Annotated in this window: 42 protein-coding genes (1 of these 42 running past the window's edge); 28 read left to right on the top strand and 14 right to left on the bottom strand. The window is 48.6% G+C overall.

Annotated features, from left to right (window positions below; translation table 11 throughout):
* Window position 1: 1 nt before the first annotated feature.
* The 12 genes from A8O23_RS05010 to argH all read left to right on the top strand — a co-directional run bounded on the left by A8O23_RS05010 (window position 2) and on the right by argH (window position 16,928).
* Complete coding sequence (locus A8O23_RS05010) at window positions 2-298, top strand: hypothetical protein (protein ID WP_066617559.1); 297 nt, start codon at window positions 2-4, stop codon at window positions 296-298.
* 188 nt (window positions 299-486) lie between these two features.
* Window positions 487-2,301, top strand: a complete 1,815-nt coding sequence (locus A8O23_RS05015; RefSeq protein WP_066617560.1) for an ABC transporter ATP-binding protein — start codon at window positions 487-489, stop codon at window positions 2,299-2,301.
* Between the two features lie 162 nt (window positions 2,302-2,463).
* Complete coding sequence (locus A8O23_RS05020) at window positions 2,464-5,751, top strand: amidohydrolase family protein (protein ID WP_066617562.1); 3,288 nt, start codon at window positions 2,464-2,466, stop codon at window positions 5,749-5,751.
* Window positions 5,752-6,910: 1,159 nt separating this feature from the next.
* Window positions 6,911-7,492: a GNAT family N-acetyltransferase gene (locus A8O23_RS05025; RefSeq protein ID WP_239693353.1), complete on the top strand. Its 582-nt coding sequence runs from the start codon at window positions 6,911-6,913 to the stop codon at window positions 7,490-7,492.
* Between the two features lie 103 nt (window positions 7,493-7,595).
* Entirely contained in the window at window positions 7,596-8,792 is a 1,197-nt protein-coding gene (gene argG, locus A8O23_RS05030) for an argininosuccinate synthase (protein WP_066617565.1), read from the top strand.
* Window positions 8,779-9,771 carry an N-acetyl-gamma-glutamyl-phosphate reductase gene (gene argC, locus A8O23_RS05035; protein ID WP_066617568.1) on the top strand — a complete coding sequence of 331 codons (993 nt, stop codon included), beginning with the start codon at window positions 8,779-8,781 and terminating at the stop codon, window positions 9,769-9,771. Before argG ends, argC begins: the two co-directional genes overlap by 14 nt.
* Before the next feature lie 117 nt (window positions 9,772-9,888).
* Window positions 9,889-11,016, top strand: a complete 1,128-nt coding sequence (locus A8O23_RS05040; protein WP_066617570.1) for an aspartate aminotransferase family protein — start codon at window positions 9,889-9,891, stop codon at window positions 11,014-11,016.
* 90 nt (window positions 11,017-11,106) lie between these two features.
* The gene (locus A8O23_RS05045) at window positions 11,107-12,063 is read left to right on the top strand and encodes an N-acetylornithine carbamoyltransferase (protein WP_066617581.1); all 957 of its coding nucleotides are present in this window, start codon (window positions 11,107-11,109) and stop codon (window positions 12,061-12,063) included.
* 339 nt (window positions 12,064-12,402) lie between these two features.
* Entirely contained in the window at window positions 12,403-13,197 is a 795-nt protein-coding gene (argB, locus tag A8O23_RS05050; protein WP_066617583.1) for an acetylglutamate kinase, read from the top strand.
* Window positions 13,198-13,505: 308 nt separating this feature from the next.
* Entirely contained in the window at window positions 13,506-14,387 is an 882-nt protein-coding gene (proC, locus tag A8O23_RS05055) for a pyrroline-5-carboxylate reductase (protein WP_239693345.1), read from the top strand.
* A 143-nt stretch (window positions 14,388-14,530) separates the two neighbouring features.
* Window positions 14,531-15,595, top strand: coding sequence for a M20 family metallo-hydrolase (locus A8O23_RS05060; protein WP_066617586.1), 1,065 nt, complete (start codon window positions 14,531-14,533; stop codon window positions 15,593-15,595).
* Window position 15,596: 1 nt separating this feature from the next.
* Window positions 15,597-16,928, top strand: a complete 1,332-nt coding sequence (argH, locus tag A8O23_RS05065) for an argininosuccinate lyase (RefSeq protein ID WP_066617587.1) — start codon at window positions 15,597-15,599, stop codon at window positions 16,926-16,928.
* A 295-nt stretch (window positions 16,929-17,223) separates the two neighbouring features.
* Here the strand turns inward: argH and A8O23_RS05070 are convergent, their stop codons facing one another.
* A complete protein-coding gene (locus A8O23_RS05070) occupies window positions 17,224-18,582 on the bottom strand; it encodes a sodium:solute symporter family protein (protein WP_239693346.1) in 1,359 nt (452 codons plus the stop codon).
* Between the two features lie 244 nt (window positions 18,583-18,826).
* Here A8O23_RS05070 and A8O23_RS05075 point away from each other — a divergent pair, with 244 nt between their 5' ends.
* The 3 genes from A8O23_RS05075 to A8O23_RS05085 all read left to right on the top strand — a co-directional run bounded on the left by A8O23_RS05075 (window position 18,827) and on the right by A8O23_RS05085 (window position 23,982).
* Complete coding sequence (locus tag A8O23_RS05075) at window positions 18,827-20,413, top strand: T9SS type A sorting domain-containing protein (protein WP_066617589.1); 1,587 nt, start codon at window positions 18,827-18,829, stop codon at window positions 20,411-20,413.
* A 396-nt stretch (window positions 20,414-20,809) separates the two neighbouring features.
* Window positions 20,810-21,214, top strand: a complete 405-nt coding sequence (locus tag A8O23_RS05080; RefSeq protein ID WP_066617590.1) for a DUF983 domain-containing protein — start codon at window positions 20,810-20,812, stop codon at window positions 21,212-21,214.
* A gap of 185 nt (window positions 21,215-21,399) precedes the next feature.
* The gene (locus A8O23_RS05085) at window positions 21,400-23,982 is read left to right on the top strand and encodes a T9SS type A sorting domain-containing protein (protein ID WP_066617595.1); all 2,583 of its coding nucleotides are present in this window, start codon (window positions 21,400-21,402) and stop codon (window positions 23,980-23,982) included.
* A 33-nt stretch (window positions 23,983-24,015) separates the two neighbouring features.
* Here A8O23_RS05085 and polX read toward each other — a convergent pair whose 3' ends face one another.
* The gene (gene polX, locus A8O23_RS05090; protein WP_066617596.1) at window positions 24,016-25,725 is read right to left on the bottom strand and encodes a DNA polymerase/3'-5' exonuclease PolX; all 1,710 of its coding nucleotides are present in this window, start codon (window positions 25,723-25,725) and stop codon (window positions 24,016-24,018) included.
* Between the two features lie 278 nt (window positions 25,726-26,003).
* On the opposite strand from polX, the gene A8O23_RS05095 reads away from it, so the two are divergent.
* From A8O23_RS05095 to A8O23_RS05120, 6 genes are all read left to right on the top strand, one after another.
* Entirely contained in the window at window positions 26,004-26,405 is a 402-nt protein-coding gene (locus A8O23_RS05095) for a hypothetical protein (protein WP_066617597.1), read from the top strand.
* A gap of 34 nt (window positions 26,406-26,439) precedes the next feature.
* Window positions 26,440-26,844 carry an EVE domain-containing protein gene (locus A8O23_RS05100; RefSeq protein WP_066617598.1) on the top strand — a complete coding sequence of 135 codons (405 nt, stop codon included), beginning with the start codon at window positions 26,440-26,442 and terminating at the stop codon, window positions 26,842-26,844.
* A gap of 190 nt (window positions 26,845-27,034) precedes the next feature.
* A complete protein-coding gene (locus tag A8O23_RS05105; RefSeq protein WP_066617599.1) occupies window positions 27,035-28,582 on the top strand; it encodes a hypothetical protein in 1,548 nt (515 codons plus the stop codon).
* Between the two features lie 49 nt (window positions 28,583-28,631).
* Window positions 28,632-29,192 carry a hypothetical protein gene (locus A8O23_RS05110; RefSeq protein WP_153042079.1) on the top strand — a complete coding sequence of 187 codons (561 nt, stop codon included), beginning with the start codon at window positions 28,632-28,634 and terminating at the stop codon, window positions 29,190-29,192.
* A 181-nt stretch (window positions 29,193-29,373) separates the two neighbouring features.
* Window positions 29,374-29,940 carry a bifunctional pyr operon transcriptional regulator/uracil phosphoribosyltransferase PyrR gene (gene pyrR, locus A8O23_RS05115; protein ID WP_066617603.1) on the top strand — a complete coding sequence of 189 codons (567 nt, stop codon included), beginning with the start codon at window positions 29,374-29,376 and terminating at the stop codon, window positions 29,938-29,940.
* On the top strand, window positions 29,927-30,850 hold the full coding sequence (locus A8O23_RS05120; RefSeq protein WP_066617613.1) for an aspartate carbamoyltransferase catalytic subunit: 924 nt from the start codon (window positions 29,927-29,929) through the stop codon (window positions 30,848-30,850). Before pyrR ends, A8O23_RS05120 begins: the two co-directional genes overlap by 14 nt.
* Before the next feature lie 105 nt (window positions 30,851-30,955).
* On the opposite strand, the gene A8O23_RS05125 is transcribed toward A8O23_RS05120, so the two are convergent.
* The 3 genes from A8O23_RS05125 to A8O23_RS05135 all read right to left on the bottom strand — a co-directional run bounded on the left by A8O23_RS05125 (window position 30,956) and on the right by A8O23_RS05135 (window position 34,617).
* Window positions 30,956-31,585, bottom strand: a complete 630-nt coding sequence (locus A8O23_RS05125; RefSeq protein WP_066617616.1) for a hypothetical protein — start codon at window positions 31,583-31,585, stop codon at window positions 30,956-30,958.
* Between the two features lie 83 nt (window positions 31,586-31,668).
* Window positions 31,669-33,192 carry a TolC family protein gene (locus A8O23_RS05130; RefSeq protein ID WP_153042080.1) on the bottom strand — a complete coding sequence of 508 codons (1,524 nt, stop codon included), beginning with the start codon at window positions 33,190-33,192 and terminating at the stop codon, window positions 31,669-31,671.
* Window positions 33,193-33,327: 135 nt separating this feature from the next.
* Window positions 33,328-34,617: an aminopeptidase P N-terminal domain-containing protein gene (locus A8O23_RS05135; RefSeq protein ID WP_066617618.1), complete on the bottom strand. Its 1,290-nt coding sequence runs from the start codon at window positions 34,615-34,617 to the stop codon at window positions 33,328-33,330.
* Window positions 34,618-34,861: 244 nt separating this feature from the next.
* On the opposite strand from A8O23_RS05135, the gene A8O23_RS05140 reads away from it, so the two are divergent.
* Window positions 34,862-36,349: a S8 family serine peptidase gene (locus A8O23_RS05140; protein WP_161486695.1), complete on the top strand. Its 1,488-nt coding sequence runs from the start codon at window positions 34,862-34,864 to the stop codon at window positions 36,347-36,349.
* 482 nt (window positions 36,350-36,831) lie between these two features.
* Here the strand turns inward: A8O23_RS05140 and A8O23_RS05145 are convergent, their stop codons facing one another.
* Window positions 36,832-39,372 carry a M56 family metallopeptidase gene (locus A8O23_RS05145; RefSeq protein WP_066617623.1) on the bottom strand — a complete coding sequence of 847 codons (2,541 nt, stop codon included), beginning with the start codon at window positions 39,370-39,372 and terminating at the stop codon, window positions 36,832-36,834.
* Complete coding sequence (locus A8O23_RS05150; RefSeq protein WP_066618274.1) at window positions 39,365-39,742, bottom strand: BlaI/MecI/CopY family transcriptional regulator; 378 nt, start codon at window positions 39,740-39,742, stop codon at window positions 39,365-39,367. Before A8O23_RS05150 ends, A8O23_RS05145 begins: the two co-directional genes overlap by 8 nt.
* 698 nt (window positions 39,743-40,440) lie before the next feature.
* Between A8O23_RS05150 and A8O23_RS05155 the strand changes: the two genes are divergently transcribed.
* On the top strand, window positions 40,441-41,571 hold the full coding sequence (locus A8O23_RS05155) for a glycosyltransferase family 4 protein (protein WP_066617625.1): 1,131 nt from the start codon (window positions 40,441-40,443) through the stop codon (window positions 41,569-41,571).
* Window positions 41,572-41,665: 94 nt separating this feature from the next.
* On the opposite strand, the gene A8O23_RS05160 is transcribed toward A8O23_RS05155, so the two are convergent.
* Entirely contained in the window at window positions 41,666-42,136 is a 471-nt protein-coding gene (locus A8O23_RS05160) for a GNAT family N-acetyltransferase (RefSeq protein ID WP_066617627.1), read from the bottom strand.
* Window positions 42,137-42,269: 133 nt separating this feature from the next.
* Complete coding sequence (locus tag A8O23_RS05165; RefSeq protein WP_066617629.1) at window positions 42,270-43,508, bottom strand: DUF2254 domain-containing protein; 1,239 nt, start codon at window positions 43,506-43,508, stop codon at window positions 42,270-42,272.
* A gap of 209 nt (window positions 43,509-43,717) precedes the next feature.
* On the opposite strand from A8O23_RS05165, the gene A8O23_RS05170 reads away from it, so the two are divergent.
* Window positions 43,718-44,959 carry a M16 family metallopeptidase gene (locus A8O23_RS05170; protein ID WP_066617632.1) on the top strand — a complete coding sequence of 414 codons (1,242 nt, stop codon included), beginning with the start codon at window positions 43,718-43,720 and terminating at the stop codon, window positions 44,957-44,959.
* 348 nt (window positions 44,960-45,307) lie between these two features.
* Here the strand turns inward: A8O23_RS05170 and A8O23_RS05175 are convergent, their stop codons facing one another.
* From A8O23_RS05175 to A8O23_RS05195, 5 genes are all read right to left on the bottom strand, one after another.
* Window positions 45,308-46,519 carry a pyridoxal phosphate-dependent aminotransferase gene (locus A8O23_RS05175; protein ID WP_066617635.1) on the bottom strand — a complete coding sequence of 404 codons (1,212 nt, stop codon included), beginning with the start codon at window positions 46,517-46,519 and terminating at the stop codon, window positions 45,308-45,310.
* A 962-nt stretch (window positions 46,520-47,481) separates the two neighbouring features.
* A complete protein-coding gene (locus A8O23_RS05180) occupies window positions 47,482-48,399 on the bottom strand; it encodes a transglutaminase-like domain-containing protein (protein ID WP_082882919.1) in 918 nt (305 codons plus the stop codon).
* A 190-nt stretch (window positions 48,400-48,589) separates the two neighbouring features.
* Window positions 48,590-50,218 carry an acyl-CoA carboxylase subunit beta gene (locus A8O23_RS05185; RefSeq protein WP_066617640.1) on the bottom strand — a complete coding sequence of 543 codons (1,629 nt, stop codon included), beginning with the start codon at window positions 50,216-50,218 and terminating at the stop codon, window positions 48,590-48,592.
* A gap of 234 nt (window positions 50,219-50,452) precedes the next feature.
* On the bottom strand, window positions 50,453-51,460 hold the full coding sequence (locus A8O23_RS05190) for an MlaD family protein (protein WP_161486696.1): 1,008 nt from the start codon (window positions 51,458-51,460) through the stop codon (window positions 50,453-50,455).
* A gap of 11 nt (window positions 51,461-51,471) precedes the next feature.
* Window positions 51,472-52,248, bottom strand: coding sequence for an N-acetylmuramoyl-L-alanine amidase family protein (locus A8O23_RS05195; RefSeq protein ID WP_066617651.1), 777 nt, complete (start codon window positions 52,246-52,248; stop codon window positions 51,472-51,474).
* Between the two features lie 68 nt (window positions 52,249-52,316).
* Here A8O23_RS05195 and A8O23_RS05200 point away from each other — a divergent pair, with 68 nt between their 5' ends.
* The 4 genes from A8O23_RS05200 to A8O23_RS05215 form a co-directional block, all read left to right on the top strand.
* A complete protein-coding gene (locus tag A8O23_RS05200) occupies window positions 52,317-55,028 on the top strand; it encodes a putative LPS assembly protein LptD (RefSeq protein ID WP_066617654.1) in 2,712 nt (903 codons plus the stop codon).
* Window positions 55,029-55,287: 259 nt separating this feature from the next.
* Window positions 55,288-56,106 carry a 3-methyl-2-oxobutanoate hydroxymethyltransferase gene (panB, locus tag A8O23_RS05205; protein ID WP_066617655.1) on the top strand — a complete coding sequence of 273 codons (819 nt, stop codon included), beginning with the start codon at window positions 55,288-55,290 and terminating at the stop codon, window positions 56,104-56,106.
* A gap of 180 nt (window positions 56,107-56,286) precedes the next feature.
* The gene (locus A8O23_RS05210) at window positions 56,287-56,958 is read left to right on the top strand and encodes an RluA family pseudouridine synthase (protein ID WP_066617656.1); all 672 of its coding nucleotides are present in this window, start codon (window positions 56,287-56,289) and stop codon (window positions 56,956-56,958) included.
* 263 nt (window positions 56,959-57,221) lie between these two features.
* A protein-coding gene (locus A8O23_RS05215; RefSeq protein ID WP_066617662.1) for an acyl-CoA desaturase crosses the window boundary here: on the top strand, window positions 57,222-57,671 show its 5' portion. The gene runs 291 nt beyond the window's last position; the window shows 450 of its 741 coding nt (coding positions 1-450); it begins with the start codon at window positions 57,222-57,224; its stop codon lies off the right edge, out of view.

Raw genomic sequence — 57,671 nt, forward strand, 5'->3', positions numbered from 1 at the left:
AATGAAAAAAATTCTTTTGACACTTGCTTTCTCCTCAGCTCTCCTAAGTTGTAACAATGACCAGAAAAAGGCAGAAGAGGTAATAATTAAATATGAAAAAGAAAATTTGCCTTATATAAAAGGTTATGAATCTGTTGCGTTTGATAAATTAACTTTAATTCAAGATAAAGACAACGTACCTCAACGGTATAGAATACTACATAAATTTAGAATTGGGAATGAAGGCTATCTCGTTAAAAGGCGCTACCACTTAGATTTAGCTCTTTCCAATGTAACTCATGCTGTTACTCTCGAATAAACGAGCTTGTAAGCTTTAGAAGTTTTATTTCCGCTGTATTGTCTACCTTTGTGCGATTTGCGCCAGGCAAAGCTAAACCTAGGCCGTTTTTAGCCAGTTTTCCTGAAAACAGCTCTAAAACAGGAGTAGCTTATCACTTGGTGCACCATCGGCGAGAGCCGAAATTTTTATTATTCAATTATTAGTACATGGCAAAACGCGGATTTGGCTCGGCAAACGGGCAGGAGACTGAGGGAAGAAAGAAACTCAGCAAGGAAAGTCTCCAACGCGGTCTTCAGGTATTCCGGTTCACCCTGCCTTACAAGGGCAAATTCATCATAGGGCTGATCTTCCTGCTTTTCTCCAGCCTCACGTTCATGGGCTTTCCGGCGCTAACGGGGGTGTTGTTAGACGCGGCCACCGGTAACGAAACTGCCTTTACCCAAGATTTAGACCTTATTGCGCTGGCTCTTTTCGGGGTGATATTACTACAAGGCATTTTCTCCTTTTTCAGGGTTTACTTTTTTGCGCAGGTGAGCGAAAATTCCATCGCTGACATCCGTAAAAGTCTCTACTCACAGTTCATGGGGCTACCCATCACGTTTTATGAGCAGCGCCGCGTGGGCGAAATCACCAGCCGCATCACGTCAGATGTCAGTTATATACAAGACACTTTCTCTATCACGCTGGCCGAACTTTTCCGGCAGGTGACCACCTTGGTAGTAGGCGTTGGGCTTATCATGTACTACTCCGTAAAGCTCTCTTTGTTCATGCTGGCCACGTTTCCGGTGCTGGTGATTTTTGCCATGATTTTCGGGAAACGGCTGAAAAAACTGTCTAAGAAAACGCAGGACGAATTAGCCGTGACCAACGTGATTGTAGAAGAAACCCTGCAAGCTATACAGGTGGTGAAGGCGTTTACGAACGAACTATTTGAGATTAAGCGCTACCGCAGCGCCATTGGCCGGTCTGTAAACACAGCCATTACCACCTCCATCTACCGGGGAGCTTTCATTTCCTTTATTATCATTGGTCTGTTTGGTGGTATTATTCTGGTGATCTGGTACGGCGCCACCTTAGTGCAACGCGGTGACCTTAGCCTGGGTGAGTTGACGTCTTTTGTGCTATACACCATGTTTATTGGCGCCTCAGTAGCTGGCTTAGGTGATTTGTATGCCAAGATTCAAGTGTCCATGGGTGCCTCAGAGCGGATTCTGGAAATTCTGGACATGCCCGCGGAGCAACCGGAACTGGGATTACAGCCATCGGCGGTGCGGTTCAACGGCAACGTACGCTATGAGCACGTGGGCTTCTCCTACCCTACCCGCCCCGATTTGCAGGTGCTCCATAACATCCATTTTGAAATAAGAGCCGGCGAGAAAATTGCGTTGGTAGGGCCTAGCGGAGCCGGAAAGTCTACCATTGTGCAACTGCTCATGAAGTTCTACCAGGTAGACCAGGGCAGCATTTTTGTAGATGGCCAGAACATCAACTTCATGCCCTTGAATGACCTGCGCAGCAACGTAGGTATAGTACCGCAGGAAGTGCTGCTGTTTGGTGGTACCATCCGCGAGAACATTGCTTACGGCAGGCCCGATGCCACCGAGGAAGAAATCTGGGAAGCCGCCCAGAAAGCCAATGCTTTGCAGTTCATTCAGTCGTTCCCCGAGGCGTTTGACACAATTGTGGGAGAACGAGGCGTAAAACTGTCTGGAGGACAGCGCCAGCGTATTGCCATTGCCCGCGCCATTCTAAAAAACCCTGCCATTCTCATTCTGGACGAGGCCACCAGCTCGTTGGATTCCGAATCGGAGAAATTGGTGCAGGATGCCATGGATGAACTCATGAAAGACCGCACGACCATCATCATCGCGCACCGTTTGGCTACTATCAGAAAAGTGGACAAGATTCTTGTGATTGACCGCGGTCAAATTGCTGAGGAAGGCACCCATGACCAGCTCTCTGGCAACCCCAACGGCATTTACGCTAACCTGCTCAAGCTGCAGTTTAATACGGTCGAGTAAACCTAAAACAGAAAAGAGCGCCTTATCAGCGCTCTTTTTTTGTGCCATTTTGTTTGTGTGAATGTAAAATCTTATGTGCACCAGAAAGCTAACATCTGTTCGTTATACAAAACAACTGTCCTGTTTTCTGCTTAATTTTGAAAAAATACACCAAAAACACGCATGCGTAAACCCTTTATACTGTTCCTCTCCCTGGCGTGCGGCTGGTCCTCATTAGCCCAAGCCCAGGAAGACAAAAAGAAATGGTCCGTTACTGATAATCACGGGCCGAACAAGCAAATCACTATCTCCGTTTCTGAAGGCACCTGGATGAACCTGGACGTGAGCCCGGACGGAAAAGAAATTGTCTTCGACCTGCTAGGCGATATTTACAAAATGCCGATTACTGGCGGCCAGGCTACCTTGTTGGCCGGCGGACCCGCGTATGAGGTACAACCTCGGTTCAGCCCCAACGGCAAGCTCATCTCTTTTATCTCAGACAAAGAAGGTGGTGATAATATTTGGGTCATGAACCCAGACGGCAGCAATGCTAAATCTGTCACCAAAGAAACCTTCCGGTTAGTGAACAACGCCGTATGGTCGCCAGACGGTCAGTACCTCATTGCCCGCAAGCACTTCACCGCGGGTCGCTCATTGGGCGCTGGCGAAATGTGGCAGTACCACTTTGCCGGCGGTACGGGCATGCAGCTGACCAAACGCAAAAACGAGCAACAAGACGCCGGTGAGCCTTTTGTGTCGCCAGACGGCAAGTACGTGTACTTCTCTGAAGACATGAGCGGCGGCTCTACCTTTGAGTACAACAAAGACCCGAACGGTCAGATTTATATCATCCGCCGCGTGAACCGCCAGACCGGTGAAATTGAAAATGTAGTAGGCGGCAACGGCAGCGCCATGCGACCTACTATTTCGCCGGACGGCAAAACCTTGGCGTTTGTGCGCCGCGTGCGGAATAAAAGCGTGCTGTACGTGCATGACCTGAAAACCGGCGAGGAGCGCCCGGTGTACGATCAACTGAGCAAAGACCAGCAGGAAGCGTGGGCTATCTTCGGGGTGTACCCTAACTTTGACTTCACGCCTGACGGAAAGAATATTGTCATCTGGGCGAAAGGGAAACTCTGGAATGTGGACGTAGCCAAAGCTGCAGCCAAAGAAATTCCATTCAAAGTGTCGGCGCAGCATAGTATTGCGGAGGCAGTAAAACACGTGGCTACGCCAGAAGAGGTAGCACCTAAGCATTTCACGGCCAAAATGATCCGGAACGCTATAACATCTCCTGATGGCAAAACGCTGGTATTCAACGCCGCTGGCTACCTCTGGAAAAAACAACTGCCTAACGGCAAACCCGAGCGGATCACCAACAGTACTGACTTTGAGTTCTACCCCTCATTCAGCCCCGACGGCAAGGAAGTAGTGTACAGCACCTGGGACGATGACAAGCACGGAGCGCTTTACGTTTCTGCCCTGAAATTCGGAAAACCCCGCAAAATCACCTCAGACAAAGGCTTCTACGTAAATCCATCTTTCTCACCGGACGGCAAGCAGATTGTCTTCCAGAAAGATCGCGGCAACGACCACATGGGCCACACCCACGGCAAAGAACCGGGCATTTACGTGATGCCTGCCAAAGGAGGAGAAGCAAAGCTGGTACAGAAGAATGGAGTGATGCCATTGTTCAACAAAGACGGCTCGCGCATCTTCTTTATGTCCGGTGAAGGCGAAGGCGTTGCTTTTAAAAGTGCTGACCTGCACGGCAAGGAAGTACAAACCCACTTCACTTCTAAATACGCGAACCAATTCACTCCCAGCCCCGACAACCAATGGATTGCCTGGACTGAGTTATTCAACGTGTACATAGCGCCGTTCCCGGCTGCAGGCAAAGGCTTAGACCTAAGCGCCGATACAAAATCAGTACCCGTAGCCCGCGTAACCCGTGATGCCGGCACCAGCGTGCATTGGTCTAGTGACAGCAAGAAACTGCACTGGATGCTGGGCGAAGAATACTTCACCAACGACCTGAAAATCCGCTTCAAGTTCGTAGAGGGCGCCGTAGCTAACATTCCGCCTATTGACTCAGTGGGTGTAAAAGTAGGCTTGCAGCTGAACTCAGACATTCCGCAAGGAAAAGTAGCGTTCACCAATGCCCGTATCATCACCATGAAAGGCGATGAAGTGATTGAAAACGGCACCTTATTAGTAGACGGAAACAGAATAGTGGCGGTGGGCACTGCTGGTTCAGTGCAAGTACCAGCCGGAGCCAAGGTAATAGACGCTCAAGGTAAAACCATCATGCCAGGTCTGGTAGACGTGCACGCGCACTTAGGCACATTCCGGTTGGGCATGAGCCCAAAAAAGCAATGGTCTTACCTGGCAAATCTGGCTTATGGCGTTACCACCACCCACGACCCCTCTTCCAGCACCGAGATGGTGTTCAGCCAGAGCGAGATGGTGAAAGCTGGGAACATGGTGGGTCCGCGTATCTTCTCTACGGGCACCATTCTGTACGGCGCCGATGGTAATTTCAAAGCCGTTATCAATGGTTTGGATGATGCCCGTTCGCACCTCCGCAGGTTGAAAGCGGTGGGCGCTTTCTCTGTGAAAAGTTACAACCAACCCCGTCGTGAGCAACGCCAGCAGGTGATCCAGGCAGCTCGGGAACTGGATATGTCGGTGGTGCCGGAGGGCGGTTCCACGTTCTTCCACAACATGACCATGATTCTGGATGGCCACACCGGCATAGAGCATAATATTCCCATTGCGCCTGTTTATGATGACGTGTTACAGTTATGGGCAGGCAGCAAGACCGGCTATACTCCTACCCTTATCGTAAATTACGGCGGCAACTCAGGCGAGTACTACTGGTATCAAAAAACCAACGTGTGGGACAAAGACCGTCTGCTGCGCTTCACGCCAAGAGCCGTGATTGACGGCCGCTCGCGCCGCGTAACTCATGTGCCAGACGAAGAATATGACAACGGCTACATAGCCACTTCCCGTACTCTAAAAGCTCTGACTGACCGCGGCGTGAAAGTAAACCTAGGCGCCCACGGCCAGCTCCAAGGCTTGGGCGCCCACTGGGAACTCTGGATGCTGCAGCAAGGCGGCATGACCAATTTAGAGGCCTTACGTGCTGCTACCCTGAACGGTGCTCATTATTTAGGCATGGACAAAGAACTGGGCTCACTGGAGACAGGCAAACTAGCTGATATCATAGTGCTTGACAAGAACCCGCTGGAGAACATCCAGAATACCGAGAGCGTGCGCTATACTATGGTGAATGGTCGTCTTTATGACGCTGAAACCCTAACGGAGGTTGGCAACTACAACAAACCTTTGGGCAAGTTCTACTGGAGCAACAACAACACCAGCACGTTTGACTGGCATGATGACCTGAACACTCGCTTCTACGGCATAGCTGGGGAAGCCTGCGGTTGCCATGGACATACGCACTAGCGCTTCGCTAAATTAAAAATTAGAAATGGAGCAGGTTCTGTTTTAGGCCTGTTTTACTAAAAAGAGCCGGGAAACGATTCCCGGCTCTTTTTCTTTTGTAAATGGATTGGTATTAATATGTTTCTGCTGGAAGTTGCTCAGCAGAGGTTAACCCGCCTCACCAAGGAGGCAGGGCTGTTAAGTTCTCCACTGTTCGAGATTTGCAATCCTGAACTTTGTATCCTTCAGATTTGCAATCCGCAGCTTTCCTTTATAATGGTGCAGCAACGGGGATTACAAATCCCCTGAATACCCGCTTCCGGATTGCAAATCCGGAAGAGCAACTTCTTGTAGTGAGAACTTAACAGCTCTACCTCCTTTGAGGGGAGTTTCGTTGCATAATAAGGGGCTGATGCTTTAGCCATCTTTTGCTATTAGTAACCGCTGAAACCGCTCTTCCGGATTTACTAATCCGGAAGCCCTCTGTCGGGGATTTCCTAATCTTCGTACCACAGCAGACGCCAAAAAGGGGATTGATAAATCCCCACAGCATCAAACGATAGGCGCAGGAGTACATATCTTTTTACATGTTACTCATATTTTCACCTTCTCACCCAAATCTCCTATTTAACCGCAACTTCCTAGGCTACAGCAAGAACCGTTTTTGCCTTACTTTTCAAAAACGGCACTAAAACAGCAATTCTGCTTTCGTTTCGTCAATTCTATTGCAGATTCTTCACGGCCTCCACAGAAATTCCTGAACCTCAATTAATTTTTAGTAAATTCTGAACCAAACCGTTGGTTATTTCATTTTTTATATGAAATCTTTGCATAGAGACTCACTGTAGAAGTCTCATTACTATTTCGATATTTATTTAATTCGATGAATAAAAAGTCGCTTTTATCAGTTGTGACCGCAACGGTAAAACGCTCCCTTCTGGCGAGTGCGCTTTTTTCTGTTCTTCCCAGAACAGTTTTTTGTGAACCCATTTACCTTACCCGACCGAGGCGCTAGGCCACCGGCCACCGTTGTCTCAGACAACAAAACCGGGCTCTATCCTGTATGTCAATAACATATTGACAACAGAAATCTATTTTCTTTTTAGTAATCTCTTCAATTTATATACCAATGCGTATGTACGCTACGGCTGTAGAGTTACAGCCCATTGCACCTGTTTCCATGGAAACTACTTCTAACGACTTCTCTGTGGTGGTAGCCACTGAGGAACATACTCCTTTTGCCCAGCAAATTTGCGACGAGATGGAAGCCTCGGCCAAGGCGCGCGGCACCGGTATTGCCAAGCGCTCTCCAGAATACGTGGCCAAAAAAATGGAAGAGGGCAAAGCGGTCATCGCATTCAAAGCAGATGGTACGTGGGCTGGCTTCTGTTACATTGAGACCTGGGGACACGGCGAGTACGTAGCAAACTCCGGCCTCATTGTAGCGCCCGAACTCCGCAAAAGCGGCCTGGCTAAACGCATCAAAGAAAAAATCTTCGAACTGTCCCGCACCAAATATCCAGAGGCCAAAATCTTCGGCTTGACCACAGCGCTGGCGGTAATGAAGATAAATTCAGACCTGGGCTATCGTCCGGTTACCTATTCAGAACTCACCAAAGACGAAGAGTTCTGGAAAGGCTGCCGCAGCTGTGTCAACTTTGACATTCTCACGGCCAAAGAGCGCAGCAACTGCCTTTGCACGGCTATGTTGTTTGTGCCGCCCAAACCTTCGGAAGGCTCTGACAATTCTCTAAAGCAGTAAAATGAAAATATGCTGGCCGGGCAACTACTTTAAGGTGTCTGACCAGCATATTCCCTATTAACAGTTTTCAACCCATCATTTATAAGTACCTTACCCTAAACCCATGAAAAAAGTAGTTCTCGCGTTCAGTGGCGGCTTAGACACATCTTTTTGTGTGAAGTACCTACTGGAACAAGGTTATGAAATCTATTCGGCCATTGTGAACACCGGCGGCTTCTCTGAAGAGGAGTTGGCGGAGATTGCCCGAAGGGCCGAGAATCTGGGCGTGGCCCAACACGTAACCTTAGACGAAACCGACAACTACTACCAGTCTTGCCTGAAGTACCTCATCTTCGGCAACGTACTGAAGAACAACACCTATCCGCTATCGGTGAGCGCGGAGCGTATTTCTCAGGCAGTGGCCATTGCCAAATACGCCCAGCAAATTGGTGCAGAAGCAGTAGCGCACGGTAGCACGGGCGCGGGCAACGACCAGGTACGGTTTGACATGGTATTCAACATTCTGGTACCCAATGTAGAAATCATCACTCCCATTCGTGACCTTAAACTGTCGCGCGAGGAGGAAATTGCCTACCTGAAAGAGCGGGGCGTGGAGATGGACTTCCAGAAGGCGCAGTACTCTATCAACAAGGGTATCTGGGGTACTTCTGTAGGTGGTAAAGAGACCCTGACGTCGCACCAGGCACTTCCTGAATCTGCGTACCCAACCCAGTTAACGAAAGAAACGCCCGAGCGTATTACGCTGCACTTTAAAAACGGCGAGCCGGTTGGCTTGAACGATGAGATGTTCGACAACCCAGTACACGTTATTCAAAAGCTGCAGGAGATTGCCGGGGCCTTCGCCATTGGCCGTGACATTCACGTGGGCGATACTATCATTGGTATTAAAGGCCGCGTGGGTTTTGAGGCGGCGGCTCCTATGGTTATTATCAAAGCACACCACGCCCTGGAGAAACATACGCTTACTAAGTGGCAGTTGTACTGGAAAGACAGCCTGGCTACCTGGTACGGCAACTGGATGCATGAAGGTCAGTTCCTGGACCCAACCATGCGCAACATCGAGACCTTCCTTACTGACACGCAGAAAACCGTGACGGGCAAAGTACACGTGTGGCTGGCCCCGTACCGGTTCCAGGTGGAAGGCATTGAATCAGAGCATGATTTGATGTCGTCTAAATTCGGTTCTTATGGCGAGATGAACAATGCCTGGAGTGGCGAAGACGTGAAAGGCTTCTCCAAGATTTTCGGGAACCAGACCATGATGTACCGCTTAATTAACGGCGAAGATGGCGCAGAGTAATCTTATAAAAGTGGGCATAGTAGGCGGAGCAGGCTACACCGGTGGTGAACTGTTGCGCCTGCTGGTGCACCACCCGCACGTACAGATAGCCTTTGTACATAGCAACAGCCAGGCCGGCAAACCCGTCACCGACACTCACACCGACCTGCTTGGCGACACAGACTTAGTCTTCACCAACGAGCTGAGCATCGAGGTAGACGTACTGTTCCTCTGCGTAGGCCACGGAGATGCGAAGAAATTCTTAGACGCCAATCCTATTCCAGACACAGTAAAGATTATTGACCTGAGCCAGGATTTTCGACTCACTGCGAAGTCATCTTTGGGCAACCGCCAATTTGTGTACGGCCTGCCCGAGTTGAACCGTGAACAGATTAAAACCGCCGCCAATGTAGCGAACCCAGGTTGCTTTGCGACGGCTATTCAGTTAGCCTTGCTCCCGCTCGCTCAGAATGGTTCCTTGCCAGAAGAAGTACACGTGAGCGGCATTACGGGCTCTACGGGCGCGGGCCAGAAACTGGCCGAGACCTCCCACTTCAGCTGGCGCAACAACAATATCTCCAGCTACAAAGTGTTCGGCCACCAGCACTTGCTTGAGATTACCGAAAGCCTGCAAGCGCTGCAAAGCAAGTTAGACACCGCCATTCGGTTTGTGCCCTACCGCGGTAACTTCAGCCGAGGCATTCTGTGCACCACCTACCTGCACTCAGACCTGAGCCTAGAAGAAGCGCAGCAATTATACAGGCAGTTCTACAAAGGACACCCGTACACCATCGTCACGGATAATAATACAGATTTGAAACAAGTGGTGAATACGAACAAATGCCTTATATATATTGAGAAGCACGACAACCAATTGGTCATTACCAGCCTGATTGACAACCTTTTGAAAGGCGCCAGTGGCCAGGCCGTGCAGAACATGAATTTGTTGTTCGGGCTGGAAGAAAGAGCCGGCTTGCAGTTGAAAGCCATTGGGTTTTAACTCAATTCGCGGTTGCAACAGAAGTAGGACAGCTGCTTATAGGCTGTTTTCAGAAAAACGGACCCAAAATAGAAATTGGAGTCTGATGTCTTACGTCTTGAATCTTACGTCTTCAAAATGAATCTCTTCGATGTTTATCCCCTTTTCAATATAACTCCTGTGAAAGCCCTCGGCTCAAAACTCTGGGACGAGAACGGCACCGAGTACCTGGATTTGTACGGCGGCCATGCCGTGATTTCCATCGGCCACAGCCACCCACATTACGTGCAGCGCCTCACGGAGCAACTGAACAACATTGGCTTTTACTCCAACTCCGTACAGATTCCGCAGCAACAGGAATTGGCCGACAAATTAGGGAAACTGAGCGGCTACGAAGATTACCAGCTGTTCCTGATTAACTCGGGCGCGGAGGCGAACGAGAATGCTTTGAAGCTGGCGTCGTTCCACACGGGTCGCAAGAAGGTAATTTCCTTTAGCAAGTCGTTTCACGGCAGAACCTCGGCGGTAGTAGCCGCTACCGATGACCCTAGCATTGTGGCCCCTGTGAACGAGACGGAGAACATCATTTTCCTGCCGTTCAATGATGCTGCCGCCGTAGAGGAGGCTTTGGCAACAAACGAGGTAGCGGCCATCATAGTGGAAGGCATTCAGGGCGTGGGCGGCGTGAACGTTCCTACCAGCCAGTTTTTGCAGGATTTGGAAAAACTAGCCAAGAAACACGGCGCTTTGCTTATCCTGGATGAAATCCAGTCGGGCTACGGGCGTTCTGGTAAGTTCTTCGCGCACCAGCACGCAGGCATCAAACCAGATTTGATTACCATCGCCAAAGGCATGGGCAACGGCTTCCCCGTGGCGGGCGTTCTGATTTCGCTTGAAATTCCCGCCAAACACGGAATGCTAGGCACCACCTTTGGGGGAAATTACCTGGCCTGCGCTGCAGCTCTGGCCGTGCTGGAAGTAATGGAACAGGAAAACCTGGTAGACAATGCCGCCGCCATGGGCGAGTACCTCATGGAAAAAGCCAAAGCCCTGCCAGGTGTAAAAGAAGTGCGCGGTCAGGGATTGATGGTAGGCATTGAGCTGGAGACACCCTGCGCTCCCCTTCGCAAGGCATTGTTAGACGAGTACCAAATCTTCACCGGCTCCGCCTCCAACAAAAAAACCATCCGTGTACTGCCTGCCTTAAATGTGACGCAGGCAGAGTTGGATAGATTTTTAGAGGCGTTTGCTGCCTTGGTAAAATAGACACAAGATGTAAGACATAAGACACAAGACTTTTGATATAAGATGGAAAATCTTGTGTCTTATGTCTTGCGTCTTGAATCCCAAAATAAAATGAAGCAATTCACTTCCGTTCACGACGTAGAAGATATAAACGCCCTAGTGCAGGAAGCGCTGGAGCTGAAGAAAAACCCGTACGCATTTGAGCATTTGGGCAAGCGCAAGACCTTGGGTCTTATTTTCCTGAACCCCAGCTTACGCACCCGCCTCAGCACGCAGAAAGCCGCGCAGAGCTTGGGCATGAACGTGATGGTCATGAACATGGGCCAGGAAGGCTGGGCACTGGAAACCCAGGACGGCGCCATTATGAACGGCACCACCGTGGAACACATTAAAGATGCCGCCGCTGTGATGGGCGAATACTGCGATGTGCTAGGCCTCCGCTCCTTTCCCAAACTGCAGAACGTAGAAGAAGATTATTCCGAAGAGATTCTGAAGAAGTTCATCCAGTACTCCAACGTGCCTTTCGTGAGCCTAGAATCGGCCACCCGCCACCCGTTGCAGAGTTTGGCCGACTTAGTAACCATTACCGAGCACGCCCCGCAAGGCCGTCGTCCGAAGGTGGTATTGACCTGGGGACCGCACGTGAAAGCACTGCCGCAGGCCGTGCCGAACTCTTTTGCCGAATGGATGTGCGCCGCTGATGTGGACTTCGTCATCACCCACCCAGAAGGCTATGAGTTAGACCCGCAGTTCACCAACGGCGCAACCATCACCCACAACCAGCAAGAGGCTTTAGAAGGTGCCGACTTTATCTACATAAAGAACTGGTCCACCTTTCAGCCCCAATACGGGCAGGTGCTCACGCAAGACCCCAGCTGGATGCTCACGAACCAGCACTTGGCCAACACCAACAACGCCAAAGTCATGCATTGCCTACCCGTTCGCCGCAACGTGGAACTGAGCGATGAAATTTTGGACGGCCCGAACTCCCTGGTAGTAAACGAAGCCGCCAATCGTGAATTCGCCGCCCAGGCGGTGCTGAAGCAGTTGCTGGAAGGGATTCAGTAAATGAACCGAAGACCTCACAGGTTTTAAAAACCTGTGAGGTCTGGCTGATGGACCGCATATAGCTCTAATCATAAGTTTACCTCCTCATTGTCATCCTGAAAGGACCTTGTGGGCGAGCTAATTAAACAATTGCCTAACACAAATACTGTTTTCGCCCTGTTTTTGAGAAAATAAGCTAAAAACAAAAGTAAAGCTCTTAGCCACTGCCTTTCAAATTCGCCCACAAGGTCCTTTCAGGAGACAGAAGATAAGAAAGCCTTGTAGCTGTTTAGAATAAGAATAAAAGAATAAATCACGTGTCGTGCTACTTGATACGCGATACCTGATACGAACAAAAACATGCAGAAACTCAACATCATCAAAATAGGCGGCAACGTACTGGATAACCCGGCGCAGCTGGAGCAATTCCTGACGGATTTTGCGGCTGTGCCTGGCCCGAAGGTGCTGGTGCACGGCGGCGGCAAAATTGCCTCGGAACTGGGCAAACAGCTGGGAATTGAACCCAACATGGTCAACGGCCGCCGCATCACTGATGCTGATACTCTTCGCGTGGTGACCATGGTTTATGGTGGGTTGCTGAACAAGAACCTGGTGGCCCAACTGCAAGCCCGCGGTTGCAATGCCCTCGGCCTTACAGGTGCCGATGCCAATGTCATTCCCGCCCACAAGCGACCGGTGAAAGACGTTGATTACGGCTTCGTGGGCGATGTGGAAAGTCCTGACCAGGTGAATGTGAAGTTCTTAGCATCATTGGCCGAACAAGGAATTACCCCAGTGTTTGCAGCGCTCACGCACGATGGACAAGGCAGTCTACTTAACACCAACGCAGATACCATTGCCTCTACCCTGGCCGTGGCCTTGAGCCGCCAGTTTGAGGTGAATCTGATTTACTGTTTCGAGAAGAAAGGCGTACTGTTGGATGTGGAGGACGAAACCAGTGTGATTCACCATTTGCAGCCTGCCTACTACACTGAATTAAAAGACAAAGGAGCTATTTTTGCAGGTATGCTGCCGAAGCTGGACAACGCCTTCGCGGCGTTGGAGCAAGGCGTGAAGGCGGTGATTATTGGCGATGCGGCGGAGCTTCATGAAATCGCCGGAGGCGGAAAAGCGGGCACCAGGATAACGCTATAGCAAAAACTGGCGCGAGACTGAAGTTTCGTGACTTACGGTGGTGCGAGTCTCCAGACTCGCCGTGAACCAAGAGCAAATTACTAAAGTGGAGTCTGGAGACTCCAATCACCTTATGTCACGAGTCTGGAGACTCGCGCCAGAAAAAGCGTTAGGTTAGGACCTCGTTTTTAGCCTGACTTTTAGAAAACAGGCCGAAAACGCATGGACTGTGCGATGTTGAAAAACTTACAAGTTCAGTACCGCAGCCAGCGAATACTCAAAAGATCTCGTAGCGTCCAGCGGACCTGCGAGCGTCTCTGCCAGAAGCGTTGGTACCACAACAACAAAAGAAATACAGCCTCACCAAAGGCTACAACATACAGAATACCATGAGTGACCAATACAAGAAAATAGCCATTCTGGGCGGTGGCAACATGGGCATTGCGCTGGCGAAGGGCATGGTGGCCTCGGGCAAGTACCGCGCCGAAGACATTACCCTCACCCGCCGCAACACCAAAGCGCTGGCCCCGCTGGTGGAGCAAGGCTACCGCGCCTCCAGCAACAACGCCCTGGCGGTGGCCGAGGCCGATATCATTGTGCTCAGCATCTTGCCGCAGCAACTGGACAGCGTGCTGGACAACATCTCCGAGAGCATTGACCCTAGCCGCCATCTGTTCATTTCCATCGTGACGGGCGTGGCCGTGACCGACATCATTACCCGCATTGGCAAGGTGGTGGAAGTGGTGCGCGCCATGCCCAACACCGCCATCGCCATTCAGGAATCTATGACCTGTATTGCCAGCAAAAATGCCTCGGCGGAGAACATGGCCCTGGTGAAAGAAATCTTCTCGGCCGTGGGCGAGACCGTGGAAATTGAGGAAGAACTTATGTCTTCGGCTACCGCATTGGTGGCCTGTGGCATTGCTTTCTTTTTGCGGTCCATCCGCGCAGCGGCGCAGGGTGGCACCGAGATTGGTTTTCATGCGGGAGATGCGCTGCGTATGGCCGCTCAAACCGCCAAAGGTGCGGCTTCGCTGTTGCTTCACTTCGGCAGTCACCCAGAGAATGAAATTGACAAGGTAACTTCGCCCAAAGGCTGCACCATTGCGGGCTTGAACGAGATGGAGCACAATGGCTTCAGCTCTGCCATGATAAAAGGCATCAGGACCTCGGCCAATAAGGCGGAGAAATTGTACACTGACGAAAAGTAGAGACCAGGCATTGCCTTGTCTCTACCCGCATTGCTGTTTTGGTGCTGTTTTTCAGAAATGAAGCCCAAAACAGAAAATCAGAAGATGTAAACATCCCCCTGCCCCCTTCAAAGGGGGAGTATCGGGTAGCGTACCTTTAGTGCATGAACAACACCTTATACCAAGACGCCCTTTCGCTGTTGCAGCAACTCATCTCCATCCAATCCTTCAGCCGCGAAGAGGCTGGTACGGCAGAGGCGATTGCGCAGTTTCTGCAGGCGCGGGGCGTGGATATTCACCGTAAGGAGCACAACGTCTGGGCCTTCAACCAGCACTACAATCCTGCCTTGCCTACGGTGCTGTTGAACTCGCACCATGACACCGTGAAACCTCACCCCAGTTGGACCTTTGACCCGTTCACGCCCACCGTGCAAGGCGGCAAACTCATTGGTTTGGGCAGCAATGATGCGGGTGGTTGTTTAGTGGCTTTGATGGCTACGTTCCTGCATTTTTATGAGCGGCAGGATTTAACCTATAACCTGGTATTGGCGGCTACCGCCGAAGAAGAAATTTCGGGCATAAACGGCATTGAGCTGGTATACCCAGAACTAGGCTCGGTAGAATTTGCCATAGTAGGTGAGCCTACCCAAATGCACCTGGCCGTAGCCGAGAAAGGTTTGATGGTGCTGGACTGCGTGGCCCACGGCCAAGGCGGACACGCCGCCCGTGAGGAGGGCATCAACGCTATCTACGAGGCGCTGCCTGATATAGAGTGGTTCCGTACATTCCGCTTCCCGAAGGAGTCCAGCTTCTTGGGGCCTGTCAAAATGAGCGTGACCATCATTCAGGCAGGTTCGCAGCACAACGTGGTACCCGACCAATGCAAATTCACGGTAGATGTGCGCATGACCGATGCCTATCAGCCTGAGGAGGTGTTGAGCCTAATTCGGGAGCACGTCAAAAGCGAGGTGACACCACGGTCTACCCGCTTGCGGCCCTCCAGCATTGACCGAAACCACCCCATTGTGCAGTCGGGAATAAAGCTAGGCCGGAACCTGTACGGCTCCCCTACCACCTCAGACCAGGCTCTGTTGAATATTCCGTCGCTAAAAATTGGGCCCGGAGACTCGGCGCGGTCACATACCGCCAATGAATTTATTTATCTTTCAGAATTAGAAGAGGGCATTACCCTTTACATACAATTATTGACTCCTGTTATTACCGCTTAGCATGAAACTCTGGCAGAAAGAAACTTCCGTGGCGCAGAACGTTGAAAAATTCACCGTGGGCAAAGACGCCGAAATGGACTTACAGTTGGCTCCTTTTGACGTGCTGGGTTCCCTGGCGCACACGCGCATGCTGGAGAGCATTGGGCTGATGGAGCCGGAAGACCTGGCTGCCGTGCAGCGCGAGCTCAAGGAGATTTACAAAAGCATTGAGCGGGGTGAGTTTGAAATAGAGCCCGGCGTAGAAGACGTACACTCGCAGGTGGAGCTGTTGCTCACTCGTCGTTTAGGTGAGGCCGGGAAAAAAATCCACAGTGGCCGCTCCCGCAACGACCAGGTGCTGGTAGACCTCAAACTTTTCATCCGGCATGAAATCAGGCAGACCGTGGAGGCCGTGCACACGCTGTTCACCACTCTGCAGGAACTAAGCGAGAAGAACAAAGACATCTTGTTGCCTGGTTACACGCATCTTCAGGTAGCCATGCCTTCATCTTTCGGTTTATGGTTTGGCGCTTATGCTGAGAGCTTGGTAGACGACCTGCAAATTCTGAAAGCCGCCTACAAAATCAGCAACAAGAACCCACTTGGCTCGGCGGCTGGTTACGGTAGCTCTTTCCCGCTTAACCGCCAGATGACCACGGATTTGCTGGGCTTCGAGGCGCTGAACTATAACGTGGTGTACGCCCAGATGGGCCGCGGTAAAACCGAGCGCAGCGTAAGCATGGGCCTGGCCTCCATTGCCAGCACCCTCGGCCGCATGGCCATGGATGTGTGCCTGTACATGAGCCAGAACTTCGCCTTCGTGACGCTGCCCGACGAACTGACCACCGGTTCCAGCATTATGCCGCATAAGAAAAACCCCGACGTGTTTGAAATCATGCGCGGCAAATGCAACCGCCTGCAAGCGCTTCCCACGGAAATTCAGATGCTCCTGGGCAACCTGCCCTCCGGCTACCACCGCGAACTACAATTGCTCAAAGAAAGCTTCTTCCCCGCCTTCACCGAAATCAGGAACTGCCTGGAGATGATGACCTTCATGCTGCCGCACCTGAAGCTGAATTCAGACATCCTGAAAGACGAGAAATACCAGTACCTCTTCAGCGTGGAAGTAGTGAACAATCAGGTACTCAGTGGCGTGCCATTCCGGGACGCGTACAAGAACGTGGGGCTGGCTATTGAGAAAGGAGAGTTTGAGCGCCCCGAGAAAGTGCACCACACGCACGAAGGCAGCATTGGGAATTTATGTACTGCGGAGATAAAAGGCCTGATGGACGAGGTGCTGAACGGGTTTCAGTTTGAAAAAGTAGACAAGGCGATTGCTGAGTTGCTAGCGTAGCGTTTTAAGATTGTTTTCAGAAAAACAGACCGAAAACGCAGTAGCCCTCACAGGTTTTGAAAGCCTGTGAGGGCTTTTTTATTTTACAAGTTGTGCGTAGAATTAGCGCAAGCGCTCTACGAACCATTATGTAAGTCAATCTCCTGATTGGCTTTACCAACTTTGTAGAAATCTAAAATAAATAACCCAACCGCTACTGGTACAAACACTCGCAGGTCTGGAAGACACTGCGAGGTCTTTTTAGCTGGTGATTTCTATTTTGGGCCTGCTTTCCGGAAAATAAGCCTAAAACAGCTTAGTGGTCAACCTTCAATTCGCTCTCTTGAGAACAGAACATCCCTAATCCCACCAAATACCCCAGCATACTCCCTCCCAGCCCATACCATAGCGGCTCCACCTCCGTGCCCAGTACTTTACAAACCAACCAAACGCCCATACCCAGCACCATAGACAAAATAGCGGCTCCCGCCGAAGTCTTCTTGAAATAGATTCCAACTACCAGCGGCACCAGCAAACTCACCAGGCTCAGCGCCGACGACTCGCTCACCAGCTCGTGGATATTACTTCTGGACAAAGCAAACCCGAGAGAAATGACCGCTACCACAAGCACGCTCGAACGGGACAGGGCCAATAGCTTTTTGTCATTCATTTCTTTGAGCAGCGGCCGCAACAGGTTCTCGCTTAAAATAGAAGCCGGAGCCAAAATAGCCCCGCTGGCGGTACTCACAATAGCTGAAATAAGCGCCCCGAAGAAAAGAACTTTCACCACTAAAGGACTAGTACCTAAAATGAGACTGGGCACCAGCATCTGGGCATCTTTGGCGGCCAGGTCCGGGTGCAGTACTTTGGCGTAGATAGCTAGCACCAATGGCAACAGTGCCACCGTCACATACAGAAACGCCGCCAGCAAAGAAGCCCGCACTGCCACCTTCTCAGATTTGGCCGACATAACCCGCTGAAACACATCCTGTTGCGGAATAGAGCCTAGCCCAATGGTCATCCAAAGAGCCAGATAGTTGAGCCAGCCAGAGAAAGAAGCCCCTTCCTTTGGCGTGATCCGGTAGAAATCATCTGGCAAGGTGGCGGTTACTTCGGCTAAAGGTTTCTCGCGCATAACCCACCAAGTTACTACCAACAGCCCCAGAATAATCATGATGGTCTGCAGGTAGTCCGTCACGCTCACGCTCCACATACCCCCGAAGTACGTGTACAGCACCACCAGCACGCTTCCTATCACCACCCCTTGCAGCAGTGTAGTGCCCAACAGTAAATTGAAAGCAATACCCAACGCTACCATTTGCGCCGCCACCCAACCAAAGTAAGACACTACCAAACAAACCGACGCCACCAGTTCAGCCGACCGACCAAATTTGACCCGGTAATAATCGCCGAAGGTGAGTAGGTTCATGAGGTACAGCTTTCTGGCGAAGAACAGACCCACCAGCACCAGGCAGAGTGCCGCACCTAATGGGTCTTCCACCATGCCTATCAAACCTTCCTCGGCTACTTCAGCACTAGCCCCTAAAATAGTTTCTGAGCCAAACCAAGTAGCAAACACTACAGCAGTGGCCATAGGCAACGGCAAAGACCGGCCGGCTAGCATAAAATCTGAGGTGTTTTGCACCCGCCGAGCAGCCCAAAGTCCAATAAACACGTTTAAAATCAAGTACAGCAGAACAAAAAAAAATGAGCATATGCAAGAAGGGTGCTGTTATGAGTCTGTTGGCATAGGTAAAAGTTGGCTGCAAATTAGCACAATTCAAGTTTGCTACCTCTTGGCAATCTGCTTACTCATTCCGCCCCTTTTCAACTGCTTGTGTGTCATTAGAAAAATTTATACCTTACCATCTCATAATCAAACTATTGCAAATAATATTTTACCCTAAATTATATCCCCTATGGCAGCCATACCTCCACCCCTAAGGAAATTACTCTACCTGTTACCTTGTTTGACGCTGTTGCTGGCATTGAATTTCCAAAATGCGCAGGCCACCCATTTAAGGGCGGGTAATATCTACTACCACAGTGACACCACGGCAAATCAAAACCTTAACAGAATCTTCTTTAAGATTGTGCTTTACACTGCTACAGGTGGATTTTATGAGAACCGGGCTACCCTTTACTTTGGAGACTGTAGCTCTGCTTCTTCCTCCGCGGCAACCTCGTCCATAGTACCTGGTACGAATGGGGAAATCACGGCCATAGTGTATTATTTTGACCATACGTACAGCGGATCCGGTACATATACCGCCACTTTTGAAAGCCAGAACCGAAACGGAGGAATACTAAATCTTGTAAATTCAGTTCAACAATCTTTCTTGATTCAGTCTACCTTTACTATTGACCCGTTCATTGGTCATAACCGTTCACCTGTTTTCCAAACGCCTTTGGTCACTACGGCCAGCCGAAACCAAGTTTTTTATCACCTTCCGGGAGGTTATGATGCCGATGGCGACAGTTTGTCCTACAAGGTGGTTCCGGTAAAAACAAGAGGCGGCACCTCTAGCTGCGGTAACCCGCTGGCAGAAACAGGTGGTGGCTACCAGGGTTTAGAAAATTTTCTAGGCAATGCTGCTCCAGATGCCCCTGCTGGATTCCGGATGGACCACAACACAGGATTCATCTCCTGGAATACTCCTGGCTCATTGGGTCAATATGCCTTAGCGTATGAGGTAGAAGAATGGCGGGACCAAAGGCTGATAGGTAAAGTACAGCGGGACATACAAGTTATGGCACATGACAATGCCTTCAACGCAAACTCTATGGCAGGAGTAGATCAAACCACCTGCCCCGGCACCCCATTCACCATAGGGCGAACCCCAGAAGCGGGGCATGCCTACCAGTGGTTTCCTACCACCGGATTGTCAGACCCCACCATAGCCAACCCCACGTTAACCCTTTCTTCAACCGCTTCCAGCGCCCAAAAAGTCAATTACATTTTATGGGTCACCAAAAACGATGCCTCTACCCCTTCTATGGATGCAGTGGAAATAACGGTGCTGCCTTCTCCGCCCCCACTTGCCATAAGCAAAATCTCTGATCATACACTTCAGGCAACCGGTTCAGGCATGACCTATGAATGGCGGAAAGACGGGGAAATTCTACCTGGAGAGACAGGCGCGCAGTTGAATGCGCGGGCATCGGGTAACTACTCAGTGCGCGGCAAAATAGGCACAGGCTGCTTTTCTCCCTGGTCACAGGATTTTGCTTATCAGGTAGTAACAGCACTGCCCGAAGAAGAAGGCATTGCTTTCAGTCTTGCTCCCAACCCAGCTACCGCCACCTTTGTGTTGAGATCCTCGGCCACCGCCCAGGTACAGCACGCGAAACTGGTAAACCTGCAAGGGCAGCAGATGCTTATTCAGGCTCCGCAAAAGTCAGCTGACGGCTGGGTATTTCAGGTAAATCATTTGCCCCGCGGGCTGTATTTGCTGCACCTTAAAACAGACAAAGGTCCTTTTGTGCAGAGAGTGGTGATTCAGTAATCTTCTCCTTCTTATTTTTGAGCTGATTTTCTAAAAACAGGCCTAAAACACAAGTCAGCCACAACCAATCATGAACCAACATTTGTAGAAAGAAAAAGGGAGCTGGCTAAAAACCTGCTCCCTTTTTACATGTGTCACAGCTTGAATTTGCTTAGTTGAAATCTGCGGCAGTTACGCATTAATATAGTTTAAGCCCCACAGGTTCAAAAAACTTGTGAGGCTTTGCCGTTTTAGGCCTGTTTTTCCAAAACTAGGCTTAAAACACATTCATGTAATGTTTTCACTTAATTGTGTAAAAACGGAAGGTGCAGACTATTTACCTTTGCCTGTTCCCCAGGATGACCATCTTTAGAACAAGAATTTACGTTTCACCTTTTAGGCAAAACCACAGAAACCATGCTTGGAAAAGGCTCAAAACTATACAGCATTTGTAAATTGAAATGCCCCCGGTGCCACGAAGGTGACCTGTTTGTGAATAACAGCCTGCTGGGGTACCGCAAAATGTCGCAGATGCTGGACCACTGCCCCGTGTGCAAGCAGATTTACGAGCCTGAACCCGGTTACTACTACGGCGCCATGTTTGTGAGCTACGGCCTCACCACCGGACCAACCCTGGCCATTGTTTGGCTCATGATGCTTTTCTCAGAGGAAGTGACTGTTCTGATGTTTATCGGAGCGTTGGTCTTGTCTTTGTTGCTGTTTCTGCCTGCTATCTTCAAGCTTTCCCGAGCTATTTGGATTAATATTTTTGTAAGCTATGACCCTGAGGCGGCAAAGAATCCGCAGGCCCGGGGGCATTAAGTAAAGAGGCAATTATCAAATTAATTCCGTAAAACTTCAGGAACGGCTTAAACACTTAACAAGCTGTTAATAAATAGATTATACACTTGTACAACAAGTAATAAGATTGTAGCTTTGAAGTAGGCACAAATTGCATGTAGGAACCTCCTCCGGCATCATTATTATTCCTAATCAAGGCTCTAATCATGCTTACTACCTCATTCCGTAACCTTCAGAAACAATTGATGCTGGCAATTTGGCTTTTGGCCAGCATGGGTTGCCTGAATAACGTACAGGCACAGCAAGCCGGCAGCCTAGATACAAGTTTTGAACCCATAGAGGTGGAAGATGGCTTTGGAAAGGGCGCGAATCAAGAGGTGTTAACTATTACGGCACAATCAGACGGCAAAATTTTGATTGGTGGCAAATTCACCTCCTACAACGGAACTCCCCGCAGTTACATAGCCCGGCTTACCCCAGAAGGCTCAATAGACCCTGACTTTAACCCTGGTGCCGGAGCGAATGGATTTGTGAATACGGTAATTGTGCAGCCAGATGGTAAAATACTGGTTGGCGGGGATTTCACCTCCTACAACGGCACGGTCCGCAACCGCATAGCCCGACTCAACGCCGACGGATCCCTAGACACCGATTTTAACCCCGGAATCGGCGCAGATGCCGCGGTCCGGACCATGGTGTTACAGCCAGATGGTAAAATAATTATTGGCGGGGAGTTCACCTCCTACAACGGCACGCCTCGCGGAAGAATTGCGCGACTCAACGCCGACGGGTCCTTGGACACCGAGTTCAACCCTGGGACGGGCGCAGATGCCTCGATCCGAGCAATGGTGATGCAATCTGACGGGAAAATACTTATTGGCGGGGACTTCACTTCCTACCATGGTACGCTTCGCGGCAGAATAGCCCGGCTCAATACTGACGGGTCCTTGGACACCGGCTTCAACCCCGGCACCGGCGCGAATGGCATAGTTCATGCGATCGCGATTCATACTGACGGAAAAATACTCATTGGCGGGGATTTCACCTTTTACAATGGATTAGCCCGCAGATATTTGGCTCGACTTAATCTAAACGGCTCCTTAGATCACTTCATCCCTGAAGTAAATAAACCTGTTAATTGCATTGCAGTGCAAACAGACAGTAAAATCTTGATTGGCGGAAGAGAAGTCTTTAGTAGTTCCAACGGCGCTTTATACAGTTACCTTGCCCGTCTTACTGCAACCGGCTCTTTAGATTCTAGTTTTAATACTAGAATAGGCGCAAACGGATCAGTGCAAGCTGTATTGGTTCAGCCCGACGGTAAAGTTTTGATAGCTGGTGGCTTCACATCCTATAACAATATTAGTCGTAACTACGCCACCCGCCTATTAACCAATGGCTCCTTAGACATTGACTTCAATATAGGCTCCGGCGCGAATAGCCAAATCAATACTGTAGCCCTACAGCCTGACGGAAAGGTTCTGATCGGTGGCGACTTTACCTTTTTTAACAAAACAGCCCTTAACCGCATCGCCCGCCTCCACGCAGACGGCACTTTAGATACTAGTTTCAATCCAGGAACCGGCGCTAATGGCCAGATCTTGACCATGGCGGTTCAGCCCGATGGAAAAATCTTGATTGGTGGGGAATTTACCACTTATAATGGTAAGGCTTGTAAGCATATTGCTCGTTTACACGCTGATGGCACTTTGGATACAGAATTCAATCCCGGAACTGGTCCAACAGCGCCTGTTCTTGCTATATCGCCGCTGCCTAACGGCAAGATGTATATTGCAGGATCCTTTAACTCTTTCAATGGGACAACCCGCAACTGTATTGCCCGCCTTAACTCTGATGGTTCTCTTGATACCAGCTTTGAGGACGGCTCTACCACTATTATAGGCACTATTTACGCTATTGCCGTGCAACCTGATGGGCAGGTGCTAATTGGAGGCCATGTGATGGGCAATTTTTCCACTAATAACTTTTCGAGAGGGAATTCACTTCTCCGCCTAAGCGCCGATGGCCTTTTAGATAGAGAGTATAAGGTTGGGATTGATGGTACTGTAAAAGCATTAGCGTTGCAACCCGACGGGAAACTCCTTGTCGGCGGAGGAATCTCTCTCTTTGATAGATCCATTATCCTTAAAGGAATTACGCGCCTTAACGCAAACGGAACTTTAGATACAGACTTTAACTCAATCCATAGCACTAGCAATACCGCTCTTAAACATGTTCTAGCTATTAAGTTGCAACCTGATGGCAGAATACTTGTAGGCGGAGACTTTTCTTTATTTAATGGTAACGCCCGCAATCATATTACCCGCCTTAATCCTGACGGATCTATAGACATGGGCTTTGACCCTGGTGATGGTGCCAATGGACCTGTCTATGGCTTGGCGTTGCAGCCAGACGACAAGGTACTTATTGCTGGATACTTTACTTCATTTGATGGTGTAGAACGCAATCGCATTGCCAGAGTCTTTGCAGGGAAATCATCTATCCCTACGGGTATAGGTGAATTAAAACAAGTGGACAATCTAACTGTCTACCCAAACCCTGCTTCTGAAGAATTTCTGAGTATAAAATATACAGGAGCAAAGGCCAGAAACGTAGACATAACCCTTACTGATGCCCTTGGCCAGTGGGTGCTGAGCAAATCTTTTCCTGTTGCTAATGGCAACATTCAAGCGGTGCTTCGCACCTCACAATTGCCTGCAGGGGTTTACTTTCTGAAAATTTCTGATTCCGGCATGACCATAGTTCGAAAGGTAATAATTCAGAAATAACAATTGAATTGCTGAAACTGCCAGAAGCACTGGTTAAATTCCCTTTGCCTTCTTCCGCTCCGCAAAATACGCCGCTACTTCCTCCCTACTTTTAGCATTAAATGTCATCTCGGCTGTCAATCCGCCTTTGCGGCCTACTAGCACGCCGTAGCGCATATCTTCGTAGCCGCGCATGCTGTGGGCATCTGGGTTTATGCTGAGAAGTACGTTTTGGCTGAGGGCGTACTCTACCCAGCGCCAGTCTAAGTCTAAGCGCCAGGGGTTGGCGTTAATTTCTATGATTACCTGATGCTCAGCGCAGGCGTCTATCACGGCTTTGTGGTCGATGGGGTAGCCCTCACGGCGCAGGAGCAGGCGGCCAGTGGGGTGGCCCAGCATGGTGGTGTAAGGGTTCTGAATGGCGGTGATGAGCCGGTCAGTGGCTTTCACAATGTCCATTTTAAGGTTACTATGAATGGAAGCCACAATGAAATCAAAACTTGCCAGTACTTCAGAATCATAATCTAATGAGCCGTCGGCCAGTATATCAGATTCTATGCCCTTAAAGATGCGGAAAGGTGCCAGTTGCTGGTTCAGCCGGTCTATTTCTTTGTGCTGTTCTTTGACCCTAAACTCTTGCAGTCCGTTGGCATAATAGGCTGATTTGGAGTGGTCGCAGATGCCCAGGTATTCGTAACCCAACTGCTGACAGTGCACCGCCATTTGCTCCAGGCTGTGGGCGCCGTCTGAATAGGTGCTGTGGTTGTGCACGGTTCCTTTCAGGTCTTGGTCAATCAGTAACTGAGGCATCTTGTTTTCTTTGGCCAATTCCAACACGCGCGCGCTCTCACGCAGCTCGGGCGCCACAAACGGCAAATGCAGCCTGCTAAAAATCTCTTCCTCATTTGCGGCAGGCTCACCGTAGGCCTCGGCCATGAGCGTGTCACCATTGTCGTTTACTGGCAGCGAGAGCCAATGCGGATTGGCTGAGTACAGCAGCACCTGGTTTGCGAACCGGCGTTCCGGCACCAGCCGCACCTCCAGCTTCACCCCCGACTCCTGCAGTTGGCCCCGCCATACAAACGGCCCGGAAAGGTTCTCCAACGAAGTTATGCCTGGCAGTTCATTCAGGAAGGCAGGCCAGTTGCTGTCATCGTTCAGGCTGATTAAAAACTGCAGCGTGTCTACCGTCTCCAAGTAGCGTCTTATATCACCCACCACTTCAGCTTGGGCTGTTTCCGGCCTGTTTTTCAGAAAAGAGAGCAAATCCAGTGCTAGTGGTTCGGCCTCAGCCCAAAGGAGTTTGCCTTTATTCGCCTCGGTGTATTGCAGCCCCTCCAGAATAGTCTGCTGCGTCTTCGCCCCAAACCCTTTCAGTTTGGAAATCTCATTTTTCTCGCAGGCTTCGCGCAGCCCTTCAATGGTCTCAACGCCCAGATCTTTCCAGATGGTTTTGATTTTTTTAGGGCCAATGCCCTTAATGTTCAGCATCTGCACCACCCCCTCAGGCGTGGTTTCCAGCAGACGGGTTAAATCTGCGTATGAGCCAGTTTGCACAGCTTCCAATATTTTGGCGGCCATGCCCTTGCCTATGCCATCCAGCTTCTCCAGCTGGCTCTGGCTCATCTGGTGAATAGGAGATTCAATCCGTTCCAGCACCATAATGGCACTGGTATAGGACCTGATCTTAAAAGGATTCTCCTCATGCAGCTCCATCAAAGAAGCCGTTAGACGAAACATACGGATGAGCTCTTTATTCTCCACAGGGCAAAGTTAGCAGTTATCAGTGAACAGTTATCAGTAAACGGTAACCAGTGAACAATTATCAGCAAACAGTGAAAAATAACCAAGGATGGGAACAAGAATATACTGCTTTTCAGGATGAAAAACTGGTTTGTTACTTCCGTCTTCTTCTTTATCAGCAACAGCAAGCAACTAATTTTTCACTGATTACTGGTAACTGGTAACTGTTCACTGGTAACTGTTTATTATCTTGTGCCTAGATTGCGGTTGAGTGAATGCAGCAGTAATCTCACACTAGCATGAAAAACCTTTCTTCCGTTCTTGTGCTGTTGGCCTTGGGGCTGATGGCTTCGAAATGTGGCAACCGGCTGAATGTACCCGAAACGGTGTACGGGCAAACGTGGCTTTATTCGTATGAAGAAGACTCCGCCGATGTACGTACCTACCGGCCCAATACATTCGACTTTCCGCCTAGCCGGGGCAGAACAGGCTTTATGCTGTTGAAAGACGGTAACTTTATCCGCTACGGCATTGCCCCCGCCGACGGGTTGGAAGAACAGCCCGGTAAATGGGAGTCTCAGGGCAAGAAGCAAATCCGCATTCAATTCAATAACCAAAAACACAAACCTGAGGAAATAGAGATACTTTTGGCCGAGCCTGAGGTAATGAAAATCCGACGGAAAACCACCACCGAGCAGTAAGTCACATTGCTGCTCCTTTACTTACTTTCAAATTATGAACTACTGGCTAGTAAAAACTGAACCTGAAAAATACGCTTGGTCTGATTTAGAGCGCGACGGGCAAACCACTTGGGACGGCGTCCGTAACTTTCAGGCCCGCAATAACCTACAGCAGATGGCCGAAGGAGACTTGGTCTTGTATTACCATAGCGTATCAGACAAATGTATAGTGGGTGTGGCCAAAGTAGCCAAAGCCGCCTACCCAGACCCTACCTCTGATGACCCACGCTGGCTGGCGGTAACGCTGGCACCTGAAAAAGCATTTGCCAAGCCAGTTACTCTAGAGCAGATCAAGAAAGAAGAAAGACTCCAGAACATTGCGCTGCTACGCCAGTCAAGGCTTTCGGTCATGCCGCTCAGCCCAGAGGAGTTTGACATATTGTTAGGCATGGGGAATTAACCTTAGGTGCAGACAGACAACTTCTGCACTACCTACCAAGGCTACCTCATGGCTGTTTCTCTAGCTGCGGTAAGCAACAGAAGGCATTGCTTACCGCACTTGCAATACTGGTACCACGGAAAAGATTATGGATTTTAGGCAGGTTTGTTTTATCTTATAGCAAACCAGCCTGTTAACATACCCTCACCATATGCCCTTGTCGTACAGAAATATCTATTATTGGTGTCTGCTTTTAAGTTGTTGGGGAGCATTTTCCTGCGCATCGGCTAATAAAAACAAGTCTTCAGAAATAGCGAAGACCCCTGCGCCCGCCCAAACCTACCGGGCGGAAGTTGAAAGCAATTCTTTTGATGATGAGCATTGGGTACACCCGCTACCTGATAGTTCTTTGCTGCTGGTTAGCCTCAAGCGCAGCTCCTGGTTTTCCAAGGCTCCCTTCATCATCACCAAATATGACAAGCAGCTAAAACAAGTCCTGCGTGTAGAGCACGAGCAGAAAAGCGGCAGCAACTTGTACAAAATAGCCTCAGACCGTAACAAAGCATACCTACTTTTCGCCCCGCGTGACCCCAAAAGACTGCAACTCTACCAGGTAGACCTTTCAAACGGCAGCTATGTGTATTCAGAGCATGTCATGCCCTCCTCTAATTTCAACATAAAAGAAATGAAAGTGCTGCAGGGGCAAATTTTCCTGTATGCCTTAGAGCACATCAAGCTGAACATGCTGCTGCTAGACCCCAGCAAAGAAGAATTGCGTCAGTTGCCCGCCGTATTTGGTCTGGAAGATGACTTGGGAGAGTTTAGGGTGGACACCATTTCCAATGCGGTTGAATTTGTAGTGGCTGAGTCAAACGGGTGGCGGTCTAGGTTGCAAACCAAGCGCATGAACGCCAGTGGCGACGTAATAGGCACGTATTTTCTGCAGCCCAACATGCAGTACCGCGATGACAACACTCTGCAAATCGCTCGCCTTACTCCTGGTGACACTCTTCAAAAATTACTGATTGGCACATATGGTTACCGAACCTCTATGTTTGCCCGCGGTTTGTTCAGCAGCGATTTAACCGGCAACATCAAATACTATGATTTTAGCCAGCTGGAATACTTTTTTGAATACACCAGTCCTAGAAGGCAACGTAAAATGAAGGCAAAATTTGCCCGCCAAGAGGCAAAAGGCAAGCCATTGGTATTGCGCTACCGGCTGCTGTTACACCCTATCATGCCTCACCCACTGGGATATGCCATTGTAGGTGAGGTGTATTACCCGCAGTACCGCAGCTACCAATACACCACCGCCAGCGGTAACCCTAATTTCGGCAACGGCCCTCATACCCGCCAGATTTATGATGGTTTCAGGTTTACCCACGCCATTGCCTGTGTGTTTGACCGCCAGGGCAACCTGCTTTGGGATAATTCTTTCAGGTTAAGCAATGCCACCTACCCCGAATTAGCCCCTACCGTAGAAGCCGGCATTACACCCAATGGTGACATTACCCTGGTGTACCCTAAAGAAGAGCACCTCCACTATAAAACACTTAAACCGGGCACCTCACTTTCAAATGAAGAGAATGTACCTATAAAGCTGAAGGAAGAAACAGAGAAACTAGTAAGTTCTGACCAAGAGGGCATTGTGCAATGGTACGGCAGCCATTTCATATCCTTCGGGTTTCAGCGCATACGGCCGGCAGACGGCTCTGCCCGCTCGGTCTTCTTTTTGCAGGAAGTTGTGTACGAGTAAAAGGTGTTTGCGGAATTTCGCTTTCAGACAGGTTCAATAAAATGAATGAATGTTCACATTGATCCACTTCCTTTTTATGCTGCTCAAAATAGCGGTGCTAGCAACAGCTTATGCTACCCTTACATTTCTTATACTCTACCTACTAAGTAAGGCTACTTCAATTAAGCTCTTCCAGAAATGGAGGACTAAGAAATTTTACACATGGTTGCCGATTGGGTTTACCTACTCAATTGGGCTTCTCATCTTTTCTTTCACCTACTGGGGAAACCATGGGCTTGGCGACTCCAGCAGAATACCTGTGGGGCATGGGCAAGCCATCTATAACAGTGACGGCGCGTTTACCTACTTGTACCCAGACAAAAAAAAGACTTCTTACCAGCTGCAGTTCCTTACCTTCACAGTAAGCCAGAACAAGCTGTCTGCGGAAAAAGAAGATGGAAGATATGTAGTCTTTGACCTCAAAACCTCAGAACTAAAAGAATTTGAAAGCCAGGCTACTTACAACCAATATGCCCTAAGCAACAGCTTACCAGGTTCAAATGAATTCAAAGATTTCATCAGTCACTATCATGACTATTGGAAAGGTTGGAGGTTTTATCTGTTACCTTGATTCAACCTTCAGAACCCTTATTGATCGTGAAAGAGCATAAGCAATAGGCTGCTTTGAGGCTATTTTCAGGAAAACAGCCCCAAAACAGGAAAGCTGTTTCCCAACTTTTTACTAAAACGAAAGACGAATAACGAGCAACAGATAACGAATTACCCCTATCTTTGCCCAAAAGCCAAAGGCCATGCACAAACGCCTTATTGTTCCGCACGCCCTGTTCCAGATCATGATTCAGCGGCTGGCGCACCAGTTGATTGAAACGCACCGCGATTTTTCTGATTCCGTTATTTTAGGCTTACAGCCCCGCGGTATTTATGTTGCCGACCGTCTGCAGCAAACGCTGCAGAAGATTCTGGGCGTTTCGGTTCAGACGGGCTACCTAGATATCACATTCCACCGTGACGATTTCCGCCGTCGCCCCGCTCCGCTGGCCCCTAATGCCACTAAAGTTGATTTCTCATTAGAAGGCAAACGGGTTATTCTGGTAGACGATGTGCTGTACACCGGCCGTTCCGTGAGAGCCGCCCTGGATGCCATGATCTCCTACGGCCGCCCAGCCCAGGTGGAACTGCTGGTGCTGATAGACCGCCAATTCACCCGCGATTTGCCTATTGAGGCTACCTACGTAGGGCAGCGTGTAGACTCGCTGCACTCGCAGCGCGTGGAAGTAACCTGGCAAGGTGCCGAATCTCCGGAAGACGTTATTTGGCTTTTAACCCCTGAACAAGACAAATCTCATGCAACAGCTTAGCGTCCGCCACCTGCTGGGCATCAAAGACATTACCCCGCAAGACATACAGCTTATTTTTGAAACAGCGGATCAATTTAAAGAGGTGTTAAGCCGCCCTATTAAGAAGGTGCCTTCGCTGCGCGATGTGACTATTGCCAACGTCTTCTTCGAGAATTCCACCCGCACCCGCCTCTCCTTTGAGCTGGCGGAGAAAAGGCTGTCTGCAGACGTGATCAATTTCTCGGCCTCGGGCAGTTCGGTCAAAAAAGGCGAAACGCTGCTAGACACGGTCAACAACATTCTGGCCATGAAGGTAGACATGATTGTCATGCGCCACAGCAGCCCCGGCGCGCCGCACTTTCTGTCCAGAAAAATAAAAGCCAACATTGTGAACGCCGGCGACGGCACCCATGAACACCCTACCCAAGCTTTACTAGATGCTTTCTCCATCAGGGAAAAACTGGGCGATGTAGGCGGAAAGAAAATAGCGATCATTGGTGACATCACCCATTCCAGAGTGGCATTGTCTAACATTTTCGCGCTGCAGAAATTAGGTGCTGAAGTGGCCGTTTGCGGCCCTCCTACCCTGTTGCCCAAGCACATTGGCGGGCTGGGCGTGAAAGTATTCTGGAACGTGCGCGAGGCGCTGCAATGGTGCGATGTAGCCAACGTGCTCCGTATTCAGCTGGAGCGCCAGCAGGGCAAGTTGTTCCCGTCTTTACGCGAGTACGCTATGTACTTTGGCATCAACAAGAAAATGCTGGATGAGCTGAACAAAGAAATAGTGCTCATGCACCCTGGCCCTATCAACCGCGGTGTGGAACTTACCTCAGACGCTGCCGACTCTCACCACTCCATCATTCTGGATCAGGTAGAAAACGGTGTAGCTATAAGAATGGCCGTGTTGTATTTATTGGCCGGAAGAGCGTAGGGAAATAATAGGAATAAGATAAAAGAAGAGCCTGTTTTAGGGCCGGTTTTCCAAAACCAGCCCTAAAACAGGCTCTTCTTTTATACACCAATAGTTATACTAGATTCACTTATTCAAGTAAGGCTCTACCTCCTGTAGTGTAAAGCTAACTGATGTTCCATTCACAGATAAGCAGGCAGTAGGAAGACCAAACTCCACATGGAAAACGAGTTGCCCAGCCTCAAACTCAAGCCTTAACTCATCCATTGGAAAATCATGAAATGGTTCTGCCCCCTCAAAGCATTCTTTAGATTCCGGATCAGATGACAGCTTCAGATAATCTGCTTTTATCTGTTGGTTTATATGTTTGAGCAATTTCTCTTGTTTCTGGTTGAAGAGCGCTGAATTTGAAATTTCTATGTATTTACCCTTCTCAAATCTGTAAAGACCATTTTCATAACTGTAGCGACCGTTGAAATCAGGTGTGCCAGTACTTATAGTTCTGTAATTACCGTAAGTACATGTTTTAATGATGATGGGGTCTTCAGATTCAGGATTCTTTTCCTCTTTCTCTTCACAGGTTACCGTAAAACCAGATGGTTTGAAGACACCTTTATCCTGCCTTTCTGCTGCAGGTGTCTTTACCTCAACAACAGAAGAAGCAGTTTCTTTGGATGTTATGCTAGCCTCTGTAGGTGCAGACTGGCTTTCTCCGCAGAATGAAAAAAGGAGTGATGACGCTAGCGCAAATAACACTTTCTGAAAATGCTTCGTTTCAATTAGAAAAGGAAATTAACTATCCAAAAGCTTGCATAACCCAAAGTTGTATTTGCTCTAACCTAAAAAGGCAGCGGCATGGTAAGCGGCTCTTTCATTTCGAAATCATAGAGGGTTTGCAGCCGCACGTTATAGTAGGCATCCCAGAAGTTGCGGAGGTTGCTTACGTAACTGCGGCGAGCTGAGTCGCGCTCAGTGGCGGCTTGGTTCAGTTCCAGAACACCAATTTTACCGGCTAAATAGCGGTCTTTGGCTCCCAAGTAACGTCTTTCTGCCAAACCATTGGCCTGTTGGGCAATTTTCATCTGCTCGCGCAGCATCTTGAAACGTTTTACTTGCAAGTACACATCCTGCTCAAAACTCACGCGCTGCTGCTCTAGGTTACCGGTAACCAATTTGTGGTTGGCTCGGGCTGTTCCTCTTCTGGACTTGTTTCGGCCCCAGTCTAGCAACGGAATACTCAGCCCCAAATTAACCCGCTGCTGTGAGGATGGGTTTTCATAAACGGGCACAAGATCTCCAGCTTGCTGCGCTAAACCATATTGTAAAAATAAATCAGCGTTAATGCCGGTACTGGCTTCGGCCCAATCCAGATTTCGCTCGGCATCTAGCCTCTCTCGTTCTAAGGTGATCATTCTTGCCCTGTTTTCGCGGGCCTGTACCAGAGCCACTTCCTCGTCTATTTCAAACTGCGGAATTTGGTCTGGAATGATGAGTCTGATAGGATAGGTATCGGTAAAGCCAAGATAGGTTTTCAGGCGCAAAGTACTTATTTCAATATCAAGCTTTGCCTGTTCTAAACTCTGTCTGGAAGTAAGCAAACTGAGTTCCAGCTGCAGTAACTCATTCACGCTGATTTTGGCATCATAAAACCTGGCCTGCGCTAACTTGAAAAGGGTGTCATTGTTGGCTACATTCTTCTGGGCAATTTCATAGCTAATTTGGCTTTGCAACTGAGAGAAGTATAAGTCAGTGGCCCTGATGGCAATCCGCTCCATCTCTTCCCAAAAATAGCGCTTGGCTTCTTCAAAACGCAGTGGTTCAATTCTTCTGTCCCACTTTAACCCGTTGTGGTTAAAAATTGGCTGACGGTAGGTGATCACCACAGGGTTTGAGGCATAGGAATACCCGTTGGGATTATCAATCCTTGTCAGTTTTGAATCAATGGCAATGGTTCCCCCGGTAAGCCCAATGTTTTGTTTCAGCTCTAGGTGACCAGCAGAAACCGCTGACTGTGTTCTAACAAATCTTTGCTCACCAGTATTCTGATCTAAAATTTGGCTGTAGTCATTAACATAAGAGGGTACTGTTGCATAAAGCGCCAACTGGGGCAGATAGTTACTTTTGTACGTCTGGTACTGCCAAGTTCTGTTCTCTAATTGCGTGAGGGCCTGTTGATAATTAGGCGACTGCTCACGCGCCATTTTGATAACTTCCTCTAAGGTAAGCCTAACCGTTTGCGGATCTTCCTCCTCTTCTGGCAAAGGCACTTTCTGTTCCTGACCTTGCGCCACGGCAGCTACAAGAAACAAAACTAGCACCAATCCCCACTTCTCTGCACACCTGATTATCGCTCTTGGTTTCACTGTACTCTAACTCTAAAATATTAATTTACTGATAGTCTTTTTGGTCAAATCTCCTTCTTGCTACAAAAGTTTCAGGTTGTTTTGGAGCTGATTTCAGGAAAACAGCTCCAAAACGCGGAAATACACTTTTTTGGGTTAACCCCGCATTTCGCGCTCAATATCTTCTACTTCCAACGGAATATTTTCCATTAAATCTACCGGTCCGTTGTGCGTGATCAGGATGTCGTTCTCCAGCCGTATGCCCAGGCCTTCTTCTCTGATGTAAATGCCCGGCTCACAGGTAAATACCATGCCTTCTTCAAACGGACGGTACTTGTCGCCTACGTCGTGCACGTCTAAGCCCAGGAAGTGGGAGGTGCCGTGCGGGAAGTATTTTTTGTATAGCGGCGCGGCAGGGTCCTGGTTTTTCACGTCTGCCTCTGAGAGCAAGTCCAGCTTGATCAGTTCGTGTTCCATTACTTTGCCCACAAACTTGTGGTACTGGTCAAGGGTGTTACCCGGCACCAGCATCTGCTTGGCGGTTTTCATGACGTGCAGCACGGCGTTGTACACCTTGGCCTGGCGATTGGTGAATTTGCCGTTTACCGGAATAGAGCGGGTAAGGTCAGCGGCGTAGTTGGCGTACTCTGCCCCGAAGTCCATGAGCAGCACATCGCCGTCTTTGCATTCTCTGAAGTTGTCTACATAATGCAGAATGCAGGCATTTTCGCCGGAGGCGATAATAGAACCGTAGGCCGGTCCGCGCGAGCGGTTACGAAGGAATTCATGACTGATCTCGGCCTCAATCTCATATTCCATCACGCCCGGCTTCACGAATTTGAGAATACGGCGGAAGGCTTTTTCTGTGATGTCACAGGCGCGGCGCATGAGCTCAATCTCACGCGGATGCTTGATGGAGCGCAGGTAATGCAGGTATTGGGTGCTGCGGCAGTAATTGTGCAGCGGGTATTTCTCCTTCATCTTTTTGATGAAGCGGGCATCGCGGGTTTCTACCTCAATAACGGCGCGCAGGTGCTCGTTTGAGTTGAGGTACACGTTTTCTACGTAAGGCATGAGCGAGCTCAGAATACTTTCAAACTCGTGCGTCCAGAAGATGGTTTGTATACCAGACGCTTCACGGGCTTGCTCTTTGGTGAGTTTGTAGCCTTCCCAGGTTAGAATGTGGTCGTTGGTTTCGCGCACGAACAGAATCTCCTTCAGGCGCTCCTCGCGGGCATCGGGGAAAAGAACCAGAACGCTTTCTTCCTGATCAATGCCGCTGAGCCACAGCAGATCACTGTTCTGCCGGAACGGCATGGTGCCGTCGGCGTTGGTAGGCATTACGTCATTGGAGTTGAAGATGGCCAGCGACTGCGGCTTGAGGTAAGAAACAAACTTCTCACGGTTATGGATGTAGAGTTCTTTTCCGATAGACTCGTACTTCATGGCGGTAGGATATGTTGGTCTTTTCCGATTAAGTTACTGTTTCAGAGCTGTTTTTTTCAAAACAAATCGAAAACAGATATTATTTTGGAAGCTTAAATGTATGACATAAAATTATAATTTGCAGACTTAACCCGTTTCTATCTACCTGTCTGGCGTGTGCGTTTGTAGAAAGCTGCTTCTTTTTTCTCTGTTATTTTTCAGCCTCTTTTCTTCGTTACAAACCGAGGCGCAAAGCCGGTATTGGGTGGTTTTTAAAGAAAAACCTGTTTCAGAGCAGCCACAGTTGGTGAGCGCTCATACGCAGCAGAATAGACAGAAACTTGATTTGCCTCTCTTCCACTTTTCTGACGCTCCGGTTTCCAGCGCCTATCTTGACAGCTTGAAATCTCTTACCATCAAAATAAAGACTGTTTCAAAATGGCTGAATGCCGCTGCCGTAGAGGCCACTGCGCACCAAATTTCTTTGCTTCAGCGCCTGACCTTTGTGCAGGAGGTACATCCTATTAACGGCTACCTTACGGCCAGTAGTACCTCAGCCCCCGCTTCTTTTAAACCTGCTTACGTCAGCAAAGCCATCAATCAGATAAAACCGCAGGCGCTTTTTGAGGCTGGCCTTACCGGCAAAGGCGTGAAAATTGGAGTGATAGATGCCGGTTTTTATGGCGCGCCGCAGAAGGCTGGGTTGGCACCGATTTTTGAATCTGGCAGGGAGACGGCCTTCCGGGACTATGTCAACCCAGACCAGCAGCACCCTTACACAGTGCGCGAAAGCAACTTAGATTACCACGGTACCGATGTACTGCTCCTGATTGGCGGGTATGACCCCACCCTGAATTTGCTCACCGGCTTAGCGCCCGAAGCCACCTATTACCTGGCCCGCACCGATCACGGAAAACGTGAAAACCGGATGGAGGAAGAAAATTTCATTAAGGCGCTGGAGTGGATGGACAGCCTGGGCGTGCGCTTGGTGAACTCCAGCTTAGGCTACGCCACCGGCTATGATGACCCTAAAGAGAACTACCGCCCCGACCAAATGGATGGCTCTTCTATGATTGCCCGCGCCGTGCAAACCGCCATTGAGGAAAAAGGCATGACTATTATTCTATCAGCGGGCAACGATGGCGCCAAACAGAGCTGGCAAATCATTGGCACCCCCGCCGATGCGCCCGGCACCATTGCCGTTGGCTCCTCTGATTTTAAAACGTGGACGAAGCAAGGCTACAGCGGCGTGGGTCCTGCTTTTCTGCCTTACCTCAAACCCGATTTAGTTTGCTTTTCGGCAAACGGCACCTCGTTTTCAGCACCCATCATCACAGGTTTAGCAGCTTGCCTTTTGCAATTCAAGCCTGAGCTTACCAATGAAGAACTTACTAACATTCTGCGCCAAAGTGGACACCTGTACCCCTACGGAAATAACTTTGTAGGCTACGGCGTGCCCAACGCTCAGCAAGCACTTTGGTTAGCTCAGGATTCTTTAGCAGCTACAGTATCTATGCCCTTAAAGCCATTGCTGGTTACCGGCAGCAAGCTCAAGTACAAAGCCGCCGCTAACCGTGCTGCTATGCAATATAACGGCGGCATTGTTCTCTTCCGGAAACGCTCGCCAACACAGGTCATCAGGCAAGAGAAACGCTCCACCCGCGCCCGAAGAATAAAACTTAAACGCTTGCCAAATGAAACCCATACTACTTTGCAGATTGGGCCTGAGGTGGTGGAGTTAGTGTGGCAGTAGATCTAACCACTCTTTTGAAGAGAAGGAATTTGATGCACCCATTTCCCGCCTGTTTTCCTGAAATCAGCTTCAAAACGCATTAACGGAGTTCCTTCTCCCTGAGGGAGAAGGTTAGGATGAGGGGGAAGCACGGTTCAAATAGCAGTAGAAGTAGCAGTGCTTTAGCGAAAATGGCTGACAGGCTCTCTTGATGTATAGGCTGTTGCTTCGTAGCCACCGCTGCCCCCTCACCCTAGCCCTCTCCCCAAGGGAGAGGGAACTTCTGTAATACGTTCCCAAATTGTTTTTGGTAGAAACCAGCGAGTAGCTGTAAAAAAGACCTCACAGGTTTTGAAAACCTGTGAGGTCTGAACGGTCATTCAGGCAAAGAATAGTAACACTGGCTCTTAACTTAACTACTGTTTCTGGACCGTTTTCATAAAAAGAGCCCGAAAACAGGTTCGGGCTCTTTGGCTGTTGGTAAGCTAAAGCTACTGCTGTACCTAGTCTTGTTTAGTTGTGGTGGCAGGCTTGGTATCTTTTATCACTATGCGGTATGGCACCGTGTACTTCACGTTAACCGCTTTTCCGTTTTGTTTTCCCGGAATCCAGAGAGGCATAGAATTCACCACTCTTAAAGCCTCTTCGTCTAAGGTAGGAGACAAGCTTTTTAGAACCTGAACATTAGTGATTTCACCGGTTTTGGTCACAACAAACGCAAGCACCAATGTTCCCTCGGCTCCGCTTTTCTGGTCTTCTGCCGGCACCTTGAAATTCTCTGACAAATACTTGAACATGGCCGCCTGCCCACCTGGGAACTGAGGCATTTGCTCTACAGCAATGTATACTTTATCGTCATCGTTATTGGCGGGAGTTTTTGCATCACTTTTCTGCGGCTGCCCATTTCCTTGTATCCTAAACGGAACGGTATATTTCACTGCCACCGCTTTGCCGTTTTGCATCCCCGGAGTCCATGTAGGCATGCCCTCCACTACCCGCACAAACTCCTCGTCTAGGCTAGGTGACAGTTTTTTCAGCACTTGCATGTTTGTTATTTTTCCTTCTTTGTTCACCACGAAGGAGCCTACTATTGTTCCGGTACCTTCGCCAGCAGGCAGCTTAAAGTTTTCTGCCAAATACTTAAACATAGCCGCCTGCCCACCGGGAAACTCTGGCATTTTTTCTACTGCAATGAAGACAGGCTCACCCTCTGGCGTGGTAGTTGGCTTAGTTGGTACATAAGTGGACTTTGCTCTTTCCTCCTGCTTTGCCTTTTCCTGGGCATAGGTTGTCTTTCCATTAATAACCACAACTGTTGCAAATTCAATCACTTCTTTAGAGGCCACCGGCTTACCATTACTGTAAGCCGGTTTCCACTGAGGCATTTTGTTCACTAGTCGTCTAAACTCTTTATCAACAGCAACAGCAACTTCTGTGGAATGAAATGGCTCCGTTTTTACTTCTAGGGGTCTAACACCAGTGACAAACCCGTTAGCATCAATAGAAATTTGAGCCTTTATGTGCCTAAGAAATTTAACTGGATAATCCTCCGGAACTTTAGATTTAAACACCACCTCTGGTATGATAAACTGGGTATTTAGGTAATGGTACATGGCTCCTTTTCCGCCCGGATATTCAGCTGGGCTGTTGCCAGACGCTTGTACCTCTGCAGCGGCAGAAGTCACCTTCGTTTTCTGCTGCCGGTGCTCCAGGTATTTAGAGTAAGACAGAAAATCAGTGCTCACCGAGGCTATTTTGATAACTTCTTTGGAAGCCACTGCTTTGCCATTTTTAAAAGCCGGGCTCCAGGAAGGCATCAGGCTGACCACCCGGGCAAATTCCTGTTTAACAGCCTCCTGCACCTGCGGGTGGTTCGGGCTTACCTCCATTTCCAGCACCCTTGACAAGGTAGCCTTACCGGCTGCGTCTATCTCCACTTCAATAGAGGCCACTGCCTGTACCATTTTATCACCTCCGTTCAGGCGGTCGAAGGCAATTTTAGGGAACGTGAAGTTATTCCGGACAAAGGTATTGGCCGCTTCTCGGCCTCCCGGAAATTCGGCTGGCCTTGATTCATCTTTGGTCAGAAAGATGGAAGATGCAGCCTCTTTCAAGGAAGTTACTGGTGACACAGGCTCCAGCGCTTGAACCGGACGCATGGCCATGATCACGCTTACCAAGCCTATACTCAGCGGTAACAGCAGCAAAACTTTTCTGGTTTTAGGGGATTGCGGCAATTTTTTCATCATCTTAATTCTGTTTAACGTGAGAGATTTATTGAAGAAAAAATAGCTACCCATGGCAAATCCCACTTTCTGGAACACCTGCTTGAGCAGCAAAGAAGCATATTCTTGATGATTGGCGTGGCGAACTACTTCAGCATCGGCAAGGTACTCATGCGTTTGCTCCAAGGCATTTTTGTAAAGGCGCACCAACGGGTTAAACCAGAATACAATGCCCAGCACCGACACCAGCAAAATATCCAGGCTGTGCCGCTGGTCTAGATGCACCCGCTCGTGCTGCAGCACCCGCTCGGTTTCTTCGGGGGTAAGGGCTTGGGTATTATCAAAGAACACGTAGCCTAGAAAAGAGAAAGTAGGCATTTTGCCGTTGGTCTGGATAACCGGCGCGTGGTTCGTGAGTTTGAAATAAACCCCTTCTTGCTTGGCGTAGCGGTACAAAGAGAACAGCTGGTACCCGAAGCGTAAAGTAAAAAGCACCAGTCCTAGCGCGTAAGCCAGGTAAACAAAGGGCCAAACATCAATAGTCTTTTCAAACTCTTCCTCAACCATTTCCACCGGCAGCTCATAATCTTCAAGAGGCACATAAGCCAAACTTTGAATGGCCGCTACTTCTGGTTCGGCTTGGGGCCAGGCGGGCAAACTGGCCAGCGGCAGCAATGTGGCTACGACCAACGCACCCAGCAGGTAGAAACGGTTAAACCTGAAGCAGGTCTCTTGCCGCAGCACGAGCCAGTAAAACAGGTAGAACAACAGCAGGCACAACGCCGACTCGGCTACGTACTGAAGAAACGCATTATTCATCTTCGTTTTCTTTAAGGTCTTGCTTTACATGCTTCAGCATTTCTTCCAGCTCCTGTAGATCCATGTTTTCTTCCTTGGCGAAAAAGGAAACCAGTTTCTTGAAAGAACCCCCAAAGTAGCCGGCCATAAAGTTCTTCAGGTAGAAGTGGCGGTACTCGTCTCGGGCCACCAAAGGGTAGTACTCATGCGTTTTGCCATAAGCTTTGTAAGAGACAAAGCCTTTTTTCTCCAGAATGCGCACAATGGTAGACACCGTGTTGTAAGCGGGCTTGGGCTCGGGCAGCTGGTCCAGAATGTCTTTCACAAAACCCTGCTGTATATCCCACAGAATCTGCATGACCTGTTCCTCGGCTTTTGTTAACTCTTTCATCATGATGCTTTTAGTTTCCTTTACCAAACATAAAACTAAATACTTAGTTTTCAAACTAAATGTTTAGTTTATTTTCTTAGATGATGAATTAATTTGGGAAGATGTAATTAGACAAATATTTCAAGACATAGAATTTGTCATATTGAAAAGGTCTCGGTGGCAAGCCCGGTATGCTGTTGCTATCTGTCACGCCCTTGTTGTCACCAACAAGTACAAAGGATGCTCAGGTTGAAATGATAATATTAGAAAGCTCCCGCCCTTGTTGGTGTTATCACCAACAAGCACAAAGGCAGGTGAGTTTGGATTACTAATAATAGAAAAAGCCATCAAGGCTAGCAAAGGAATAGGCCATTAATCACTTGATCCGCAGTTTTACTTGTTGGTGATAACACCAACAAGGGCTGGAGGGGCTGAGGGCTGGAGGGGCTCCTTTTATTAAAGTGTGTTATTCTTCATAGTGGCTTTGCCTGATGAGTACAGCGGGAGTAGAAAAAAAGAATAGTCGTGCAGCTATTGTGAATCTTTGGTTACCGCTTTCCATAACTTAGTCTTACCTGAGGTTTACAATATATATGTGCAACAAGGGCAAGCACTCACTTCGGCTTCAACGGCTTACTTACAGCTACTCCTCTAAAACTCCTCTACCGGAAGTCATGTTGGTGCTGGTTTAAAAGAAGAGTAGTACTTTTGCTTTGCGCATGAAAATAGGATACGACGCCAAACGAGCCTTCACCAACACCTCTGGGTTAGGCAATTACAGCCGCTTTGTCATCTCGGGTATGATGATGCATTTCCCGCAGTACCAGTATGCTTTGTTCACTCCCCGCCGCAACGACTTGTTCAACGACTTTTACCCCCAAGTAGCCAAAACCCAGGTGGTACAGCCCGATGGCTTAGGCAAGCGCTTTTCCTCTTTGTGGCGCACCTTCGGCCTACGGGCAGCTTTGCCCAAACATGCCATAGAAGTGTACCACGGTCTCAGCAATGAGCTGCCTTACGGCCTTGACCGCCAGAAAACTAAACTCGTGGTTACCATACACGATCTTATTTTCCTGCGCTACCCCGAGCTGTACCTACCTATTGACCGCTACATCTACCGCAAAAAATTCAAAGACGCCTGTGATGCCGCCCATCAGATTGTAGCCATCAGTCAGCAGACGGCGCAGGATCTAGAAGAGTTCTTTGGCGTTCCGCAGGAGAAAGTACAGGTAGTGTACCAAGACTGTGACCCTGTTTTTCAGCAGTTTTTTGAAAAAGAGGCCAAAAACGAGATTCTGCGGAAGTACAATCTGCCTTCGGAATTTATTCTTTGCGTAGGCACGTTGGAACGGCGTAAAAACCAGCTGCTCCTGCTCAGGAGTTGGCACAAGGCTGGCGCTTCAGTACCATTGGTGTTCATTGGCCGTAAGACAGAATACTTCAAAGAGATGCAGGCTTACTTGGCAAAACATCAATTGGAAGACAAAGCTCTGTTTCTGCCTTACATCCCATTTCAGGAGTTGCCCGTCATTTACCAGCTGGCCACGCTGTTTGTATATCCAAGCATTTTTGAAGGCTTCGGTATTCCTATTGTAGAGGCTTTGAACAGCGGGGTGCCCGTGATCACCTCTACCGGCTCTTGCTTTGCCGAAGCCGGTGGCCCCGCCGCCCGCTACGTCTCCCCTTCTGATGTTGATGCCATGGCTCAAGCAATTCAGGAGATTCTTGCCAGCTCAGATCTTCAGAAACAAATGATAAAACTTGGCCTGGAGCACGCCCAAACGTTCAGACCAGAAGTAACCATTCCGCAGCTGCACCAGGTATATGAGCAGGTTTTGAAAAATTGTTGATTGCTGGTTGTTGATTGTTGGTTGTTGTAGAAGCATGCCGTTTTGGGCCTATTTTTAAGAAAACAGGTTTAAAACAGAAAATCGGAATCAAGAATTATGCTTTTGACTCGACCAACTCCAGGTGCAGGATTGGGTGCGGGTTGCCCATGCCGTCCACAGGAGAGCGGCTTGCCACCTGAAATCCTTCGTGCAGGTAAAAGCCCACTGCTTGCTCGTTTTCTTCGTTTACATCTACTTTGGTTACTTTCTGCTGCTGAACAGCGTGCTGCAGCAGTTTTCTGCCAATGCCTTTACCACGGACAGCTGGATGCAGAAACAGCATTTCCAGTTTACCATCGGCCACACCTGAGAAACCTAACATGTTGCCCGCCTCATTACGGGCGCAGGTCAGCTGCACCTGCGGTAACAACTGCTGCAGAATAAGCGGACGGTAGAAATGGATCTCGTCTTCAGACACAAAATGGTGGGTAGCCCTCACGGATGCTTCCCACACCTCCAGTATCTCTTCGTATTCTCCGGCGGAAGCGCTTTCAAGCTCTACTTTGTCTGTTCTTTGCTGTATCATAGCTTTTCAGAATCACCTGAAATGTAAGAAAAACAAAAGCAGCTTGCTATCCTTCGGGGGTTTCCCTGGAAAAAATGAGGTGATCAACCGTAATCAAGAACTCCTTCATCTGTCTTTTATCCTGCCAATTGCTCTACGCTTCTTCCTGTATCTTTTGCTTTACCTTCTGCCGCAAATCTTCTATCAAGGCATGGTCTTCGGGGGCGGTATGGAAAACGTGCAGCTGGTCCAGTACTTTTTTCATCTCGGTTCTGAAAACACGGTCACTTTGCCCGTAATCCCACATAGGAAGCAGCGTTTGCATAAATATGTCTCTGAAAGAATCTTCCACCGTTACAATACGCACCACCCCGTCTTCGTCTTTGATAAGCCGGTAGGCAAAGTTCCGAAGCCGGAAAGCCAATAGATCTACCAGCGCGTGCAGACTCAACACTGCCGTGCCTGGGTCATTGACACCCGGGCTCAGCGCTTTCAGAGCCACCTCCACCAACTGTTTAAACCCATAATAGGGTGTGTTAGAGATAGACTCGCCTCTATAGAAATCTACCAGAAGCCTAATTTGCGCCTGTTGCTCATCAGTGACAGGTTTCAGAGAAGATACTTTCAGGAAGGGCACCCCCTCCAGAACATACGTGCCCACTGGGAAAACAAATCCTACACTTATGTCCTGCTCTTTGCACAGGCGTAGCAGCTCTTTGCGGTCAAAGCCCTGAAAATAACCTGATGCCTCCGCCTTCAGCTCCTGCCCCTGCGTGAAGACCGGCACCCGTTCCATTGACTCCTCCGCCAGGTGGCTGTTGTTTTCCAGCTCCCGCTTGGTCTCCTGGTGTATGCGGGCAATAATAGTTTCAAATTTGACTGACTGCGTGATGTAATGTATAAAGTAAATGAACAGGAAAATATCTACCACTGTGAGCACAATGAGCAGGTACACACTCAGAGCCGGCACATAGATACCCGAATCAATGTCTCTAATGGTGCTGAGCAGAAACAGAGCGTACACAATGGTACCAATGTAAAACCCCAGTACGTACTGCTGAAACCGGTTGCCAATGAGGCTGCCCAACACACGGTTGCTCATGTTAGAAGCTGCCTGATTGAGCAAGATCATGACCATGGAAAAGCTGAAGACAGTGAGAGACAGAATTCCGGCGGCAATGGTGGCGGCAATGGTTCGGGCGGTACTGGCATCTTTCAGGCTCAGGAAATCCCACTGGCTTTTGAGCTCTTTCCCGAATTCAGAGAAATCTAAGGTTAGCACTATGTAAGATAGAATCAGAAATACCAGCGCTATGACAGCGGGGTAAAAAGCAATGCTGTTCACCACCCTGTTGTAATACCGCCTAACTGTTTTCAGTAATTTTTTTCTCATACAGTACTTATACGGAGCAACTGCAGCTGGTTGGCTATTCTGTTTCAAGGCTCTTTTCCTGAAAACAGGCCTGAAACGCAACCTCCTCAATTCATAATTCCTAATTGCCAATTCTTAATTCTCCTCTCCGTACCTTTGCAGGCTGTTTGCTCTTTTTTGGGAATGAAAGGCGCAGCAGAAGTGTTTTGCTTTTAAACGCAACTAAGAAATTGACGAAATTACCTGATTACCATATCCATACCTTATCTAACGGCATAAGAGTGTTGCACAAGCAGGTGCCGCACACTAAAATTGCCCACTGCGGTTTCATGATGGACATTGGCTCCAGAGATGAGCTGCCCCACGAGCAGGGCCTGGCCCACTTTTGGGAGCACATGGCTTTTAAAGGAACACAGAAACGTAAGTCTTTCCACATCCTGAACCGACTGGAGGCCGTGGGCGGCGAACTGAATGCCTACACCACCAAAGAGAAGATCAGTTTCTATGCCTCGGTGCTGGAAAACCACTTTGAAAAAGCCTTCGAGCTGCTCACAGACATTACCTTTAACTCTACTTTTCCGGCCAAGGAAATTGAGAAAGAGCGTGGCGTGATTCTGGAAGAGATGGCTATGTACTTAGACACACCCGAAGACGCCATTATTGACGAATTCGATGACGTGGTGTTCAAAGACCATCCGCTGGGCAACAACATATTGGGCACCCGCGAGAGCGTAAGCGGCTTTACCCGTGAGAATTTTCAGGCTTTTATTGACCGTAACCTCAGCACCGACAAGCTGGTGTTCTGCTCGGTGAGTAACTGGCCTATTGAGCGGGTAGTGAAGCTGGCGGAGAAGTATTTAGGGCAGATACCCGAGAAAATTCAGCGCCGCGAGCGCCTTACGTTTGATCAGTACCAGCCTCAAAACATCACAGTAGAAAAAGCGATTCAGCAGGCACACTGCGTGATTGGCTGCCCCGCCTACGCTCTGTCAGACCCCAGACGCCTCACCTTTTTTATGCTGGTGAATATTTTAGGTGGTCCTGGCATGAACTCCAGGTTGAACCTGGCCGTGCGCGAGAAGCATGGCCTGGTCTACACCATTGACGCCAACTATGCCACTTACATTGACACCGGCCTGTTCGGGATTTATTTTGGAACAGAGAAGAAGCAGCTGAAACGTACCACAGGCTTAGTTCTGAAAGAGATGAAACTGCTTAGAGAAAAGCCAATGGGCAGTGTACAGTTGCACACCGCCAAAGAACAGCTGATGGGCCAGCTGGCCATGGCCGAAGAAAGTAACATGGGCTTTATGATGATGATGGGCAAAAGCATTCTGGACCTCAACCACATTGAAACCCTCAACGACATCTTTGAACAGATCCGTAAAATAGAAGCCAAAGACCTGCTCAATATTGCCAACGACACCCTCCGCGAAGAGAACCTGAGTTTCCTGCAGTACGTGCCGAATTAGGAATTAAGAATTAAAGATTAGGAATAGCCTTCTGTTTTAGGCCTGTTTTTGGAAAAGCAGGCCTAAAACAGAAGGCTAATTTTTTCTATTGGTTCAGAAAAAAGGATTAATGGCATTGCAGATACTCCCCCTTTGAAGGGGGCGAAGGGGGATGTTTACACAAGCAGATCTACGCATTCCTGATCCTTCTCTTTTACGGTCATCCCGAGCAGCGCCGAGAGATCTAACGAAGGCCACCTATAGCAGAATAAAATGCGTTAGCCACCGCAAAGGACAGGTCGCGACCTGTCCGTACACTTCTGTTAGTTTAATTAAATTCATTCTCCGCGTGAGCGTGTTGTAGGCAACCTACTGCTGCCGGTAGTCTTGCAGGAAAAGGGCCAATTTATCCAGTGTCTCGTCCAGCTCTACTACTGTAGGCAGATACACTACTCTAAAATGGTCTTGCTTTGGCCAGTTGAATCCGGTGCCCTGCACCAGCAGCACGTGCTGATCTACCAGGAAATCCAGCACAAACTGCTCATCGCGCTTTATATTGAATTTTTTGACATCAATCTTCGGGAACATATAAAAGGCACCCGTTGGCTTTACGCAGGTGATGCCTTCAATGGAGGTAAGCTTTTGGTAGCAAGCCTCGCGCTGTTTGTATAGTCGGCCCTGCGGCAAAATCAGCTCATTAATACTTTGGTAACCACCTAGTGCGGTTTGTATGGCAAATTGGGCGGGGGCGTTGCTGCAAAGGCGCATGCTGGCTAAGGCATTCAGTCCCTCAATGTATGAGGCCGCCATTCGTTTGTTTCCGCTCATCACTACCCAACCCGCTCTAAACCCAGCCGCGCGGTAATTTTTAGACAAGCCGCTAAAGGTCAGGCAAAGGGTGTCTGGGGCAAAGGCCGCCGTAGAATGATGCTCCACGCCATCGTAGAGAATCTTGTCATAGATCTCGTCTGAGAACAGAATCAGTTTATGCCGCTCAGCCAATTGCGCCAGCTGCTGCAGTACCTCTTTAGGGTAAACCGCTCCGGTGGGGTTGTTGGGGTTAATAATGACCAAACCTTTGGTGCGGTCGGTGATTTTGCTTTCGATATCCTTTAGGTCAGGGTACCAATCAGAAGCTTCATCGCAGAGGTAATGCACCGCTTTACCGCCTGAAAGATTTACTGCGGCTGTCCAGAGCGGGTAATCTGGGGCCGGAATTAAAATTTCATCGTTGTCGTTCAGCAAGGCCTGCATGCTGAGCAAGATCAGTTCACTTACGCCGTTGCCAATAATAATGTCATCTACCTGCACATCGGGCAGCTGTTTGCTTTGGCTGTAGTGCATGATCGCCTTTCGGGCAGCGAAAAGACCCTTTGAGTCTGTGTAGCCTTGCGCATTGCGCAGGTTCACGATCATGTCGTGCACAATCTCATCTGGGGTGTCAAACCCAAACGGAGCCGGATTGCCTATGTTCAGGCGTGTGATTTTATACCCCTGCTTTTCGAGATCTACGGCCTTCTCAAAGATGGGCCCGCGTATTTCATAGAACACGTTGTCTAACCGACTGCTCTTCTGTATCATGCTTCAACTATTGAAGCGCTAAATATAAAGGCTAAAGTTTTCTGTTTAAGCTGTTTTAGCCTTGTTTTTAGAAAAGCAGCTGTAAAACGGTTGTTCGGTTGGCAGATCTGGATTTGAGGAAACAGGAAGGCCTTGGCAGCAATGGTAGGGACAGGTAGGGATCTGTTCGGATGCAGTGCCCGATGTATCACCAGTTGCTAAGAGTTACTTCGTTAGATCCTTCGGTAGCTACACTAGCTCTTTTCGGCTCCCGCCTCAAGAATGCCCAAGACGACTGAGAAGAGATGGGATCAGGAATGCGTGAACCGGCAGGTGTAAACATTCCCCTTCGCCCCCTTCTAAGGGGGAGTATCTGATATGCTTAGTTTCTCCGCTGTTCGGGATTTGCAATCTCGAACTTGGGTATTCTGCGGATTTGCAATCCGCGGCTTTCCCGTTCAATGGCGCAGCAACGGGGATTACAAATCCCCTGAATACCCGCTTCCGGATTGCAAATCCGGAAGAGCAACTTCTTGTGGTGAGAACTTAACAGCCCTATCCTTCAAAGGGGGAGTATCTGATATGATTAGTCCTTATAGATAACTAGAGGCGGTTCTGTTGCATAAAAAGCTTCGTTACTATGTAACGGCGTTATACTTTCGGCTTATTTTTTCAAAAACAGCACCAATGGAGACTAGTTAGCAAGTCACGGAAGTAACTCCCGCCCCATAGAATGGGATAGTACCTTTAATTTTTATTCTACTGAAAAGCAGGCTCACCCCTTTCCCTGTGAGGAGGGGAGTTTTACTTCGTTGCGGATGTTTTCGTTACTGGTACTAATCTTCTCGGCAAGAGTTGAAATTACAACTGGTCAGCGGCTGAACGGAAGGAAAGCTTTGTAGTTAAAAAGCCTCACTGGTTAAAATCAGTGAGGCCTTTTCTGCTTTTTAGGGCTGTTTTTCTAAAACTAAGGTAAAAACAGACTACATATCTTCTTCACCCCCAGATCCGTCTTCAGGATCTCCACTTTCTCCTTCTGAACCATCTTCAGCACCAGGAGCTGGTTCATCGGCTAGCGCGTCTAGTAAGCGCTCTATCTCGGTGGCTTTTTCAGGATCGTTGAGTTTCTCGTAGGAGAGCGAGAGGTTACGGAGAGCGCGGCGCACGATGTCTATTGGTGCGCAGGGCTCGTAAAAAATGTCAATTGGGTGCAGGTTCAACTGCTGAATGTAGTTATCAATGTCGCTCTTGGTCAGGATGAGGCCACGGTTGTACACGTTAATGTAGAACTGCGGCAAAATGTCTCCTTTGAACGTGAGCACGAACAGGTTAGGCAAGTTTACTCCGTATATGGGCAATCCCAACTTCTGTGCCAGCAGCATATAAATCACACAAAGTGTCAGCGGATTGCCGCGCTTACTCTCCAATACCTGACTCAGCATGGAGTTGCCCGGAGCATGAAAATTCTTGGTATTAGCTGAGAAGTGGTGCAGTTTGAACAAAACGTGGTTCAACGATTTCACCTGATCATACGGGTGCATCTCGGGCCGAACGTTTACCCACGCCTCATAGAAAAGCTCTGCAATGGTTTGTTTGATCTTTTCCAGGCTGACATCGGGGTACTGGTAGGTATTGATGAGCCACATGCCGTAAAGCAAGTCTTCGGCCCCTTCTTCTTTCCAGCCTTTCATACGCCGGAGCAGTGCCTCGTACTGTAGGTCATGAATCAGGTCTTCCAGCTTTTTCTGATGCTCCGGATTCAGACTTTCTTCCCAGGCCTCCTCTAAAAAGGGCGTGATAGACTCGCCCAGGTCTACAATTTTTTGATGTACATGCGCCACCACATCCGGGTCTTCATCATCCAGCAACGAGATCAGCGCCTTTATTTCTTTGTTGGTCAAAACTTATTTTAATTAAGAATTTAAAATTAGGAATTAAGAATTGAATACGTTTCTCCTTTACGTAAAAATGCACTCCCTTTGCCACAAATTCCATAACCATTCCTAAAAATGTCATTGGCAAGACGGACAAGAAAAAATAATTCCTAATTCCTAATTCCTAATTCCTAATTCCTAATTCCTAATTAAAATATCACGTTTGTATCACCCCCACATTAAATTGCTTGGTGATAGGTGCATGATTGGCGGCTTCTATGCCCATGGAGATGACTTTGCGGGTCTCAAGTGGATCAATGATGCCGTCTACCCACAGACGGGAAGCGGCGTAGTAAGGGCTTAGCTGTTCGTTATAGCGGGCTGTGATCTTGTCTAATAATTCTTTCTCGGCTTCGGGCGTAATTTCCTCTCCTTTGGCCTTTAGCGAAGCTACCTGAATCTGGAGCAGGGTTTTCGCCGCGGAGGCACCACTCATAACGGCAATTTGGGCAGTGGGCCAGGCATAAATGAGGCGTGGGTCATACGCTTTGCCGCACATGGCATAGTTGCCCGCACCGTAGCTGTTGCCCACAATAATGGTGAATTTAGGCACCACAGAATTGCTCATGGCGTTTACCAGCTTGGCTCCGTCTTTGATGATGCCCCCATGCTCGGCCTTACTGCCCACCATAAACCCACTCACATCCTGCAAGAACACCAACGGGATCTTCTTTTGATTGCAGTTCATGATGAACCGTGCGGCTTTGTCAGCGGAGTCAGAGTAAATAACCCCACCCATCTGCATTTCACCTTTTTTGCTCTTGACAATCTTGCGCTGGTTTGCCACAATGCCTACGGCCCAACCGTCTATGCGCGCCAGGCCGCAGATCAGGCTTTGCCCGTAAAGGTCTTTGTAAGGTTCAAACTCAGAATTATCTACCAAACGCAAGATAATGTCCATCATGTCATAGGGCTTCACTCGGTCTTGGGGCAAGAGGCCGTAGATTTCCTGAGGGTCAAGTTTCGGCTCCGCTGGTTCTGCTCTGTTAAAACCTGCCTTAGGGTTGTCGCCCATTTTATCGAAGATGTTCCGGATATGATCGAGACATTCCTGGTCAGTCTCGAATTTGTAATCGGTGACACCTGATATTTCTGAATGGGTAGAGGCTCCGCCCAAGGTTTCGTTGTCAATGGTTTCACCTATGGCAGCTTTGACTAAGTAAGAGCCTGCCAGAAAGATAGAGCCTGTTCCTTCTACAATCATCGCCTCGTCGCTCATGATGGGCAAATAAGCTCCACCCGCCACGCAAGAACCCATAATGGCCGAAATCTGCACAATACCTTCAGAACTCATAATGGCGTTGTTGCGGAACATGCGTCCAAAGTGTTCTTTATCAGGGAAAATTTCGTCTTGCATGGGCAGGAATACGCCGGCACTGTCTACCAGATAAATAACCGGCAGGCGGTTTTCTATGGCTATTTCCTGGGCTCGCAGGTTTTTCTTGGCGGTAATCGGAAACCAGGCCCCTGCTTTCACGGTGGCATCATTGGCAATAACCATGCACTGGCGGCCTTTCACGTAGCCAATACCGGCTACCACGCCACCACTAGGGCAGCCGCCGTACTCTTTATACATCCCTTCTCCGGCAAAGGCGGCTATTTCAAGAAACTCAGAATCATCATCTAACAAATACTTAATCCGTTCGCGGGCGGTCAGTTTTCCTTTCTCGTGCTGTTTGGCTATGGCCTTTTCGCCGCCACCAAGGGCTACTTTCTGGTGCTTGCTTTTCAGCTGGAAACAGAGCTGCTTTAGTGCGTCTTCGTTTTTGTTGAATTCTATGTCCATGCGAAGAATCAGTGTGTGAATGTTAGTATGAGTGAATGCGTGATTACTGGGTACAACGGTTTTACCCTTTCTACCCGCATACGGTATCAGACAAATATAGTAAAAACTCAGATTTTACCTAACGTTTGTTAGGCAATCAATCCTTCAAACGGCAGAAATGAAAAAGCGTTTTGGGCCTGCTTTCAGAAAAACAAGCCCAAAACGCTTTTGCTGCCATAAAACCAATGGCTTCTATTATTTCTCTACCTCACCGGCTTTTTCAACGGTACCGGCATTTTTTACAGTTTTGGCCTCTTTTACAGTACCGGCTTTTTCTACTTTCGTGCCTCCGCCAAAATCAATCAAAGAGAAGTGCACGTAGCGTTTAGGGTTCTGCTGTATGTCTTGCAGAAGAGAATTCAGACTTTCAGTAGAGGCATTCAGGTTGCGGTACAATGAGTCATCATTCATAAGCTTGCCCAGGCTGCCATTGTTCTCGTTGATCCGACGAATAGCCAGCTGAGCCTGCGCCACGGTACTATCCAAGCCTTGAATGGCATGGTTCATGGCCTGCACGTCTAAGGTATCAGTTAGGGTGTTGAGGTTAGAAGCCAGTTGGCTGAACTTAGCCTCAGTGCCGCGTAATGAAGCTGTGAGCGCGGCCAGATTGCCAGTAATTTCGTTAATGTTGCTTTGGTTAGACATGGCTATGGTACGCAAAGCTTCAGAGGTTGCCTCAGCATTAAGCAAAATAGCCCTAATACTTCTTTTGGCGTCTTTGTCCAGAAACTCATTCAATTTCACTAGAGTAGAGTCAACTGTTTCCAGTACCGGCATTGCCTTCTTTGAAAACATTTCTGTGATACTCTCCCCAGCTTTGCCAATTAAATACTCTCCGCCTTCATAGCGTTTAGAGTTGGCCCCTAGCTGAAGTTCAATTGATTTTCCGCCTAAAAATCCGTCGCTCACCAACATAGCCACTGTTGAGTCACCCACGGAAATATCATTGTCTACGTCTAGCGTTACCAGAATTTTGTTGCCTAAATCTGGCCGAAGCTGCATTTCTTTTACCAAACCCACGCGGTACCCGTTGATCACGATAGGGTTAGATGGCTCTAGCCCCTCTACATTGTTGTAGATGACATAAAAAGTACGGGTAGAAGAGAAAACATTCGTTCCCTTTAGAAATAGAAAGCCCACGTATAGCGCCCCCACAGCTACAATGCCGAGCAGCGCCACTTTGAGTTCTTTGGAAAATTTCACAGTTTGATTTTTTAGTTCATGGCTTCCAGCTCCTGCTTGTACTCTTTGAAAGCACGGTAGATGCCTGATGCCATATACGTTTGGTTGGTTTTATCGTTGAGGAACCGCTCTTCCTTAGGGTTTGTCAAGAAGCCGATCTCAATCAACGTACTTGGCATAGCCGATTTCCAAAGCACCAGAAAGCCTGCCTGCTTTACCCCACGGCTAGTGCGGCCTACTCTGGTCTTGAACTGCTGCTCTACTTTTTGGGCAAACCGCAGGCTATTGTCTAAATACGCACTTTGGTACAGGCTAAACAATATATGGCTTTGAGGGGAATTAGGGTTGAAGCCGTTGTAGTTCTTCTCGTAGTTCTCTTCCTGCAAAATTACAGAGTTCTCCCGCTGGGCTACCGCCAGATTACCGTCTGTCTTGTGCAGACCCATGGTATAGGTTTCAGTACCGTAGGCAGTGCTGGGGCCTGAATTGCAGTGAATAGAAATAAAAAGATCAGCGTGATTTTTGTTGGCAATGCCCGCCCGGTCAATCAGCTCCACAAATGTGTCTGTTTTACGGGTGTAGATCACGTTTACATCTGGCAGGTTGCTTTCAATTAATTCGCCTACCTGCAACGCTACCTTTAGGGCAACATCTTTTTCTTTGGCCGATGCCCCGTGGCACCCCCCATCTTTTCCTCCGTGACCGGCATCAATTACCACAGTACGAATTTTGATCTCTTTCTTCTCGTAAACGGTGAAAGAACTGAAGAGCAAAAAAACAAGAACGGTAAGAGAGACAATATTTTTCACGAGATTCGTTAGTTAAAAGCTATTGTTGATAACTTTGTAGCTAAGTGACAAATTAACAAAAATTTTACTTGATTCCGAAGAACCCCCTCCTGTTTTTGGCTATTGCCCTAGTTTTTGTGGCCGCCTTTTTTTCCGCCACGGAGGGAAATGCGCAGTTCCGCCGTGCTTCCTCTTCCGAAAGAATTCCTGAAAGATCAGAGAACAATGCCCAAGATACTGTTAAGGTAGCGCCAAAAGGCGATATAGAAACCACTATCAATTATAAGGCCAAAGATTCTATTCGCTATGACGCCGCCAACCAGATCATGTACCTGTTCGGCGAAGCCCATATTGACTATGGTGAAATTTCACTGGACGCAGCTTTTATAGAAATTAATTGGAACACCGGTATTTTGACCGCCACAGCTGACCAAGACTCTTTGGGAAGGCTGGTGCAGAAGCCAATTTTCAAAAACGGGGCTGAAATGTATGAGTCGGAACGGATACGGTACAACTACAAATCAAAGAAAGGTATTGTCACCAACACCGTTACTACCCAGGGCGAAGGCTTTGTACACGCCCAAACGGTGAAGCGCGATTCTTTAGGCAACATCTACGGCAAAACGGCCAAATATACCACCTGTGATCTGGAGCACCCGCACTTTTATATAAAGGCCACCAAAATGAAGGTGATCCCGAACGACCGTGTGGTGGCCGGACCTTTCCATATGGTGTTCGCCGATGTGCCTTTACCTATTGGCCTGCCGTTTGGTTTCTTCCCTTCACCGCGCAAAAGAGGTTCTGGTATTATTATTCCAACTTTTGGTGAAACAAGGCTGCAAGGGTATTACCTACGCCAGGGTGGTTTTTACTGGGCCATGAGTGATTATATGGACATGCGCATTACTGGTGATATTTATTCACTGGGGGGCTGGGGAGCCAATGTGCAGTCTACCTACACCAAAAGATACCGGTACAACGGTAGCTTCAGCCTTAACTACGCCCTGAACCCTGCTGCTGAAAACTATCAGTCCCGTAGCCTGGATGAAACATACCTGGTTAGAGGACCTTCCAGCAGCAACATCAACATAAGCTGGTCACATGTGCCGGTTGCCCGACCCGGCAAGGGGCAATTCTCTGCCAATGTACAAGCCAGCAGCGCGTTCTACCATCAGTACAACTCTATAGATCCGCGCTTGACACTTTCAAACAGATTTGGATCAAGTATATCCTATGGAAAAAGCAGCACGACCTCTCCGTTTAACTATAGGATCTCCTTGAGACATAGCCAAGGCATAGAGAATCGTACCCTTCGCTACAAAAACAAAGAAGGCCGCGATTCTTTGGTTTATTCACCTGTTCAGGTAATGAGTTTTGTTTTGCCAGATTTCAGCTTCGGGGTTGCCAGCCAAAGCCCTATTGAATGGTTTGGAGGCACCCTGACCGGCCGATGGATTGAAGGCATACGCATTGGATACAATTTGTCTGCTAGCCAGAATGTAACCAACAAAATTTCCTATAGAGGCAACCTAGGGTATCCGTTCCCAGAGCTTGCCCGCCGAGACACTGTTTTGTCTATCAACGGCAATAACCTGGCTGAAATATTTGATAACGGCCAAAGGATCATCAACCATGATATCCCCATTACCTTGGGTACGGTGAGCCTGTTCAAATACTTCAAGCTTACCCCTGGCGTAAGTTACAACGAGAGTTGGTATACCAATAAGTACACTTACCGCAGCGAACCCGGCTCAGATATCCTGAAAGTAGACACCACTAGTGGCCTGCACCGCGTGTACCAATACTCTACCAGCGCCTCTTTAACTACCAACCTTTACGGGCAGGCTAATTTCAAAGGCAAAAAGATTGAGGCAATCCGTCACACGCTTACTCCTAACCTCAGTTACAGCTACCGTCCAGACTTTGGGGGCTCTAACTTTGGCTATTACCAGCGGGTGCAATCAGACAGCTTGGGCAATACCCGCCTTCTTTCCAGATTCCCGCCGGGTGGAAATTTACCAGGGGCTGGTGTCTCTAGCGCTATTTCGTTTGGCATTGACAACAACGTAGAAATGAAGGTAAAGACCGACAGTGCCGGAGTTTTCAAGAAAGTCAGCCTGATTGACCGTTTTGCCATCAATGGCTCCTATAACATGGCCGCCGATTCTTTTAAACTTTCTAACCTCTCTGTAGATTTGAGCACCAGGCTGTTTAACAGTTTACCTATTCAGATAAATGCTACGTTAGACCCTTATGAATATGACGGTTCCCGTAGAATCAACCGTTACCTGTTCCAGCGCGGAGGATTGAACTTTGCACGTATCAACAATTTGAACTTCTCTACCCGCTTTGAGTTCAGCCCTAAAGCCCGGCAGCAGCAGGAGTCAGCAGATGCTCCACCACCCACTAATGTCCCTGCTCTGCAAAGAACCTTGACAGCGGCAGATTACGTTGATTTTAACATTCCCTGGACTCTCTCGGCAGGCTTTACCTCCAACTTCTCCCGAGACCTACTCACGGACCGGCTTATGAATCAAGCCACCTCTATGGACATAAATGGCTCTGTAACCTTAACGGATAAGTGGGCATTCACCTATACCACCAGTTATGACTTCAAGAACCAAGCTCTGAGTTATACTAACATTGCCATCTCCAGAGATTTACACTGCTGGCAGATGTCTATTAACTGGGTGCCGTTCGGAACCATGCAGATGTACTCCATCAACATAAACGCCAAGTCTTCTTTGCTGCGCGACCTCCGGATCAGGAGAAGTGACAGTGCCCACGGACGTGCCTGGTAATACAAAAGGCCACCTGAACAGGTGGCCTTTTGTATTAGACCTGTTTCTGAAAAAAGAAGCCAAAAACAGGACAAGACAGAGCTTTATTAAAAATTATAAAGAAGGCTTCACCTTATAGACTTACACTTTCCATTAAAAAGACGTAATCCTTACCAAGATTCATGGCCACTACGGTATTTCCTGCCTAATTTCTAATTCTTAATTTCTAATTCTTACAAGCAGGCTCCTTACCTTTGCCTCAATTCAACTCACCTATACTATGTCGGTTCAGAAACGCGAGATAAAAATTGTTACCACCCATCAGCTGCAGACCATGAAAGTGCGGGGAGAGAAAATCTCTATGCTCACGGCCTATGATTTCTCTATGGCTACCCTGCTCGACGCCGCTGGTACCGATGTTTTACTTGTAGGCGACTCTGCCTCAAATGTAATGGCTGGTCATGAAACTACCCTACCCATTACCCTAGATCAGATGATCTATCACGCCTCAAGTGTGGTACGTGGTGTGAAACGGGCTTTTGTAGTGGTAGATCTTCCGTTTGGCTCATACCAAGGCAACTCTTCTGAAGCACTCAGGTCGGCCATCAGAATCATGAAAGAGTCTGGCGCCCATGGCGTAAAGCTAGAGGGTGGAGTGGAAATAAAAGAATCTATTACCCGCATCTTAAGCGCCGGCGTGCCAGTTATGGGACACTTGGGCCTGACACCGCAGTCCATCTATAAATTTGGAACCTACTCCGTTCGGGCTAAAGAAGAAGCAGAGGCAGAAAAGCTTCTGTCTGATGCTCGCCTGCTGCAAGAGTTAGGTTGCTTTGCCATTGTGCTGGAGAAAATTCCATCGGCGTTGGCCAAGCGCGTAGCCGATGAGTTAGAAATTCCTATTATTGGGATTGGTGCTGGACCGCACGTAGACGGGCAGGTGCTGGTGATTCATGACCTTTTGGGCATCACGAAAGAATTCAAACCGCGCTTCCTGCGCCGCTACGCCGAACTGCATGAAACCATCACCGATGCCGTTAGTAATTATGTGCGCGATGTAAAATCAAAGAGCTTCCCAACTGAGGATGAGGCTTATTAATTTACAATGAGCAATGATTAATGAACAATGATTTAATCATTCCGTTGAAACTCAAAACCTGTTTTCGGCTTACTTTTAGGAAAACAAGCCGAAAACAGGTTTTGCTTTGGCCTCAATTACCATAACACCTCCCCTGATGCTGTGATTGATCATTAGTCATTGTTCATTAATCATTCAAATATGCTTGACGTGCTTTTTGAGGACAACCACGTTTTGGTGGTAAACAAACGTAGCGGAGTGTTGGTGCAAGGTGATGAAACAGGTGACACACCACTCTCAGAACTGGCCAAAGCCTATTTAAAGCAGAAGTACCAGAAGCCAGGGAATGTGTTTGTAGGCGTAGTGCACCGGCTGGACCGCCCTGTGAGCGGTGTGGTCTTACTGGCTAAAACATCTAAGGCACTTAGCCGCCTGAATGAACAGTTCAAGACGCGTAAAACTGAGAAAATTTACTGGGCTATTGCACAGCGGGCTCCGCAGCCAGAGGCGGGCACATTGGTGCATTGGCTAATAAAAGATGCCGCCCGTAACGTGACTAAAGCCCTGACCCACGAGAAACCTGGCAGCCAACGGGCAGAGCTGAGCTACTCTTTCATAAAAGCCTCCAACGGAAAATATTTAATAGAGGTACGGCCTGTCACGGGCAGGCCACATCAGATTAGGGTACAGCTGGCTTCGCTCAAATGCCCCATATTAGGCGATTTAAAATACGGTGCGCCAGAGCCTTTGCCCAACAAAAGCATTTGCCTGCACGCCCGTGAACTAGGTTTTGAGCATCCTGTTACGAAAGAATGGATTTCAGTACAGGCTCCGTTGCCACCTATTGCCGCCTGGCAACCTTTTCAGCCATAGCAACTGCAGAAACTCCTTTAACTTCTTCTACGGTGTGTTTTCAGTCTACTTTCCTGAAAATAAGCCTAAAATAAACTGGCCTGCTTTTAACAAGGCAACGCAACCTTAAAAAGATGATTTTCGTCACTTTCTTAGATTTAGTAAGTACTGGATTTACCAAGTTTGCGGCCTAGGTTGTAGCTTTGTGAACTTATTTGGCCACAACCTGTTAAATAAGTGCTTTTCTGAATAAGCTAACTCCATTATTTATTGCATCACCCAGCATGATTATTCTAATCTTTTTTGTAGCGCACTGGTACCTGTCTTTGTTTGTACAAACGTTTTACCTGCACCGTTACGCTGCCCACAAAATGTTCACCATGAACGCTTTTTGGGAGAAATTTTTCTTCCTGTTCACCTACATCAGTCAGGGCTCTTCTTTCTTATCACCCAGAGCGTATGCTATTCTGCACCGCATGCACCACGCGTTCTCAGACACGGAGCGCGATCCGCATTCACCGCACTTCAGCAGCAACGCTTTTACCATGATGTGGAAGACCAAGAACATATACAACGACGTGCTGAAGCACCGCGTGGAACCTGAGATGCGCTTTGATGGCAATTATCCGGTTTGGCGTGTGGTGGAGAGTATTGGCGACCACTGGGCTTCTCGCTTGGCTTGGGGGACTTTTTATGTAGTATTTTACATTTACTTCGCTGAATACTGGTGGATG

The organism is Rufibacter roseus (assembly GCF_001647285.1).
Taxonomy (GTDB): Bacteria; Bacteroidota; Bacteroidia; order Cytophagales; family Hymenobacteraceae; genus Nibribacter; species Nibribacter roseus.

Coding starts and splice junctions, on each gene's coding strand:
- A8O23_RS05010 (WP_066617559.1), top strand. CDS start 2: ATGAAAAAAATTCTTTTGACACTTGCTTTCTCCTCAGCTCTCCTAAGT.
- A8O23_RS05015 (WP_066617560.1), top strand. CDS start 487: ATGGCAAAACGCGGATTTGGCTCGGCAAACGGGCAGGAGACTGAGGGA.
- A8O23_RS05020 (WP_066617562.1), top strand. CDS start 2,464: ATGCGTAAACCCTTTATACTGTTCCTCTCCCTGGCGTGCGGCTGGTCC.
- A8O23_RS05025 (WP_239693353.1), top strand. CDS start 6,911: ATGGAAACTACTTCTAACGACTTCTCTGTGGTGGTAGCCACTGAGGAA.
- argG (WP_066617565.1), top strand. CDS start 7,596: ATGAAAAAAGTAGTTCTCGCGTTCAGTGGCGGCTTAGACACATCTTTT.
- argC (WP_066617568.1), top strand. CDS start 8,779: ATGGCGCAGAGTAATCTTATAAAAGTGGGCATAGTAGGCGGAGCAGGC.
- A8O23_RS05040 (WP_066617570.1), top strand. CDS start 9,889: ATGAATCTCTTCGATGTTTATCCCCTTTTCAATATAACTCCTGTGAAA.
- A8O23_RS05045 (WP_066617581.1), top strand. CDS start 11,107: ATGAAGCAATTCACTTCCGTTCACGACGTAGAAGATATAAACGCCCTA.
- argB (WP_066617583.1), top strand. CDS start 12,403: ATGCAGAAACTCAACATCATCAAAATAGGCGGCAACGTACTGGATAAC.
- A8O23_RS05060 (WP_066617586.1), top strand. CDS start 14,531: ATGAACAACACCTTATACCAAGACGCCCTTTCGCTGTTGCAGCAACTC.
- argH (WP_066617587.1), top strand. CDS start 15,597: ATGAAACTCTGGCAGAAAGAAACTTCCGTGGCGCAGAACGTTGAAAAA.
- A8O23_RS05075 (WP_066617589.1), top strand. CDS start 18,827: ATGGCAGCCATACCTCCACCCCTAAGGAAATTACTCTACCTGTTACCT.
- A8O23_RS05080 (WP_066617590.1), top strand. CDS start 20,810: ATGCTTGGAAAAGGCTCAAAACTATACAGCATTTGTAAATTGAAATGC.
- A8O23_RS05085 (WP_066617595.1), top strand. CDS start 21,400: ATGCTTACTACCTCATTCCGTAACCTTCAGAAACAATTGATGCTGGCA.
- A8O23_RS05095 (WP_066617597.1), top strand. CDS start 26,004: ATGAAAAACCTTTCTTCCGTTCTTGTGCTGTTGGCCTTGGGGCTGATG.
- A8O23_RS05100 (WP_066617598.1), top strand. CDS start 26,440: ATGAACTACTGGCTAGTAAAAACTGAACCTGAAAAATACGCTTGGTCT.
- A8O23_RS05105 (WP_066617599.1), top strand. CDS start 27,035: ATGCCCTTGTCGTACAGAAATATCTATTATTGGTGTCTGCTTTTAAGT.
- A8O23_RS05110 (WP_153042079.1), top strand. CDS start 28,632: ATGTTCACATTGATCCACTTCCTTTTTATGCTGCTCAAAATAGCGGTG.
- pyrR (WP_066617603.1), top strand. CDS start 29,374: ATGCACAAACGCCTTATTGTTCCGCACGCCCTGTTCCAGATCATGATT.
- A8O23_RS05120 (WP_066617613.1), top strand. CDS start 29,927: ATGCAACAGCTTAGCGTCCGCCACCTGCTGGGCATCAAAGACATTACC.
- A8O23_RS05135 (WP_066617618.1), bottom strand. CDS start 34,617: ATGAAGTACGAGTCTATCGGAAAAGAACTCTACATCCATAACCGTGAG.
- A8O23_RS05145 (WP_066617623.1), bottom strand. CDS start 39,372: ATGAATAATGCGTTTCTTCAGTACGTAGCCGAGTCGGCGTTGTGCCTG.
- A8O23_RS05150 (WP_066618274.1), bottom strand. CDS start 39,742: ATGAAAGAGTTAACAAAAGCCGAGGAACAGGTCATGCAGATTCTGTGG.
- A8O23_RS05155 (WP_066617625.1), top strand. CDS start 40,441: ATGAAAATAGGATACGACGCCAAACGAGCCTTCACCAACACCTCTGGG.
- A8O23_RS05160 (WP_066617627.1), bottom strand. CDS start 42,136: ATGATACAGCAAAGAACAGACAAAGTAGAGCTTGAAAGCGCTTCCGCC.
- A8O23_RS05165 (WP_066617629.1), bottom strand. CDS start 43,508: ATGAGAAAAAAATTACTGAAAACAGTTAGGCGGTATTACAACAGGGTG.
- A8O23_RS05175 (WP_066617635.1), bottom strand. CDS start 46,519: ATGATACAGAAGAGCAGTCGGTTAGACAACGTGTTCTATGAAATACGC.
- A8O23_RS05185 (WP_066617640.1), bottom strand. CDS start 50,218: ATGGACATAGAATTCAACAAAAACGAAGACGCACTAAAGCAGCTCTGT.
- panB (WP_066617655.1), top strand. CDS start 55,288: ATGTCGGTTCAGAAACGCGAGATAAAAATTGTTACCACCCATCAGCTG.
- A8O23_RS05210 (WP_066617656.1), top strand. CDS start 56,287: ATGCTTGACGTGCTTTTTGAGGACAACCACGTTTTGGTGGTAAACAAA.